Raw genomic sequence first — 56,643 nt, forward strand, 5'->3', positions numbered from 1 at the left:
GCTTCATGCACTGGCTTTTAACACACTGTTGAGTTCTCAAGAAACGGACGCGTACACCATCACCCTGACCCGACCAAGTGGTCGGGCAGAACTCCGGGGCGTTCCATTTCGTGTCACTATCTTATCGGAAGTGCCGGTTTCGTGTCAAACTGTCGGATTTCCGACTCTCGACTCGATCCCGCCGAACCCGCTAGGATTGCGACTGCCCCGTTTCCAGGGCAACCCCTCTAACTTACTCCAACATCCGGTCGTTGTCCAACCGGACTTCGGCGTGACGCAGGCGCCCCGACGAAGGAGGTGATCAGAAGGAGGGTCCCGAGGCTCCGGCGATCTCCGCCGACCCCCTCGGGCCTGTGAACTCTATGTACGCCGCCGAGCTCCGTCAAATCGAAGAGCGCGCCCTGCCATGACGTGTTTCTCACCCGCTGGGTAGAGATCCGTCATGACGGACCAAAGAGTGTTGCCCAGGGCGCTCGTCGTACTTCTCTGCGCCGCGGGCGCCGTGGTCACCCTGGCGGGGATCAGGGAGATCGGGTCGATCATCGGGCCGGTGTTGCTGGCCCTGGTTCTGGTCCTGGCGGTATCCCCGGTGAGAACATGGCTTCGCGAACGTGGGGCTCCCGGGTGGACGCTGGTGGCGATCCCCCTCGCGATCGTGCTGCTGGTGCTCCTGGGCATGGTGGCGATCCTGACCGTGGCGGTCGCGCAGATGGCGGCCCTCGCGCCCACCTACGACGCGCAGTTCAACCAGCTCGTCGCGGAGGCGCAACAGCAAGCGGCCAGGCTCGGCATCGGCACCCAGCAGATGAACGAGGCGATCAACTCCTTCGACCCCGGCAAGATCTTCGCGCTCGCGCAGGGATTCGTCTCAGGACTGCTGGGCGTGTTCTCCGGCCTGGTCCTCGTCATCGTCCTGCTCCTGGCCATGTGCCTGGACGCTCAGGCCTTCTCCAGGATCCTCGCCATGGGAGCGGCGCGCAGGCCCCTGCTCATCGAGGCACTCAGCAACTTCGGCCACAAGACCCGTCGTTATCTCCTGGTCTCGACGGGGTTCGGGCTGATCTGCTCCGCACTGGACGTGGCCGCACTCTGGATTCTCGGCGTGCCACTCCCCCTCCTCTGGGGAGTACTGGCACTGATCACGAACTACATCCCCAACGTCGGTTTCATCCTGGGATTGATCCCGCCCGCCCTGCTCGGTCTCCTGGAGGGCGGGCCGAAAACCATGATCTTCGTGATCGCCGCCTACATATTGATCAACTTCGTGGTGCAGTCGCTGATCCAGCCGAAGTTCCTCGGCGACGCCGTCGGCCTGTCCACCACCGTGACCTTCCTCTCGCTCATCCTGTGGACGTTCCTGCTCGGCCCGCTGGGCGCGCTGCTGGCCATCCCGCTCAGCCTGCTGACCCGGGCGCTGCTGATCGACAGCGACCCCGACGGTGACTGGGCCGCCGCTCTCGTCTCCGGGGACGTCCCCGGCGACGGGCAACCCGGCACGGGGAAGGAACCAGGCGGGGGGCAGGGGAGGATTCCTTCGCCCGTACCCTGAGGTCATGTATCGCGAGTGGGCGCCGGACTCCCGCCTCGCCGGGCGGGTGGCCTGCGTGTGGAGCAACGAGGCGACCTCCGTCATGACGCAGCTGGTCGTGCCCGACGGCTGCGTGGATCTGATCTGGGGACCGAAAGGGACGCTTGTCGCGGGGCCCGACACGGGGCCGAAATCCGTCCGGATGACGCCGGGTAACCGCTACACGGGGATCCGGTTCAGGCCCGGCGCGGTGGGCGAGCTGTTCGGCGTGCCGCTCGACAGGCTGCGCGACCTGCGGGTGCCGCTGTCCGACCTGGGGCCGTTCGCGGAGCTGGCCGAGCTGGAACCACTCACCGCGCAGGCCGAGCCGGAGCCGTCCAGCGGGCCGGCCGGGGTCCGGCGGCCGGAGCCGTTCTCCGACGTCGTACAGCGGGCGCTGGCCGTGCGGCTGCGCGCGGCGCCCGGCCCCGACCCGGCCGCGCCCGCGATCGCCGAGGCACTGCGGGCGGGCCGGAGCGTCAGGGAGGTGGCCTGGGACCTGGGGTTCGGCGAGCGACAGTTCCTGCGCCGGTCCCTGCGGTCCTTCGGGTACGGCCCGAAGGTGCTGCAGCGGGTGGTCAGGTTCCAGCGGGCACTGCGGCTGGCCAGGCGCGGCGTCACGGCGGCCGAGGTCGCCGCGGTCAGCGGGTACGCCGACCAGGCGCACATGGCGAACGAGGTACGGCGGCTGGCGGGGGTGCCCCTGAGCCGGTTGCTCGACCAGCCAGGCGGCGGGACCACCTGACCGGACCGGTGCGGGTCAGGCGGTCTCCAGCGCGACCGCTCCGCCGCTCACCCGGCTCCGGCCGTCGGGGGAGGCGATCGAGACCTTCAGCGTGCTGGGCCGCCCCATGTCCACCCCCTGGATGACCGTGAACTCCGAGGAGCCGTTCCCGAGCACACGCAGGTAGCCGCCGAAGGCAGCGGCGGCGGCCCCGGTGGCGGGATCCTCCACGACGCCCCCGACCGGGAACGGGTTGCGGGCGTGGAAGCGCTCGTCGCTCTCCCGCCAGAACAGGTTCACCGTCGTCCAGCCTTCGCGGGTCATCAGCGCCTTCAGCCGCTCGTAGTCGTAGTCGAGGCCGGCCAGGCGTTCGCGCGAGGAGGCCGCGACCACGAGATGCTCCACGCCGCCGAACGCGACGTGCGGAGGGAAGGCCGGGTCGAGATCGTCGCGGGACCAGCCGAGGGCGGCGAGGGCCTCCTCCAGCGCGTCCTCCGTGACGGGCCGTGAGTGCGTGGGGACGCTGGTGAGCGTGGCCAGGAGCGCGTCGTCGGCGATCTCGGTGTCGACGACGATCTCGCCCGCGTTGGTGTCGAACGCCAGGCGCCCGGTCCCGAGGCGTTCGGCCAGCACCACGGAGGTGGCGATCGTGGCGTGCCCGCAGAACGCCACCTCCGCCGAGGGGGCGAAGTATCGGACCCGGAAGGCGCGTCGCTCGTCGTCGCGTGCGGTCACGAACGCCGTCTCGGAGTATCCGACCTCGGCGGCGACGGCCAGCATCTCCGCGTCGGAGAGCCCGGCCGCGTCGAGGACGATCCCGGCGGGGTTTCCCCCCTCGGGGTCGTGGGTGAAAGCGGTGTAACGCAAGATTTCCACGGTGCTCGTCACAGAACCGGAATTTATCAGCCTCCCGGGCCGCCCCGCCGCCCCGTCACGCGGCAGTGGCTGGGCGGCGGGACGGGCGTGCTCGAGAGCGGGTGGCCCGGACGGGCCACAGGGCCGAGGGCGGAGCACGGGGCCGGGTGGGAAGGAGCGGCCCCGTTCAGGCGGGCATCGGGGTCCGGACGCCGCGAGACGTCAGGCGGACGCCGGAACGGGTGCCGAGGGGGGTGGTCCCTCGGGGGAGGCGACGGGTGCGCGGGGGACGCGGCGCCCCCACGGCATGGCGAGCGCCAGGATCGGCAGCAGCACGATGGAGGCCTGCGACCAGACGACGTGGAGACTTCGCCAGGTGGCGGAGTCGAACTGCGTCATGTAGAGGTAGCCGTAGCCCGCCCACAGGGAGACGCCGATGATGGCGGGCCACGCGAAGCGGGTGGGACGGGCGATCAGGAACGGCATGAACCACAGGAGATACTGCGCGCCGAGCCTGGGGGTGACGACCATGAAGGCGAGCAGCAGCGCCGTGGTGAGGTCGATCGGGTCGGCGCGACGCCACACGAGAGCCGTCGCCAGCATGGTGACGTAGATCAGGCGGGTGCCGAACGTGGCGAACCCCTGGTGCAGGTCGTTGACGCCGTTCATGCCGATGGCGGTCCAGCCCCACTGTCCGACGATCGGGCGGACGTCCTGGATCACCCGGATGACCTCGGGGATCTGGCTCAGCGAGGTGCCGGCGAAGATCGGCAGGGTGACCAGGAAGAAGACCGGCGCGATGCCCGTGGCCACGAACGCCACGGCGCGGGCGCGGAAGGTGGGCAGCAGCAGGAGCATGCCGGGGATGAGCCAGATCGGCCAGCTCTTGGCGCACAGCGCCAGTCCCATCAGCAGTCCCGCGAACAGGGCGCGGCGCAGGGACTGCCGGTCGCCCTGGCGCGGGGTGAGCGCCCCGCGGAGCACCCCCTCGGGGCCGAAGGCGTGCCGTACGGCGCCGGCGAGGCCGTGCAGGGCGACGCTCTGCCGTGCCAGCGCGAGCGGGCTGGTGGTCATGCCCGGCCGGTGGGGGTCGCCGGGACCTCGGGCCACGACGAAGGCGGCCACGCCGAAGACCAGGGCAACCGGCTCGACCTGGCCGTGGACGGAGGCGACGAGGATGGCGAGCGGGTTGCAGGCGTACTGGAAGGCGCGCAGCGACGCGTTAGGCCCACCGGCGAGCTTGCCGACCAGCGGGATCAGCACGATGTCGGCGACCACGGTGACCAGGCGACCGCCGATCTCCCAGGGGATGCCCAGCCAGAGCAGGAGGCCGTAGACGTAGGGGATGGTCGGCAGGAAGTGCCAGCCTCCCGAGCTGCCCAGAACGGGGTCCTCACGGTTCAGGACCGCCTCGCCGGCGGGCTTGAAGCTGTTGATGAAGTCGACCGGTTGCCAGGTGTCCACCGCCGAGGTGGCCATGATGAGCACCCGGAAGGCGATTCCGACCCCCAGGATGACCAGCAGCGAGGGTCTCCAGCCCTTCCACTGCGCGACCAGGGCGAGCACGACACCGAGAACGAGGACGAACCCCGTGAGAATTGCGTAGTCCATGACGGCCCCTAGCCTGCCGGACCTGGCGACCAACCAGCCACCCGGATCTCCAAACCGAGACCACTCTGCCAGTTTTCCCGGCCTCCGGAATCCGGGCCGTCACGACGGGCGACCGCTTCGGGACACCGGACACCCGCGGACGTGAGGAGGCGCGGAGGGGGGAACCTCGCCGCCGGAAGTCCGTCTCCCCCGGCGGCGAGGGGCTTTCAGCCCAGGCCGTCGAGATAGGCCCGGTGGCTGCGGGAGAACTCGAAGGCGTTGTACCTGTCCCAGTTGATCGACCAGGTCATCAGGCCGCGGAGGTTCGGGTAGACCCCTCTCGGCCGGTACGAGCCGCAGTTGGTCCCCTTGGCCAGGCAGTCGAAGGCCTTCTGGACCTCGGCGACCGTGGTGAAACCGTTACCCGCGAACGGGGCGGCGGGCAGGCCGATGGCGACCTGGTCCTGGCGCAGGGCGGGGAAGACGTTGTTCGGGTTGCCCGCGATGGGGAAGCCGGCGAGCAGCATGTCGGTCATGGCGACGTGGAAGTCGTGGCCGCCCATGGTGTGGTACTGGTTGTCCAGTCCCATGATCGGTCCGGAGTTGTAGTCCTGGACGTGCAACAGGGTCAGGTCGTCGCGCATCGCGTGGATGACGGGGAGGTACGAGGCGGCCCGCCGGTCGGCGGAGCCGTTGGGGCCCGGGCCGTAGAACTGGTAGCCCAGCTGGACGAAGAACGTCTCGGGGGCCATGGTCAGCACGAACCTGGCGCCGTACCTGGCCTTGAGGGTCTTGAGCGCGGAGATCAGGTTGACGATGACCGGGGTGGTGGGGGCCGACAGGTTGGTGTCGCCGTTGTCGAGATAGAGGGAGTGGCCCTCGAAGTCGATGTCCAGCCCGTCGAGGCCGTACTTGTCGATGATGGCGCCCACCGACTGGACGAACTTGTCGCGCGCGGCCGTGGTGCTCAGCTGGACCTGGCCGTTCTGGCCGCCGATCGAGATCAGCACCTTCTTGCCGAGCGCCTGCTTGGCCCGGATCCCGGCGATGAACTCGGCCTCGGACTCGACGTTGGGGCACTCGGCGACCGGGCACTGGGTGAAGCGGATGTCCCCGGAGGTCACCGAGGTGGGCTCGCCGAAGGACAGGTTGATGACGTTCCACTCGTTGGGGACGTCCGCCATCCGGATGTAGCCGGAGCCGTTGGCGAAGGAGGCGTGCAGGTAGCCGACCAGCACCCGCTTGGGCAGGTTGCCGGGGGGCGTGCCGGTGACGGTCGCGGAGACCGCGCCGGACCTCGCCGACTCACCGGCGGAGTTGGAGGCGCTCACCTGGTAGCTGTGCGTCCCCGCGCCCGGGGTGTCGGTGTAGGAGGTCGCGGCGGGGGTGCCGACCCTCGTCCCGTTGCGGTAGACGTTGTAGCCGGTGGCGCCCGAGGAGGCGTTCCACCTCAGCGAGACGCTCGTGCCGCTGACGGTGGCGGCCAGCCCCGACGGTACGGACGGGGGCGGTGGCTGGTCGTTGCCGACCGTCACGGAGACCGCGCCGGACCTCGCCGACTCGCCCGAGGCGTTCGTCGCGCTCACCTGGTACGAGTGGGTGCCGGTGCCGGGGGTCTCGGAGAAGGTGGTCCCGGTGGCGGTGCCGACCCTGGTGCCGTCGCGGTAGACGTTGTAGCCGGTCGCGCCCGAGGAGGCGCTCCAGCTCAGCGAGGCGGTGGTGGCGTTGCCGGTGCCGGTGAGGCCGGTGGGCGCCGCGGGAGGCTGTCCCTGCCCCGGCGCTCCGTCGAGGACGACGTCGTCGGCCTGGTAGACGCCCTGGCCGTACCAGCCGTTGACGTGGATCGTCACCGAGGTGGTCGAGGCGCCGGTGGTGAACGAGGTCGACAGCTGGGCGTAGGACGACGGCGAGGACGTCCACGTGCTGGGGTCGGTCCCGCCGGTTCCGGTCGCGCCGAGGAAGACGTAGCCGCCCCTGACCCAGGCCGACAGGGTGTAGGCCGAGGACGGCCTGACACTGACCGTCTGCTGGCAGCGGGCGGTGTCGTTCCCCGCCGGTGTCGCCTGCAGGGCCCTGGTCCCGCCGTGTACGGGTGAGGAGACGGTCGTGGCGCCCGAGGAGGCGGAGCAGGTCCACCCGCTCAGCCCGTTCTCGAAGCCCGGGTTCGTCGCGATGTTGGCCGCGTGGGCCGGTGTCGCGGCCAGCATCGTCCCGCTGAGCGCCAGTACGGCGGCCACGGCGAGTTTCCTGAGGTACATCCGATTTACCCCGCAAAGATCTTTAGGAGGGTGTCCTGGGGGTACGGCCCGCACCCCGGGCGGGGTGCGGGCCGTACGGGTCGTGCCGGCCGTACGGGTCGTGCGGGTCGTGCCGGTTCAGAAGCCGGCGGTGACGCGGGTGAAGTCCCAGTCGTTCTGGGCGATCCCGCTGCAGGTGGAGGTCACGCCGCCGCCCGGGCAGGGACGGTCGCGGTTGACCGCCCAGTAGGCGAAGCGGGTCAGGCCCTTGGACCTGGCCCAGTCGCGGATCTGGGTCCAGGCCGCCACGGTGGTCAGCTCCTGCTGGTCGGACAGGCCGTTCATGCCGGAGATGCCCATCCGGGCGTACGCCTGCGCGTCGGTCCAGCCGTTGGCGGCCTTGAGCGCGTTCTTCAGGCCCTCGGCGGAGCTGACGGTGGCGTTGTAGATGTTCGAGGCGCCGAAGTTGAACGGCATGATCGTGTAGTTGTCGATCGGGACGTTGAGCGCCCTGGCCTGGTTGATCAGGCGGACACCGGTCGAGCTCGGGCCGTTGATCCCGGTACCGAAGGTGACGGCGATCTTGACGTTCGGGTTGTTCTGCTTGACGATCTTCAGGCCGTTGAGGATGCGGTCCTGGACGGTGTAGTTCTCGAACTCGTCGGTGTTCTCGATGTCGAAGTCGACGACCGCCGGGCCGACGGCGTTGATGACCTGCTGCACGGCTCCGGCGAAGGCGGCCGGGGTGGAGCAGTTCGGGCCGAGCTTGTTGCCCGACCAGCCGCCGAAGGAGATCTGCACGCTGCCGCCCGCGGCCTTGATCTGGTTGATCGCGGCCTGGTCGGTGCCGCCGGTCAGCGGCCGGTTGCCGTCCCAGGCGGGGTTGCAGCCGCCGCTGGACAGGATGAACGCCATGGTGAAGGACTTCACGCCGGTGGCGCTCATGACGGTGGCGGGGTTGGGCGGGTTGCCCCAGCCCATGTAGAGGTAAGGGGCTCCGGGCATCTTGCCGGGCGGCTGCGGGTTGGTGCAGCCGGTGGTGGTGGCGCTCACCGCGCCGCTGGCCGCCGACTCGCCCTGGGCGTTGTAGGCCTTGACCGTGTAGGTGTGCGAGGTGCACGTGCCGAGGGAGCCGATCGTGGCGCTGGTGCCGGTGACCTGGGCCCGCTGCGTGGATCCTTCGTAGACGCGGTAGCCGGTGACGGTGCCGCTGGAGGCACCCCACGACAGGGAGATCGAGGAGTTGGTCGTCCCGGTGACCGACGGCGTGCCGGGCACGCCCGGGGTGCCGGGGACGCCGCCGCCGCCGCACGCCGCGCCGTTGAGGGTGCAGTTGGACGGGGTCACACCGCCCGGACTGCCGTTGAAACCGAAACTCGCGGTCGCACCGGGCGCCAGAGTGCCGTTCCAGCCGACATTGGTGAAGGTGAAACGCTGCCCGCTACGACTCAACGACGCGTCCCAGAAGGCCCCGATATTGGCCCCCGAAGGCAGATCGAAGGCCACCGACCAGCCGTTGATCGTCGTCGTACCACCATTGGTGATCGTGTACTTGCCCTCGAAACCGGTACCCCAGTCGGAGACCTTGGTGAAGACGGCGGTGGGGGGCGCTGCGAACGCGGGGGTCGCGACCAGTGACAGGCCGAGTGACATGCCGAGCGCGGCCAGGACCGCGGTCAGCGTTCGTCGAAATCTCATGGCTCTTCCTCGGTTGGGGGGTGCGAGGTGTTGGGGAGTGCGAAGTGCCGGAGGGTGCGAGGTGCCGGGGGTCGAAAGAGGCGAGGTGTTCGAGGTACGGGATCCGGGGCCTGCCCGGTCGCGGGTCGCGCGGTGCCGGGCAGGTCCGGAGATCGGGAGGTCGGGGGTCCGGGGGCGGGAGGTGAGGAGGTTCCGGGTGCTAGGGCAGGGTCGCCAGGTGCGGCTTGACGGTCCTGGAGAAGTTCCAGTTGTTGCTGGCGTCCCAGTTGATGGACCAGGTCATCGCGCCACGGATCCCGGGGTAGGTGCGCGGCGGCACGAAGCTGCCGCAGTTGGTCCTGGTGGCCAGGCAGGTCAGGGCCTGGTTCACCAGGGCGGGGGCGACGATCCCGCCGCCCGCCGCGCCGGGTCCGGCGGGCAGGCCGAGCGCCACCTGGTCGGGGCGGAGGCCGTTCTCCAGCTGGATGCAGGCCAGCGCGGTCATGAAGTTGACCGAGCCCTGCGAATAGGCGGCCATCTGGTCGCAGCCGAGCATGGAGCCGGAGTTGTAGAACTGGGTGTGGACGACGGTGAGGATGTCCTTGATGGCCAGCGCCAGCTTGAAGTACTCGCCGCCGGTGGACTGCATGTCGATGGTCTGCGGCGCCATCGTGATGATCAGGTTCGCGCCCGCCTTGGCCCGCAGCGATCGGAGCGCCTGGCCCATGTAGGTGGAGTTGAGCCCGTTCTCCAGGTCGATGTCGACGCCGTCGAAGCCGTAGCTCTGCATCAGGGCGTAGACGGTGTCGGCGAACTTGGTCGCGGCGGCGGCGCTGGCCACCTGCACGCGGCCCGCCTCGCCGCCGACCGAGAGGATGACCTTCTTGCCACGGGAGTGGAGGGTCTGCACGTCGGCCCTGAACTGGGCGTCGGTGTAGCCGCCGAGGGAGGCGGACAGGCCCGGGTCCACGGCGAAGACGACCTCACCTGGGGTGGCGGTGGCCTCGCCGAAGGAGACCGCCACCAGGTCGTACTCGTTGGGCACCGCCGACAGCCGCAGCTCGACGGCCGGGTTGTCGAAGTTGTGCCAGTAGCCGGTGAGGAAGTGCTTGGGCAGCGGGCCGCCGCCGGTGCAGCCGTTCGTGGTCGCGCTCGCCGGGTCGCTCCTCTGGCCCTCACCCGCCGAGTTGTACGCCGCCACCGTGTAGGTGTGCGCCTCGCACACGCCCAGCCCCGACACCGTCGCGCTCGTGCCGGTCACGGTCGCCCTGACCGTCGTCCCCTCGTACACCCGGTAACCCGTCACCGTCCCCGAGGACGCGCCCCACGACAGCGCGACACTGTTCGTGCCGCCGGTCGCCGACAGCGTGCCCGGCTTGCCGGGGGCGCCGCCGGTGCAGCCGGTGGTGGTGGCGCTCACCGCGCCGCTGGCCGCCGACTCGCCCTGGGCGTTGTAGGCCTTGACCGTGTAGGTGTGCGAGGTGCACGTGCCGAGGGAGCCGATCGTGGCGCTGGTGCCGGTGACCTGGGCCCGCTGCGTGGATCCTTCGTAGACGCGGTAGCCGGTGACGGTGCCGCTGGAGGCACCCCACGACAGGGAGATCGAGGAGTTGGTCGTCCCGGTGACCGACGGCGTGCCGGGCACGCCCGGGGTGCCGGGGACGCCGCCGCCGCCGCACGCCGCGCCGTTGAGGGTGCAGTTGGACGGGGTCACACCGCCCGGACTGCCGTTGAAACCGAAACTCGCGGTCGCACCGGGCGCCAGAGTGCCGTTCCAGCCGACATTGGTGAAGGTGAAACGCTGCCCGCTACGACTCAACGACGCGTCCCAGAAGGCCCCGATATTGGCCCCCGAAGGCAGATCGAAGGCCACCGACCAGCCGTTGATCGTCGTCGTACCACCATTGGTGATCGTGTACTTGCCCTCGAAACCGGTACCCCAGTCGGAGACCTTGGTGAAGACGGCGGTCGCCGAGGCGGCCTGGGCCGGGAGCGCGACCGTCATCGCCAGGACGAGGGCCGCCAGGGCGACGAGAGAACGAGCGATGGCGCGTAATTTCACGTTGACCTCATGCATTCCGTGGGGGGTGACCGTACGACCCGCGCCACGCGGGGGGTGCGCGGGCGCGAACGTGGACGCGGGCCGTACGGCGGGGTGGGCACGGCTCCGACCGGGGAGCGTTCCGTTGATCGGCGCGGGACACCGAAGACCGCCGGGTTCAGCGAGTCGTCACCGGGTCGCCGGCGCCTGGACCGCCGTCACGCGCTCCGGACACCGTCGGCCGGCGTGCGGTGCCGAGGGGATCCGGTGCCGGCGCTTCGAGGACGGGCCGCAGTGGGCACGGCGGAGGCCGCGATGGCGGGGACGGCCGTGTCGCCGGAGACGGGGGTGGGCAGGCCCCGGTGAGGGCTTGCAGCCGCAGTCAGGACAAGTAAGGAAAAGGTGCGCCGCATGATCGCTCCCATGGACGTGGAACCTGGGGGGTGAGGCGTCCGGACGGTCGGACCTTCAGCAGTGACGGCTGCCGCCGTCGAGTTTTCGCAGCTGGACATGGGTCGGAGGGGAGGCGCGGGCCACAGGCACCCCCAGTCGGCATTTCTTTTAGGAAAGTTTCCTAAGAGTTGTCGCGATCGTAGCCTTGACAGACCCTTGCCACAAGGCCCAAAAACGTCAGTCTCCGATGCCGTGCCGGGCGCGTTCCGGCGCCCGCCCCAGGGCACGCGGAGGAACGGCACGGCGACCCCTCACCCGCCGCGCTCCCCCGGCCGGTCACTCATGGCGTCCGGGCGACACGGCGCATGGCGTCCGGGCAACCCTGCGCATGGCGTCCGGAAAACCCGGAAAGGAAGATAAGCACCTTTAGGCGATACGGTAATGACGCATCCGTAACGCCCCCTGGAGTATCGACGTGTTCTTCGGCATCACCGACATCTGGACCTACGTGGTCGGCGCCTTCTTCATCATCCTGTTACCCGGCCCGAACTCGCTGTACGTGCTCAGCACCGCCGCCCAGCGCGGGGTGCGGCAGGGGTACCGGGGGGCGATGGGGGTCTTCGTCGGCGACACCGTCCTGATGGTGCTGGCGGCGGCGGGGGCCGCCTCCCTGCTGAAGTCGACGCCGCTCCTGTTCAACGTCGTCAAGTACGCCGGTGCGGCCTACCTCGCGTGGATCGGGTTCCAGATGCTCCGGTCGGCCTGGCGCTCGTGGCGTTCGCCCGACACCGGGAGCGAGGCCGCGGAGGCGGCTCCCGGCCGGGAGGGGATCACGGAGAACCCCTTCCGCAAGGCCCTGATCGTCAGCCTGATGAACCCGAAGGCGATCCTGTTCTTCATCTCGTTCTTCATCCAGTTCGTGGACCCCGCCTACGGCACCCCCGCGGTGTCCTTCCTGATCCTGGGCGCGATCTGCCAGCTGTTCAGCGTGCTCTACCTGTCGGCGCTGATCTTCGGCGGGACGTTCCTGGCCGGACGGTTCCGGGCCCGCCGCGGACTGTCGGCCGGGCTGCGGACGGGTGTGGGCGCGCTGTTCATCGGCTTCGGGGTGAGGCTGGCCACCGCGACCCTCGGCTGACGCCGCCTACCGCCGCCCTCGGCCGGCACCGTCCACCGCCGCTTCGGACCGATGCCGGCCATCGCGAACCCCGGATGACACGCCCGCCGCCGCCCTTTGCCGACGTCGGCCACGGTGGGCCCGGACGACGCCGCTACCGCGGGCCCTGGTTGACCTTGATCGCGACGCTGACGAGCGAGAGGAACAACTCGGCGTCGGCCCGGCCCTCGATGGACATGGCCACCCATCCGGCGTCGGCGCCGGGGGTGATCCGATGGCAGTCGGTGAGCACCCGCGCCCACTTTTCGATCATGGGTTTGGTGAGGAGCAGCTCCGCGGTGTGATCGCCGGACATCCTGACGATCTCCCTGCCTCCGGCCCGGAATCCCAGCCCCTTCCTGGTGCGTTTCAGCGCCAGGTCCGGCCAGCGGACAAGCTGGGCGGCCACATTCTCGACACCCTCGGTGGAACGGCGGGACGCGTGCGTGCGCAGCACTGCCATGTCTCTCATCGTCGCGGACCGGACCCGATCAGGAAAGCTCCCGTTTCTCAACCGTTACCGGCATAGTGATCCTTTTCGTGAATCGTAATGATCCGCACCTGTCTCATCCGTTATTGCAGTGTTATTGAGTTGTTTTCACGAGAGCACGGCACGGGGTCAGGTACGGTGAGTGGCCGGTGAAGACCGGAAGCAATCCTCTCCGCAACCCCTCGCGACGGCCTGACATGCTTGTGTCATGCCGGGGTAGGCGTGAACGCCCAGCGCCTGCCACCGCACCAGCCCGTGGAGCGTCATGAGCCACCAGCCCATCGTCTTCCCCCGCCTCACCGCTCTCGCCAGGCAGGCGGCGCCGAAGCTGCTGGAGGGCGTCGTCGCCCCCCTCGCCGTCTTCTACGCCGCGCTCGCCCTCCTCGGTCTGAAGGGCGCGCTGATCGCGGCGGTCACCTGGGTGTACGCGGGGGTGGGGTGGCGGCTGGTCCGGCGGATCCCCGTGCCCGGCACGATGATCCTCGCCATCATCGCGATCACCGTAAGGGCGCTGCTGGGGTTCTGGACCGGGAGCGCGGTGATCTACTTCCTCCAGCCGGAGCTCGGGACGATCTGCATCAGCATGGTCTTCCTCGCCTCGGTGCGGTTCAACCGCCCGCTGGTGCAGAAGCTGACCCTCGACTACATCCACCTGCCCTCGGCGGTGCTGAAACACGAGCGGGTCCGCCGGTTCTTCGCGCGCATCACCCTGCTGTGGGCCTTCGTGCTGCTGGCCAACTCCGCGGTGAGCATCTGGCTCCTGCTGCACGAGTCGATCGGCACCTACCTGCTGGTCCGCACCACGGCCGTGGCCGTGATCAGCGGCCTGGCGGTGGCCTTCTCCCTGTACGCCTTCCGCCGGATGCTGCGCCGCCTGCACTACGACCCGGTCGCCACCCCGGCCATCGCCGCCCCGCCCGCCTGAACCCCCCGCGCCCTGAACCCCCCGCGCCGGGAAACCCCGGAGCTACCGCACCGGGCCCGGCGAGGATACGGCGCCCCCGTACGGGGGAAACCGCGGCGCGGTAGATCCGCGAAGAAGGGGGCAGGGAGGTTTCCATGGTCATCGCGCGTCAACCGAAACGCTGGGCAGGGCTGCCCGTCTTCGCCGTCGCGCTCGTGCTGGTGGCGGTGGTGGGATCGCTGTCGGCCGTCGACGCCGGCGGCGAGTACCTGTCGCTGGAGCGGCCGCCCTGGGCACCGCCGCAGTGGCTGTTCGGCCCGGCCTGGACGGTCCTGTACGTCATGATCGCCCTGTCCGGCTGGCTCGCCTGGTCGGCGCGCGGCCTGACACCGGCACTCGGCGTCTACGCGCTTCAGCTGGTCCTCAACACCGCCTGGACACCGCTGTTCTTCGGCGCCGACCAGTACGGCCTGGCGTTCGCGGAGATCGTCGTCCTCTGGCTCGCGATCGTGCTCAACATCGTCATGTTCCGGCGGATCAGCCGCCCGGCCGCCTGGCTGCTGGTGCCCTACCTGCTCTGGGTGACGTACGCGGCCGCGCTGAATCTCGCCATCTGGCAGCTCAACTGAGCCGCCCCCTCCTGGAGGGGGCGGCTCAGGCCGTTCGAGCGAGGTGACCGGCTCCGCCCGGTTTCCGGAGTCGGCGGGACGGACCCCCGGTGATCTCAGGGATGTGATCCGAGAACACCGGGGTTCCTCCCGGATGCCCTGAGAGTCACCGGGCCGCCAGCGTGCTGCGTGAGACATTCGCGACCCCCCGGCTGGAGCCCGACGTGACACAGGCCATCCTCGACGTCCTGCACGATGTGATGACATCTCCATGGATCTACCTGGCGCTGTTCGCGCTGGCGCTGCTCGACGGTTTCTTCCCCGTGGTCCCGGCGGAGACGTCCGTCATCACGGCCGGGGTGTTCGCCGCCGCCACCGGCGCGCCCGACCTGCTCCTGGTGATCGTGGTGGCCGCGCTGGGCGCGTTCGCGGGCGACCACATCTCGTACGCCATCGGGCGTACCACCAACGACCGGCTGCGCAACGGCAGGCGCAGCCGCAAGGCGTTCGCCTGGGCGGAGCGGGCGCTGGCCGAGCGGGGCGGGCTGGTCCTCGTGGTGGCCCGCTACATTCCCGGCGGCCGGACCGCCTGCACCCTGACCATGGGCGCGGTCGCCTATCCCCGGCGCTCGTTCGCCCTCTTCGACGCCCTCGCCGCGGTGACCTGGGCGGTCTACTCGGGAGTGATCGGCTACGTGGGCGGCGCGGCCTTCGAGCACGACCCGATCAAGGGCCTGCTGCTCGGTCTCGGCATCGCCCTGGCGGTCACCGTCGTGGTCGAGGCCGTCCGCTACCTCCGCCGCCGTTCCGCGCCGGAGGCGGAACTGGTCACCTCCGGTGACTGACGGCCGGGCGGCGCGACTGCGTGACGCGGAAGCGCCCGGACACGAAGGCGTCGTCGGTGAGGGAGGCGTTCCCCGCCGGATTGAGCCCGCTGACGTGGTAGTCGCTGTAGGCGGCGGAGAAGTTGAGCGGCATCGGGCCGGTGAGGTTGGAGGTGAGCGCGGCGCCCGCGAGGGCGAAGGCGTCCTCGGCCCGGCCGACGAAGTCCTCGTCGACCGAGTAGCAGAAGGCGGTGATCGCGCCCTTGTCCCTGGCGTCGGCGGAGGCGGTCCTTAGCGCGGCCTCCCGGTCCTCGGCGGGGACGAGGAAGGCGACCGGCCCGAAGCGCTCCTCGCCGTAGACCGCCGGGTCCTCGGTGGCGAGCAGCAGCGGACCGCTGGTGCGCGCCGCGGGGAACTCCGGGTGCTCGTACGGCGCGGCGTCCAGGAGCACGCCACCCCGGCCGCGCAGCTCGTCGAGCAGGGCGAGCGTGGCGGGCGACTGGATGGCCGCCAGCACGGAGGCCGCCCGCCTGGGCACGGTGGAGATCTGCCGTACGGCCTCCGCCAAGGCCTCGCCGACCTCCTCGAAGGAGACCGTTCCCGAGGAGGTCCGCACCCCGGCGCGGGGCACGAAGATGTTCTGCGGGCTGGTGCACATCTGCGCGGAGAACAGGCAGAGCGACCCGGCGACGGCCCGCAGCACGGGCGCGAGGTCGTCGGCGGAGTCGAGCACGACCGCGTTGAGTCCCGAGGTCTCGGTGTAGGAGATCGCGGGGAAGGCGTTCGCCTCCACCCAGGCGCCGAACGCGGCGCTGCCGGTGAAGTCGACGATCCGGCAGGCGGGATGGCCGATCAGTTCCTTGGCGATCGGCGCCTCGGCGGTGTCGACGGCCAGGGTGACCAGGCCGGGGTCGAACCCTGCCCCGGCGAGGACCTCCCGGCAGGCGGCGACCGCCAGCGCCATCGGCAGCACCGCGGTGGGGTGCGGCTTGACGATCACCGGGTTGCCGGTGGCGAGGTTGGCGAAGATCGCCGGGTAGGCGTTCCAGGCGGGGAAGCTCGCGCAGGTGACGACGACCGCGACGCCGCGCGGCACGATCCGGTAGCGCTTGTCCAGGCTGAGCTCGGAGGTGCCGAAGCCGCGGGTCCAGGTCGCGTACGGGGTGACCCGCTCCATCGCCGACCAGGCGGCGGCGATCGCCTCGACCCCCCGGTCGAGGGCGTTCGTGCCGCTGCCGGTGAAGCTCATCGCCGCGCTCTGACCGGCGGTGTGCATGGTGGCGGGCACGAACTCGAAGGATCGCTCGTAGATCCGGTCGCAGGCGGCCAGGCAGAGGTCCGTCCTGGTCTCGGGGGTGGCGTCGCGCCAGGCGGGCCAGGCGGCCAGGGCGGCCCGGTAGACCTCGTCGGCGCTCGCGACCGGGTAGGCGACGCCCAGCGGCTCGCCGGTGTAGGGCGAGACCTCACCCCGGGCGACGGCGTGGGAACCGGGGTGTTCCGGCAGGTCGAACCGGCCGCCGAGGCGGGACTCGTGGGCCTTGCGCCCGGCCTCCCGCGCGGCCTCGCCCCCGGGGTGGCGGGAGGGCGCGTCAGGGTAGGCGTTCCAGCTCTCCCTGGTGCGCCTGGCCTCGACCGCCCGCGCGAGCCGTGCCGAACGCTCGGAGTTCACGACCGCCTCCGGATCCGTACCGAAAGCACGACGTTCACGACCGCCTCCAGATCAGGGTGTGCCACCGGCCGCCCTCGCCGGCCGCCAGGACCAGCCGGTCACCGTCGGCGTTCAGCTCGCGGACCTGGACGGTGCCCGCGAAGGCAGGGTTGAGCGCCACCTCGACGTCATGGGCGACGTGGCCGTCGCGGACCTCGTAGCGGCCCGCGTAGGCGAAGAACGACGTGAACGCCTCGGCCAGCGCCTCCGGGGGCGCCTGCCTCGGGCTGGTGCCGGGCAGCGGGGCGCGCCCGGCCCGCGCGATCGTCGCGCTCATGTGGCCGTCGGGGGTATAGCAGAGCAGGCCCACCGCGTCCGTGCCGAAGGGGTGCGAGACCCGCCCGTCGGCACCGGCGATCCGCCACTCGACCAGGCGCCAGGCGCCCACGAGATCCATGCCCGAGAAACTACGATAAGAGAAGCCAGCAGGTCAACAGCCCCGACGCGAATCTCGGGGAATTCCCTGCGAAGTCAGGGTGAACCCCTATGGCTCCGGCACCTCCCCGCGCGGGACGCTTCGACTGTTCACCTCGAACCCCTCAACGGACGCCTCCACGAGGCGATCCGGTCATCTCGCCATGTCTTCATCTGCTTGGAAGGAGTGTGCATGACCGTGCTGGCGGCCGGCCTGGCGTTGCTGGGATCCCTGTTCTTCGCACTCGGTGCCGCTCTGCAGCAGTTCGAGGCGGCGAGCACGTCCCGCGCCGGTCTCGGGTACCTGGTCAGGCGCCCCCGGTGGCTGCTCGGCGGCCTGTCCATCGCGGGCGGCACGGCCCTGCACATCGTCGCGCTGAAATACGGCCCGCTCACCCTGGTGCAGCCGATGGGTGTGGCCAGCCTCCTGTTCGCCCTGCCGTGTGCCGCGGCCCTGCGACGCCGCAGGCCGCGGCCAGGTGAGCTGGCCTCGGCGGCGGTGATCGCCATCGGGCTGATCGGCCTGGTGCTGGTCGTGCCCGAGCACAGCGGGAACCCCCACCTCAGCACCGGGGAGGCGGTGGTCCTGCTCGCGGGGACGGCCACCGCCGCCCTGGCGCTGTGGACCCTCGCCAGGCGGGCCTCCCCCGCCGCACGGGCCTGCCTGCTCGCCACGGGCGCGGGCGTGCTGTACGGCGCGACCGCCACGCTCACCCGCGTCCTGGTCGACGGCGACTGGGAGCCGTGGTTCCTGTTCGCCGTCCCGATGCCCGCCGTGATCGCGCTGGCGCTGCTCCAGCGCGCCTACGCCGTCGGCCACTTCGGCGTGGCGTTCGCCGCCCTGCAGGTGGCCGATCCCCTCACCGCCGTCGCCTTCGGTGCCCTCCTGCTCGGCGAGCCCCTGCCGACCGGCGCGGCGAGCACGCTCACCGCGCTGGCGGCGGCCGCGCTCACCGCAGCCGGAACCGTCGCGCTGGCCCGTACCACCCCGATGTCCCCCTCACCTGACGTGACAGCACGATGAACGGAGCACCGATGGTCATGCCGGCCACCGCCCCCCTGTACGCCCCCATGCGGGCCCCCGCCCTCCTCGCCACCCGGGCCCGCCGGGTGCTGATCGGGGCGGACACCTACCCGCCGGACGTGAACGGCGCCGCCTACTTCGCCCACCGGCTCGCCCAGGGCCTGGCCGAGCGGGGAAACGAGGTCCACGTGGTGTGCGCCTCGGACGAGGGACCGGCCAGGACCGAGCAGATGGACGGGGTGACCGTGCACCGGCTGCGCTCGGCGCCGGTGCTGGTCCACCCCACCATGCGGGTCGCGGTGCCGGCCCGGCTGGACCGGCTGATCGACAGGATCGCCCCGGACGTGGTCCACGTGCAGGCGCACTTCGTCGTCGGCCGCGCGGCGATCTCCGCCTCCCGGCGCGCCGGCGTCCCGGTCGTGGCGACCAACCACTTCATGCCGGACAACCTCTTCCAGTTCGCGCACATCCCCGGACGGCTCCGAGAGAGGGCGGGCGCGCTGGCCTGGAAGGACTTCAACCGCGTCTTCTCCAGGGCCGACCGCGTCACCACGCCCACCGAGATCGCGGCCGGGCTGCTCACGGGCAAGGGCTTCGGCCCGCCGGTGGAGCCCATCTCCTGCGGCATCGACCTGGCGAGGTTCCAGCCGCGCGCCGAACCGAAGGCGTGGGCCCGCAGGGCCTTCGGCCTGCCCGACCGGGACACGATCGTGTTCGTCGGCCGGCTGGACGAGGAGAAGCGGCTGGACGAGCTCGTCCGGGCCCTGCCGCACGTGCTCGTCCACACCGACGCGCAGATCGCGCTGGCCGGAACCGGCGGGCAGCGGGCCGCGCTCGCCAGGCTGGCCGACCGGATCGGGGTCGGGGACCGGGTGTCCTTCCTCGGGTTCGTCCCCGACGAGACGCTGCCCCAGGTGTACGCCGCCGGTGACGTCTTCGCCATGCCGGGCGTCGCGGAGCTGCAGAGCATCGCCACGCTGGAGGCCATGGCCAGCGGCCTGCCGGTCGTCGCCGCGGACGCGATGGCCCTGCCGCACCTGGTACGGCCCGGCGAGAACGGCCACCTGTTCCGGCCCGGCGACGTGCGGGAACTGGCCCGGCACCTGGGCGCCCTGCTCGCCTCCCCCGGGACGCGTGCCGCGATGGGCGCCGCGAGCCGCGCCATCGCGCTGACCCACGACCACCAGGCCTCCCTGGCCAGGTTCGAGCGGATCTACCAGGAGGTCGCGCGATGAGGTTCGAAACGATCCGCCGGGAGACGGGACCGGACTTCGAGACGGCCCGCCGGGAGGTGGGACCTGACTTCGAGGCGGCCCGCCGGGAGGTGGCGCGATGAGCTCCGAAGCGGCACACCGGGAGGTGGCGCGGTGAACGAGGGCCCGCCGTCCCGCTGGCCCGGCGTGGCCGGGCCGCTGCTCGCCCTGGCCGCGATGGGCTACGCGCACCTGGTCGCGGCCGACACGGTGGACCCGTTGAACGGCCTGATCAGCGACTACGCGCTGCGCGACGACAGCGCCTGGGCCATGGTGGGCGGCACGATCGCCCTGGCCATGGGCTGTCTCTGGGTCGCGTACCTGCTGGCCCGGGTGGCGCCGGTGCGCGGTGCCGCCTCGCGCGCGTTGTTCGTGGCCGCGGCGCTGGGACTCCTTCTCACCGCCGCGTTCCCCACCGACGCGGCGCCCGGCGTCGTCTCGATCGCCGGGGAGATCCACCGCTGGTCGGCGGCCGTGGTCTTCACCGCACTGCCCTGCGCGGGGTGGATGCTCGGCCGCCGGTCGGGAAACGGGCCGCTGGCGGCGGTCTCCGTCCTGTCGGTGGTGTTCCTCGCCTGGTTCCTGGCCGCCCACCCGGGCTCGCTCGTCTCGGACCTGATCGACGGCGCCGACCACTACGGCCTGGTGGAACGGCTGCTGGTGCTCTCCGAGATGACGCTGATCCTCCTGGCCGCCCTCTGGCCTGGGCACCGCGACGGCGTGGCCGGTCACCGGTCCGCGATGCGGGAACGGGGCATGACGGTCCCCGCCCAGCCGGGCCCGGACGGCGCGCGCCGTCCTCACCGGCCGGGTCCGGACGGCACCCGGCATCCTCGGCAGCCGATCGGTCTCGGCTGACGGCGAAGGGACTCCCTTGAATCGCCCACGAGCGAGTAAATGAGACATGCGGCACGTACCCATCACGTCTTACCTACGCTAACGTAGGTTACGGTTGCGTAGTCTTCGAGGGAGAAACCTGATGCGAGAGTTCAGTGAGACCGAGCTGCTGCTCGAGCTTGAGCCTGTCGTCGCGGGGGAACTGGACCGGCACCACAAGGTGGCCAAGGAGTGGTTCCCGCACGAGTACGTCCCCTGGTCGGAGGGACGGAACTACGACGGCCTCTACGGCGGGGACGCCTGGGTCGAGACCGACACCAAGATTCCCGAGGAAGCCCGCATCTCCCTCATCGTCAACCTGCTGACCGAGGACAACCTCCCCAGCTACCACCACGAGATCGCCACGACCCTGGGCCGCGACGCGGCGTGGGGCACCTGGGTGCACCGCTGGACCGCCGAGGAGGGCCGCCACGGCACCGCCATCCGCGACTACCTGACGGTCACCCGCGCGGTCGACCCGGTCGCGCTGGAGCGGGCCCGGATGGTGCACATGAGCGAGGGCTTCACCAACTCCTACGAGGGCGTGCTCGCCTCGGTGGCGTACGTCTCCTTCCAGGAGCTCGCCACCCGCATCTCGCACCGCAACACCGGCAAGGCCTCCGAGGACCCGAACTGCGAGCGGCTGCTCGCCAGGATCGCCGCCGACGAGAACCTGCACATGCTCTTCTACCGCAACCTGCTCGACGCGGCCTTCCAGCTCGCCCCCGACCAGACGATGCGCGCCGTGACCGACGTCGTCACCACCTTCCAGATGCCGGGAACCGGCATCGAGGGCTTCACCCGCAAGGCCATGACCATCGCCAACGCGGGAATCTACGACCTGCGCCTGCACATCGACGACGTCCTGCAGCCGGTCCTGCGCCAGTGGGACGTGTTCAACATGAAGAACCTCGGCGCCGAGGGCGAGAAGGCCCGCGAGGAGCTCTCCGACTTCCTCGGCAAGCTGGAGACCACCGCCTCCCGCTTCGTCGAGCGCCGCGAGGCCCGCCGCGCCCGCCAGGCCGCCGGCGCCTGATCCCTCTTCCGGCCACCGCGCCCCTCCCCGCGGTACCTCGTCCCCGTCCGGGCCACCGCGGCATCCGCTTCGCGGTGGCCCGGCGTCGACCGCCGTCGCCCGGTTACCGGGCACGCTCCACGGAGCATGTCGAGGCGGAGCCGTGTCCTGCCGCGACCTCAGCCGCGCGCGCGGATCAGCATGACCAGCCCGGCGACGAACGACCCGAGCAGGACCGGCGACAGGACCGCGAGGCCGCCCCACATGAAGATTCCGAGATAGCCGAGCGCGGACGAACCGTACGCCGGGTCGGCGTCAGCGGCCGCGAACAGCCCCAGGCCGAGGACGACACCGGCCACCGTGAGCGCGATCGGCGTCCACAGGAGGGCGCGGGCCCACACGCGGTACGTCCGGCTGCGGACACGCCGGGCCGACGGCACGTTCGGCTGCGGGGGATACCCGACTGATTCGCTCATGCCGCATTTGTACCAGCCCGCGTGGGTCCCGCACCGCGGTTCAGCGGCCCTGGCGGCCTTCACGTTCCCGGTGGGCCCTGGCTGCCCGACGGCGCAGGTTGACCCGGCCCTGCCATTCGTAGAGCGCGTCGTACCCCGCCATGCCGAGCGCGATCAGGCCCAGGAGGCCGGTGATCACCGTGACCGGGATCAGGTTCAGCGCCCTGCACAGCACGGCCACGACCAGGAGCCCGACGCCGATACCGAGGCTCCACCTCCCAAGGCCGCTCATGTCGCCACCAGCTCTCCGGGCAGCGCACGCGGCCCGTTCGTCCCGACTTCCTGGAGTGTGTATGTCACCGGTGTCCGTTCGTCGTCGTGCCCGTTGCCCCGCAACACGCGGAGTACGGAGCATAGAAGATCCCCATACTGGGCGTGTCCGGCCGTTCTGACAACGCCGCCGGATTCGTCGGACATGACCTGGCTGTACCGTCCCGGCAGATCGGCGACACGGCTGACGGGTGGTTGACCTCCCAGCCCGGTGCTTCTCAGCCCGTGGCGACCAGGTCGCGCGCCGGGACGCGGCCGGCACCCGGCCGCAGGCGGCGCAGGAAGACCAGCACGAGCAGGGCGGCCAGACCGGTGGTGACCGGGGGGACGAGGAAGGCGAACGCCGCGCCGAAGCGGTCCACGAGCTGGCCCGCGACGGCCGCGCCCGCGGCGATGCCCACGCCGACGGAGCCGTTGAGCCAGGTGAAGGCCTCGGTCCTGACCTCTGCCGGGATGAGGCCCTCGACCAGGGTGTAGCCGGTGATGACGGCCGGGGCGATGACGAACCCGGCCACGGCGGCCCCGGCGTACAGCAGCGGGACCGATCCGGCGAGCGTCAGGGCGACGGTGGCCGCGGAGAGCAGGCCGAAGGCGGCGACCAGCCTGACCGGGGCGCCGATCCGCCAGCGGACCACGCCGTAGAGGATGCCCCCGACGAAGCTGGCGCCGGAGAAGCTCGCGTAGACCGGTCCGGCGGCGCCGGCCTGGCCGAGGGCCGCGGTGTAGGAGGTGACGCCGACCTGGAGGCTGCCGAAGACGGTGCCGAGGGCGACGAAGGCCAGCGCGAGCACGGCCACCCCGCGCAGCCGCAGCACCCCGCGCTGGGAACGGACCAGGACCGGCATCGGTTCGGGGGCACCCCTGCGGACCCCGGCGAACGCGAGCGTCCCCACCACGACCATCACCAGCGCCACCGACAGTGCCCACACCGGTGAGAACCCGGTCGAGATGGCCACGAGCAGCACCGGGGCGAGGGTGAAGGTCAGCTCGTCGGTGATGGATTCGAGGGCGAAGGCCGTGTCCAGCCTGCCCGACCCGCCGAGCACGTGCGCCCAGCGGGCGCGGACCATCGAGCCGACCTGCGGCATCGTCGCCCCGGCCAGCGCCGAGACGACCACCAGCGAGACCGCGGAGGCGTGCACCGAGGCGAGCACGAGCAGGGCGCCCAGCGCGACGGCGTGCACGACGACCTGCGGGACCAGCACCCTCGCCTGGCCGTACCGGTCGGCGAGCCGCCCGGTGCGCGGGCCGACCAGCGCGGGCGCCACCGCGGCCACGGCGGCGGCGACCCCGGCCGCGCCGTACGAGCCGGTGGACCAGTGCACGAGCAGCAGCACGCCGAGCTGGAGCATCGCGTTCGGAAGGCGCGCGACGAAGGCGGGAAGCAGGAAGCGCCAGGCTCCGGGCGAGCCGAGCACGGCGACGTACGAGGTCAACATCTCTCCGTCCATCATCCAGACGGAGACTCCGCCCGGTTCGGGAGCCCACCGGGGTGGCGGGCTTCGACCGGGGTTGATACCGCTTGCGCGGCCGCCGAGCGGTCATCGTGTGCGTCCCTGTGGAACGCGACAGCCATTTACCTTATGCCACGAACCGCCGTCGTCCGAACCCGGCCTCTCTCCGGCCGAGACCGCGGGTCAATCGGCCGAACGCCCCAGGGTCTGTCGCCGGGAGGCACCGATGCTGCCGAGCAGGGTGAGCGCCTGGGCGCTGGGACTACCGGGTTCTGCGTGGTAGATGATCAGCTGCTGGCCGGGCGCGTCGCGCACGTCGAAGGCCTGATAGGTAAGGACCAAGGGGCCGACGTCCGGGTGCATGAGGTGTTTCGCGTCCCGGGTCTTGCCCCGCACGTCGTGCGCGCTCCACAGGGTCGCGAACTCGCCGCTCCGCTCGGTCAGGGTCCGTACGAGCTCGCGGAGCCGGGGATGCCCGGGGTCGAAGCCGGCCGCCTGCCTCAGATTGGCCACGGTGGCCTGGGCGGCCCAGTTCCAGCGGGTGTAGAAGTGCCGCCCGGCGGGGTCGAGGAAGGCCATCCGGGCCAGGTTGTCGGCGGGCTCGAAGGGTGAGAACAGAGCGTCGGCCAGCGCGTTGGCGGCGAGGATGTCCAGGGTGCGGTTGATGACGAACGCGGGAGTGTTCGGGTAGCCGTCCATCAGCTGACGCAGTGCGGGACTGACCGTGTCCAGGATCTGCCCTGGCCGCTCATCCGGCGCGGCGCCCGCCAGCCGGTACAGGTGCGCGCGGGCGTCGACATCCAGGTGCAGGGCACGGCTGAGCGCGTCGAGCACCTGGGGGGAGGGATGGCGTTCGCGCCCCTGTTCCAGGCGGGTGTAGTAGTCGGCGTTCATGCCGGCCAGAACGGCGACCTCCTCGCGCCGCAGTCCGGCGACCCTGCGGACCCCGTAGGTCGCCATGCCGACGTCTTCTGGCTGCAGGCCCGAACGGCGTGCGCGCAGAAAGTCTCCCAGCTCATTGTTGGCCATATCCCCAGGCTAGGCGGGTGGACAGCGGCCTGCCCGGGTGTGTCGCACCCAGGCGGCGAGCGCCCTGGTTGACGGTCCGCACTCAGCCCAGACTCGGTGACGAAGGACAGATCACCATGTGAGGGAGAAGAGCATGACGAGAACCACCGATGACGGGAAGGTGGACGTGGCCGGCATGTGGGTGACCGCGGACGGCCACATCCGCCAGGAGCTGCGAGCGGACGGCCGGTACGACGAGGCACGCGGCGGTCGGCGCAGCGCGTACACCGGCCGGTACACGGTGACCGGCAGCCATCTGGACTACGTCGACGACACCGGGTTCACCGCCACGGGTGACATCCGCGACGGCGTGCTCTACCACGAGCACCTCGTGCTGTACCGGGAGAAGGAGCAGGCATGAGGGCATCGGCCAAGATCATCGCGGTCACCGGGGCGAGCAGCGGGATCGGCGAGGCGACCGCGCTCCGCCTGGCCGCCGACGGCCATCACCTCCTCCTCGGCGCGCGGCGTACGGACCGGCTGGAACAGTTGACGGCGAAGATCATCGCCGACGGTGGCAGCGCCTCGTTCCGGCGGCTGGACGTCACCGAAGCCGCTGACGTGCGGACCTTCGTGGCCGCCGCGCGGGAGCGGTACGGGCGTCTGGACGTGATGGTCAACAACGCCGGCGTGATGCCGCTGTCACCACTCGCGGAACTGAAGGTCGACGAGTGGGACCGGATGATCGACGTGAACGTCCGCGGGGTACTGCACGGCATCGCCGCCGCCCTGCCGGTCATGCGGGAGCAGGGCGGCGGGCACTTCGTGAACATCGCCTCGGTCGGCGCCTACGAGGTGTCGCCGACCGCCGCGGTGTACTGCGCCACCAAGTTCGCGGTGCGCGCGATCTCCGAGGGGCTGCGCCAGGAGTCCGCGGGCGACATCCGGGTAAGCGTCGTCTCCCCCGGCGTCACCGAGTCCGAGCTGGCCGACTCCATCTCGGACCCGGTGGCCCGCGAGGCCATGAAGACCTACCGGTCGGTGACCATCCCGGCCGAGGCGATCGCGGATGCCATCGCCTTCGCGATCGGCCGACCCCCCGAGGTCGACGTCAACGAGATCGTGATACGCCCGGCCGCCGGCGCCCAGTGACGGCGTCATGCCGGAGCCTGATCCGGAAACGGGCGACCAGGCTCCGGCGGGCGGACGACCGGATGGGGTGCACGACAGCGCCGGAGCAGAACTTCTGAGCGCCATCCGGCACCTCGAAATCTCGGCAGATCGAAAGTTAACGGGGGCGAACCGGCAGGGGCCAGATGGGCGTCATGAGGTTCGGCCGCTGATCTTCTCCGCATGGTGAAGGTCACCGCGGTCCCACGGGGAGCCGGTGCGGACGGCCGATCGCAGTGCGGGCCAGGACAGGGCCGCGAGGGCGGCGGCCAGCGCGGCGACGGCCACCATCGCCCCTGAAAGGCCGGTCGCCTCGGCCCAGCGCCCGACGTAGACAGGACCGGCGAGGAACCCCAGGTAGGCCACGGTGGTGACCACGGACGTCGCCCTCCCCCTCGCCGCCTCGCCCACGTGTGCCGCGACGACACCCATCAGCATGGGGAAGAGCACCGCCGTGCCGGCGGCGGCCAGGGCCAGTCCCAGCAGGACCGCCGGGACGGCCGTCGCGACGGACACCAGCGCGGTCCCGGCGGCGGCCGTCGCGGCGCCGCAGACGAGCACGGCCGCGGCGTGCCGGGAGCCGACCGCGCCGGCCGCGAAACGGGTGAGGGCGACGACGGCGGCGAAGACCGCCGGCCCCGCCGCGGCGAGCGCGGGACCCGCGCCGGCCACGTCGGCCAGGTAGACCGCGCCCCAGCTCTGGTGGGCGTTCTCCACCGCGAAGGCGAGCGCGCCCAGGCCGCCGACCACGAGCAGCGGGAACAGGCGCACGGCATGTCCCCGGTGTCCTCGGCGCCCCTGCCGCTCGCCGCCTCGGGCGGCCCCCGCCGCGTCCGGGACGGTCCTCCCGATGGCCGAGGCGGCCCGCCGGTCGGCCGACACGCTGAGGGCCGCGCCGGCCGCGGCCCCCGCGACCAGCAGGAACGGCACGACGACCGGCAGGCCCAACCCGCCGAGCAGCAGCCCGGTGGAGAGGCTGCCGGCCACCACCATGGCGGAGAAGGTGCCGTGCGCGCGGGTGATGACCGGCCGGCCGGACGTCCGCTCCGCCGAGGCCGCCGCCGAGTTGATCGCGACGTCGGCCGCCCCCGAGGAGGCGCCGAGCAGCGCCAGCCCCGCCGAAAGGCTCCAGAAGTCGCGCCCGGCCACGGCCACCAGCGCCCCCACCGCGCCGAGCGTCACCAGCAGGAACGCGGCCACCCGGAGCCCCCAGCGGTCGACCGCCCTGCCGGTGACGAGCATCGCGGGCAGCGCCCCCGCCCCGACGAACAGCAGCGCCGTGCCCAGCTGCCCGTCGCTCAGCTGCGCCTGAGCACGGATCGCGGGCACCGAGGCACCCCACACTCCCCAGAAAGCACCGAACGCGGCGAACCCCATATAAGCGGTACGTGCCTGGACTCCGCCCATTCCTCCTGACATATGTGTAACGATACACAAATCAGCTGTGTATCGATACACAGCTATCCTCAGCCCATGAGCGGACGGGCGGCGCGACGCCGGGTGACCATGGCCGAGGTCGCCCGCGCGGCAGGGGTGTCGGTGATGACCGTCTCGTACGCCTACGGCCGGCCGGGCCGGGTCTCCGACGAGGCGCGGGCCAAGGTCCGCGAGGCCGCCGAGCGCCTCGGCTACCCGGGCCCGCACCCCGGCGCGCGCTCGCTGCGCAGCGGCCGGACCGGCAACCTGGGCGTCGTCCTCGGCGAGCACCTCACCTACGCCTTCGACGACCCGCAGGCGACCCGCTTCCTGTCCGGCGTCGCGCAGGTCTGCGCCGACCACGGCATGGCGCTCACGCTCGTCCCCGTCACCGGAAGCCCCTCCGACGTCGACCGGGTCACCGAGGCGGCCGTCGACGCCTTCGTGGTCTGGACGACCGCCGACGACGACCCCGTCATCGACGCCATCTCCGCCACCGGCCTGCCGGCCGTGGTCCACGGGGGCCCGCGCCGCGACGGCCTCTCCTTCGTCGCCGCCGACGACCGCGCCGCGGCGGCGGCCGTCGGCCGCGAGGTCTTCGCGGGGGCGCGGCGGCCCGGGGTGCTGAGCTTCCCCCTCGACCGCGCGAGGCTGTCCGGCGTCACCTCCGGCGCGCCCCTGGACGACGCCGCGCCCGCCGGGTCCGGCACCCTGCCTCCGGGCGGGATCGATCCGGACGCCTCGACCTTCCGGGTCACCCGCCGGCGCCTGCGCGGCTACCGCGACGCCTGGGCCGAGACCGGCGGCGACTGGTCACGGGTCCGCGTGGCCGTCTGCTCCACCAACAGCGCAAGGGAGGCCGAGGCACTCGCGGCCGAGCTGCTCACCGGCCCGCACGCCTGCGACGCGATCGCCGCGATGAGCGACGAGCTGGCCCTCGGCGCCCTGCGCGCCGCCACCCGCCTGGGCCTGACCGTGCCCGGCGACCTCACCCTCAGCGGCTGGGACGACTCCGACGCCGCCGCACCCGCCGGGCTCACCACCGTCGCCCAGTCCCTTCGCGACCAGGGCGCCCGCTGCGCCCGTACCGCCCTCGGCCACCTCACCCCGGCCGACCGGGACACCGAGGTCACCTGGCACCTCGTCAGCCGTGCCTCCACTCTGCGTCCTTGAGAAAGCGGACTTTCCTACCCGGACGCCTCGTCGATTTAGCCTGGTTACTCTTGGCCATAAAGCCAGCTCGCGAACGTTTCGCCCCGGTCTCCAAACCGGCCTCATTTCGGCATCCCGGCCAACGTGCCGGAGATCATGAAGGAGCTCCGGTTTCACCCCGGTCTCCGGACCGGTCTCATTGCGGCCGGCGGGGTTTCTCCTGCCCAGCCAACACCATTTGAGTATGATGACGAGTATGAGCGGAGAGAAGAAGGAACGAATAACGATCACCGTCGACCCCGACGTCGCCAGATACGCCGAACACCTGGTTGCCACCGGCAAAGCAACCAGCGTCGCCGCCGTCTTCAACGACTCCGTCGCCGCCAAACGCATCGCCGACCAGCACGGCCTAGCCCTCCTGCGGGAACGCGCCCGCAGCGCCGACCCCGACCGGGTGGCGCGCATGCGGCGGCACGTGAACCTCCAACTCGCCGAGCAGGGGTTCCCGGCGGCGCCCGGTGAGTGACTTCACCCCCACCCCCTACATCCTCGACTCCAGCGTCCTCGTCGATGTCGCCCGCGGCGACGCCGATCTGATCGGCTTCCTACAGGACTTCGACCGGGCAGGTCACTCCCTGGTCATCCCGTCCCTCACGGTGGCCGGCGCCTTGCTCGACAGCCGGGGCCTCCCGGACGCACAGGCGCTCCTCACCGGCCTGGCCGCGTTCGAACGCACCACCGTTGCTCCGCTTGACGGCATCCCCCAGGCCGCGAAACTCGCCGCCATGGTAGATCTCATGTCGCCAACCGAGCTCAACTCGTTCGACGCCCACGCGGCCGCGATCGCTGACGTGGCGATCTGCCCGATCCTCACGCTCAACGCCTCCAAGTGGGCGTGGCTGTCGAGCACCCTGGACGCGCCGCTGCACATCATCGAGATCGCTGACCCAGACCAGTAAGAGAACATCTCTCACGATCGAGCACTCCGTCGCCTTCACCAGCACGAACGGTAAGCACGGGCTCCAGACCGCATGTTTCACCCCGGTCTCCAGACCGGTCTCGTTGCGGGATCAAATAGCTAGATCGTCGAATCCGCCGCTCCTAATGCGGCCGATGAAGGCATGCCACTCAGTAGCTGCGAAGATCAGAGCGGGACCACTTCGGTCCTTGCTGTCCCGGACGCCGACGCGCCCCGCGTTCAGCGAGGCGACCTCGACACAGTCTGGGCCGTTTCCGCTGAGGGAGCTCTTCCGCCACGCGAACCGGGACAGGTCTAGCTCGGCCATTCCATTTCCCCTCACAAGGATCAGCCAAGCTGGGCAACCGCCTTCGCGATAAAACGTCGGGAATCATCGGGATCCAACGCCTTGGCGCGCAGGTGGTCGAACGCCACCGTATAACGGTAAACATCCGCTTCGCGCTCCACGTACAGGTTGCCTCCCAGGTTCTCCACGAAGACCACATCGGGGTCAGCGAACCCGGGAAACTCCAGGATGTGGAACGCACCGCCTGTGGCTGTGTGGGCTCCGGCTGCGAACGGAAGCACTTGCACGGTGATGTTGGGCAGGTCGGTTACCTCAAGGAGTCGCTTGAGCTGGGACCGCATCACGACGGGATCCTCTACGGCACGGCGGATGGTGGCCTCATCCAAGACGGTCCAAAAGCGCAGGGGATCATCCCGAAAGAGCAGTGCCTGACGTGCCACGCAAACTTCAACGCGACGTTCGATCTCGCCGGGAGGCGACATGACCAAGGCTGCGCGAATACCTGGTCAGCCGCGAATCCACCCGGCGCCCCCGAAGGGGTCGGTGACGAAGGCCGCACCAGGCGGCGCTCCAGGCCGGCGGAGATCCGGCGACGGTCGGACCTGACGCGGTGTCGCGTCAGCGGCCGTGTCAGCACGGCGACGGCCCGGTATCAGGGCGGTCGGCGATGGTGGACACCATGAACGGTTCAGTGATCGCGCCGCTCGCGGCCGTGCTCGTGGTCGCCGGCGCTCCCGTCGTGTCCGCGTCGGCGAGGCCGGGGATCGCGGTCTTCGGCGCGCTGACGCGGCCCCTTCTCTCCTGAGGGGCGGCGGGCCCGCTCGCGAGCGGCGATCAGGTCACACGCTCGCGGGCCGGTCTCACGTCTCAGCTATTTAGTGTTGCTATGTACCGGTAGTCAGTGTTACTTTGTACCAGTAGTCAGCGACATTAAGTAGCTGAAGGGGGTGTCCCATGAGCAAGCAGCTGACGGAGATGCTCAAGGGAACGCTGGAGGGCATCGTCCTCGCGATCTTGTCCGGCCGGCCCGCGTACGGCTACGAGATCACGGCGTGGTTGCGGGACCAGGGCTTCTCCGACATCGCCGAGGGCACCGTCTATGCCCTGCTCGTCAGGATCGAGCGGCGCGGTCTCGTCGACGTGGAGAAGGTCCCGTCCGAGAAGGGGCCGCCACGCAAGGTGTACTCCCTGAACGCTCAGGGACGTGAATATCTCGAAGAGTTCTGGAGGAACTGGAGCTTCCTCGCAGAACGGCTCGAACAGCTCCACGAAGGAGGCAACTAGACATGGAAACAGGGTCGAACGAGCCGAAGAGCCGCTACCGCCAGTACCTGGAGGTGGTCACAGGATCGCTCGAGGACAAGAAGCGCTACCGGCAGTACAAGGCGCGCATCAGACAGCTTCCCGAGGACTATCGCACGGCGGTCGAAGCCCTGGAGCGGTACCTGATGCACTTCGGGCCGGGGGACAGCGCCGACGCAGCCTCGATGTACGAGGACCTCGCCGACCTGTTCGAACAGAGCGCGGCGAACGGAACCCCGATCCGCGAAATCGTCGGGGAGAACCCCGTGGAGTTCGTCGAGGCGTTCCTCCAGAACTATCCGGGAGGTCAGTGGATCAACCGGGAGCGGGAACGGCTGACCGACGCCATCGATCGCGTCACGGGCGACAAGCCGTGACCAGGCAGAGAACGGATATCCAGATGACAGTCGACCAGGTCCAGGGGCCCGCGATCCACGTGCGGGGCCTGGAGAAGTCGTATAAGGAGCTGCGTGTGCTGCGCGGCGTGGACTTCGAGGTGGCGCGGGGCAGCATCTTCGCCCTGCTCGGCTCGAACGGGGCGGGCAAGACCACGGTCGTGAGAATCCTGTCCACGCTGCTCAGGGCCGACGCGGGCACGGCCGGCGTCAACGGCTTCGACGTCGCCACGCAGGCGGCGGACGTGCGCGAGTCCATCAGCCTCACCGGGCAGTTCGCCGCCGTGGACGAGATCCTCAGCGGGCGGGAGAACCTCGTGCTGGTCGCCCGGCTGCGGCACCTCAAGGATCCGGGCAGGATCGCCGACGACCTGCTCGCCCGTTTCTCGCTGACCGACGCGGGCGCGCGGAAGGCGTCGACGTACTCGGGGGGCATGCGCCGCCGCCTCGACATCGCGATGAGCCTCATCGGGAACCCGCCGGTCATCTTCCTCGACGAGCCGACGACCGGGCTCGACCCCCAGGCGCGCATCGAGGTGTGGCAGGCCGTCAAGGAGCTCGCCGCCCAGGGTACGACGGTGCTGCTCACCACGCAGTATCTGGACGAGGCCGAACAACTCGCCGACCGGATCGCGATCCTCCACGAGGGCCGGGTCATCGTGAACGGCACCCTCACCGAGCTCAAGCAGCTGCTCCCGCCCGCCAAGGTCGAGTACGTCGAGAAGCAGCCGACCCTGGAGGACGTCTTCCTCTCGCTCGTCGGCGCCGACGGCAAGGACGCGACACAGACAACGACCGCAACGCCGGCACCGACGAGTAAGGAATAAGGAACAACGATGAACAGGCATTTCCTCGGCGACACCGCCGTCCTGCTGGGACGGTCCCTGCGCCACATCGCGCGCAGCCCGGACACCATCATCACGACCGCGATCATGCCGATCGCCATGATGCTGATGTTCGTCTACGTGTTCGGCGGCGCGATCAGAACGGGGTCGGGTTCGTATGTGAACTACATGCTGCCCGGCATCCTGCTCATCACGGTCGCCTCGGGCATCGCCTACACCGCGTTCCGGCTGTTCATGGACATGAAGGGCGGGATCTTCGAGCGCTTCCAGTCCATGCCGATCGCACGCTCGTCGGTGCTGTGGGCGCACGTGCTGACCTCGCTGGTCGCCAACATGATCTCGCTCGTGGTGGTCGTGCTCGTCGCCCTGCTCATGGGCTTCCGCTCGGCGGCGGGAGTGCCGGCGTGGCTCGCGGTCGCGGGCATCCTGATCCTGTTCACCCTGGCGTTGACGTGGATCGCCGTCATCCCCGGCCTGTCCGCCAAGACCATGGAGGGCGCGAGCGCGTTCTCCTACCCGCTCATCTTCCTGCCGTTCCTCAGCTCGGCGTTCGTGCCCACCGAGACCATGCCCGGCCCGGTGCGCTTCTTCGCCGAGCACCAGCCGGTGACCTCCATCGTCAACGCCATCCGCGACCTGTTCACCCAGCAGCCGGTCGGCACCGACATCTGGATCGCCCTCGGCTGGTGCGTCGGCATCCTCGTCGTCGCGTACGTCTTCGCCATGAACACCTACCGCCGCAAGATCTCCTAGGGCCGTGCCGATCGAGCCTGTCCTGGTCCGGCTCGACGTGGCGGAGAGGCGGGCCGTCTTCCCCGCGCTGGTCAATCACTCCCCCACGCCGCGCCCGGCCGTACCGGCCGAAGAGGTCGCCTCGCCCCATCCCCATCGACCCCGAGTCGCTCGGCGAATTCTTCGTCCGAGTGCGACACCAGAGACGAGGAACCATGAAAACCCCATTCCCAACAGCGACTGCGACGACCAGGGCGCGCATCTCCGGCGTGCACCGGCGCCCGGTCATCCGCGGCGAGGTCCTCCGGCGAGCGGCGGTCACGGCGCTGGCGGCCGTGCTGCTGGCCGGGGCGGCCACACCCGCGGTGGCCACCGCGGACAGCCCGGGTGTGGCCGCCCCGGCCGGCACACCGGCACCGAAGGCCGCTGCCGGGCAGGAGCGCCCGGAGTTGCAGAAGGCCGTCCAGGAATTCGTCGATGCCGGTTACGCCGGAATGCAGATGCGCGTGCACGATCAGCGGGGCGAGTGGGCCGGCAGCGCCGGGGTGCGCAAGCTGGGCCAGAGAGCCAAGCCGCCGACAGACGGCCGCTTCCGGATCGGCAGCGCCACCAAGACCTTCACCGCGACCCTGGTGCTGCAACTGGTGGCCGACGGCGAGATCGGGCTGGACAGCGCGGTGGCCGACTACCTGCCCCGGTTCAAGCTGGACCGGCGGATCACGGTGCGGATGCTGTTGCAGCACACCAGCGGGTTGTTCAACTACACCGGCGAGTACTACGACGACGGGACGGTCGTGCCGGGGATCCCCTGGCAGGGCCAGGAGTGGGTGGACGAGCGGTTCCACACCTACCAGCCCGAGGAGCTGGTACGGCTGGCGTTGTCCAAGCCGGCGAAGTTCGCGCCGGGAGCGAACTGGAGCTACTCCAACACCAACTACGTGCTGGCCGGGCTGCTGATCGAGAAGGTCACCGGCCGCTCCTACGCCGAGGAGATGAAGCGGCGGATCCTGCGGCCGCTCGGCCTGCGGGGCACCGTGGTGCCGGGTGCCCGGCCGGGGATCCCCGGGCCGCACGCCCACGGCTACCACCGCTACCAGGACGCCGACCAGTGGAAGGTGGTCGACGTCACCCGCCAGAACCCCTCCTGGAGCTTCGGCGCCGGTGAGATGATCTCGACCACCAGGGATCTCCACACGTTCTTCTCCGCGCTGCAGGCCGGCAGGCTCCTGCCGGCGCCACTGCTGGCCGAGATGCGCGAGCCGCATCCCAGGAGCGAGGGCCTCTTCGGCCGCTATGGCCTCGGGCTGTACGTGCAGGACACGGGCCCGGGCTGCGTCGGCACCGTCCTCAACCACAACGGCGGCGTCAACGGCTACGGGGCGCTGATGTACAGCACACCCGACGGCAGCAGGACCCTGACCGCCTCGATCACCGCCGGGGACGCCGCGATCGACCCGGCGCAGGTGTTCCCGAAGGCGCTGGAAAAACTCCTTAAGGAGGTGTTCTGCGACGGGCGGACCACAGGCTGACGGAACCGGGCCGGCCAGGCATCGAATCTCCCGTGGCGGTCGTCCGCACCCCCGACCAGGATCCGGGGTCACGGCCGGTACGGCGGGGCGACTCCCCAGCCCCAGCGCGGGACCGGCGCCTGCGGGGGCGGGGTGGCGCCCGGCTGGGAGTTCTGTACCGCGAGGCGGGTGCCCCACTCGATGTATCCGGCGAACGCCGCCCGGAACTCGGGGTCGGCGGGCAGCCCCACCTCGTCGGCCGCGTCCATCAACAGGCTCACCCACCTGCGGCGCTGCCGCTCGGTGAGGTGCTTGCCGAGATGCTGGGAGAGCATGTGCGCATAGCCCCCGCGCTCGCGGGTGTAGCGGTCGGGGCCGCCGAAGACCTCCGCCAGCCACAGCGCGACGTGTCGCGGATGGTCCGGATCCATGTGCGCGAACAGCGGGCCGATCACCTCGTCCTCGCGCACGTGACCGTAGAACGTCTCGGTCAGCCGCTCGAACGCCGTCGCGCCGCCCGCCCAGTCGAACAGCGTCGGCTCGGTCTTCTTCAGCACCGGCTCGTAGTGCCGCATCTCCTCGATGTCCGCGACGTACGGCTTTATCTCGGCGAAGAACTCCGTGAAGTGCTCGCTGCCGCGGAAGCCCTCCAGGTGACCCTTGGCGGAGGTCCAGACGATGCGCAGGATGTAGACGCCCGGCTCGTCGGCACATCTCGACAGCTCGTAGTCCAGGCACTGGGGCGCCCTGCCCAACGGCACCGCCGCCCGGCGGTAGGCGGCCTCGAACTCCTCCGCTTGAGGGACGCGGTAACGGATGTACTCAACGATCATCGTCTCCACCTTCGAGTGATGAAGTAAGCATGTAATCATCTTACGAGACCGATGATCGCGATGTGGAGGATCGACATCTGGTTCAATCCGCCCGGAGGCTGAACCGGAATCCGGAAGATTGAACACACCTCCTCCTGATTTCCACCGTCCAAGCCGTTGCCAGGCGGCTATGGTGCGCCGTACCCGATTTGATCTAGGTCGCAGGAGCGCACGGTGATGAACGTGAGGGAGCCCGACTGGGCGTACGCGGCCAAGTCCCTTCTCAAGGTCCTGGTCGTCGCTTCGGCACTGTTCCTGGCACTCAACGTGGTCGAACGAGTTCTGTGGCTGTTCGGCGACTTCGACGACAAACGGACAGCTCAGGTGTACGGCACCGCCGCTCGCGTCGCGAACCCGGACAAGTACCTGTCGCCCGGTCACAGCGACGGCGGACTGCTGGAGACGACCCACACAATGTGGGAGACGCCCCGCCGGGTCGGCCCCAGCGATGACGAGACGAAGTACGAGATCACGGAGGACCTGTTCGGCGCAGTCCGCGCCCCCTCCCTCGACGAACCGTCCAGCAGCCTGTTCGTCGCGATCAACTCCGTGAGCGCGGAGCCCGGCATCGACGAGCAGCTGAAGGATAAGGTCGGAAAGACCATCGACGGACTCCCCCAGACGCTCAAGGCTGTCGGGGTCGTGGAGTTCGCACACTCGATGACCGCCGAACAGCTCGTCGCCTTCAACCGGAGGCACAAAATCTGCGATGGGGGCGTCTCCTACATCTACGCCACGTCCTTCTTCGACGACTCCAGCGAGGTGCCCTCCATGAACGCGGTCGTCTGGAACCGCTACATGAACGAGGAGAGCAACTGGGAGGACGTCCCCTATCGGTGCGAGACCGAGCCCGTGCCGGCGCTGGCGGAGTTCCGCAGGTGGGTCGGGCTGCTCGACGAGGGAGACGACCTTAAGGAGTTCGAGCTGTACCGCGGCTGGCTCGTCGGAACGGCCAAGGAGGGCGTCGTGTACGGGCTCGTCGTCGACGGCTGGAAACTCGGCGACCTGCGCAAGCTCCTCGACAGTCCGGAGGTTCGGACGATCGACCTCACCGACGTCGCCTTCGACCTCTACACCGACCTCGAATAGCGTTCTTCCACGAGGTTCGCGGCGCGGACGCGAGCCTCGGCACCCGCGTTTCCCTGGCTCGCGACAGCGGCCCTTCGAGGTGAGCGGGAGCCGAGCATGACACCGCCGATCCTCGACCGATCCTCGACGCCAGAGCCAGGGCGCCCGCACTGCCCTCGGCCATCTCATCCCGGCCGACCGGGACACCGGCATCTCCCGACACCCGATCAGCCGTACCCCTACCCGATGACCTTGAAAAGCGGATTTTTCCGCTTGGCCGGTCCGAGAATACAGCTTCTCTGTAGGAATCGTACGCAGGCTGCGTGTAGGTCTGGCCAGTTTTCCTATTTTCTAACCGTCTCACCCCTTGCCAGATACTCTCACAACTCGGAAATACCCCAACGATTCCGAGGATGGAGTGTCGCCATGGGCGAACACACTGCCAATAGGCAGCAGAGAAAGATCAAAATCCTCATACCGCTGACGATCGTCGCGGTGGCGATCCCGACAGCGATCTGGCTGCGTCGTCGCCCCAGCCAGCCGATACAGGTCTCGGTCCACACCTAGAGGGCCACCCACTTCGCCCATTGAACCGACACCATTTCACGCATGGGCGATATTCCCGCAATATCCGAATTCTGTCGATCTCGCGGTCTCATTGCGGTTATGTAGGGATTTTCCGCAGGGACGCACAGGACGCTTCCGCAGTCTTCATGGCTGCCGGTATCGCAGGCGGTTCCGATTCTGTCGGTCCCGCCTGCCACTCTCTCCCAAGGCAATTTTCTCGCGGTCAGGCAACACAGAGAGGTGTTCGCGGTGAGCACGAGTCTTTCGGCGCGTCTTCTGGACGCGCTCGGCGACGACAGGAAGCACACGGCGCTGGTGGTGCAGGCCAGATATCAACCGGTCGGCGGTGAGGGCAACGTCGTGATGCCCCCTACCTTCCCCACCGACAAGAACGAGAAGGACCTCACGAAGAAGTACGTCGTCGCCGATCGCCTGGTCGACGGCGAGCGGGTTGGGACGGTGACCATCGACCAGGAGCAGTCCCAGTCCAACCGCCTGGAGGAGGCGCTGCGCGACGCCCGCGACGGGGGCCGTCTCACCCTGCCGATGTTCGAGCTCCGGACGAAGACGTCCCGGGGCGAGATCCGGCTGACCTCGCTCGACTTCCCCCACCGCTACGCCGACGCCTACCTGCGCGACAGCACGATCGGAGGGATCCGCTTCGACCAGAGCGGGATCGGCGAGCGGCTGCGTGCCGTCAGCGTGACCGACGTCCGGCCGCTGTTCGAGCGGGAGCCCCTGTCCCTCGTGCTCGGCGCGTGGGACTCCCACCGCAAGGGCCGCTGGCCCAAGTTCGCCCGCCTCTACACCGCGACCATGTACGGAGTGGCACCCCACTTCGGCGCGCGACGCGGCGGGCGCCTCGACCCACAGAACCTCACCGGCTCGGTCGACGACAAGGCCAAGGCGGAGAACCACTGGAAGTTCGTCGCCGACGGGGAGAAGAAGAAGGGTGGCAAGCTCAGCGAGATCGGGCACGGCAATATCGCCCCCAACCCGGTGCCGGGCGGAGCCACCGTCAAGGAGATCCGCCGGATCGCGAGCATCTCCTTCGCAGGCCTTGAGCGCCTGCGCTTCGGTGACGCCTCCGCCGAAGCCTGCGTGGCCGGCCGTGCCACACTCGCCGCCCTCACCCTCGTCGGCGACCGGCTGGCGTTCGGACGCCCGTCGGTCTGGCTGCGCTCAGGCTGCGACCTGGCCAAGGCGTCCGAGACGGTCGGCCTGGAGCTTCCTGGCGGCAGCATCGACGAGCTTGAGGTGTCGGTACGAGAGGCGCTGGACGCCTACCACGAGCTGCGCGACGAGGCGGCCCGGCTGGGTGTGCCAATGGCCGACGACACGATCGAGGTTACCCCGATCCCCTCGCTCCAGCAGGCGATCGAGTTCGCCTTCGCCCAGTCCGCCGCCGACGAGGAGTAGCAGTCGTGGCGCTCACTCTCACGGTGCGGCTGCGCCATGGCCGCTACGACGCCGGTGACATGCGGCCCAGCCGGGCCGAATGGCCCCCTCACCCGGCCCGGCTGTTCTGCGCCCTAGCCGCCTCGGCGGTGCAGGCGGACGACTGGGACGCCCTGCGCTGGCTCGAACGCGCCGGGGCGCCGGTGGTGCGCGCGGCCATGGACGATGCGCGGCCGGGCAGGACCGACTCCTACGTGGTGACGAACCAGACCGAGCAGAAGAGCGGTAGCCAGAGCTGGCCGGGCCGCACGAACGGGGCGCGCAGCCGCGCGTTCGTCACCCCAGCCTGCGACCGGTTCGCCGTGGTGTGGCCGGGTGCCGACCCAGATCCCGGCATGCTGGCCAAGCTCGGCGCCCTGGCCCGACGGGTGCCGTACGTCGGCCGCTCGACCAGCCAGGCCGAGGTGACCGTGACCGGCTCCCTCCCCGACGACGAACCGGCGTGGTCGGAGCTTGCCCCCGTCGCGCTCGGCACCCCCGGCGCGATCGAGCTGCGCGTCCCCTACGTCGGATACACCGACGCGCTCCAAGACGCCTACGACCGTGGCGGGAGAGCGTGGGAAGCCGCGCGGGCACTGCCGTACTCACCGGTCGTGGCGATGGAAGAACCCGTCCCGACGCACCTTTCCCCCTGGGACGACCTGATCGTGTGGGGATTCGAGCGGCCCAGCGCCCGCGTCAGCGGCGACCAGGTCGCCCGGCTCACGCTCGCCCTGCGCAAGGCCGTCATGTCCAGGGTGAGCGAGCCGATCCCGGCCCAGGTGAGCGGGCACGGGGCCGACGACAGGACCCATGTCGCCTTCCTCGCGCTTCCCGACGTCGAGCAGGAGCACTCCGACGGCCACCTTCTCGGAGTGGCGCTGGCACTCCCCCGTCACATGCCCGCCGAAGACTGGAACCGGCTGGCCAAGGCCGTCATGGCCGACCCGCTGACCAGGCTCACCCCCTGGCCAGGCGAGCCGGTGCGGCTCGGCCAGGGTCAGAACCTGCGCACCCTGCGTCGCGGCCGGTGGACCGGCCGGGCGGAGGGGACCCGCACCTGGGTCACGGCCACCCCGATGATGACCGACAGCTTCGCCCGTCCTGGCCGCTCGTACGAGCAGATGGTCGCCAAGTCGCTGCGCCGGGCCGGTTTCCCCCACGTCACCGACGTGGAGGTCTCGACGGCGCCGCTGACGCGCGGGGCGATCTGGCGTCCCCGCCCGGGATCCCTCCCGGCCAACCGGCCGAAGAAACCCATCGTGCACACCCGGGTCGTCTTCGACCGTCCGGTGGTGGGGCCGGTGATCGCGGGCTCCCTGCGCTACCTCGGCCTCGGCCTCTTCATCCCCGAAGGGGTCTCCGGATGAGTGCCTTCACCGTCACGGACTTCCCCGCCTTCTACAAGGAGGTCCACGGGTATGAGCCCTTCCCCTGGCAGACCGCGCTTCTCGACCGGGTGGTTCAGGAGGGCTGGCCGGAGCTGATCGACGTCCCCACGGGTCTGGGGAAGACGTCCGTGATCGACGTCGCCCTCTTCGCGGCGGCCCTCGGCAGGGTTCAGGATCGCGTCGGGGTTCCCAGGCGCGTCTTCTTCGTCGTCGACCGTCGGCTCATCGTCGACGAGGCATACCGGCACGCCGAGACCATCGCCGAGGCTCTCCGCACCTCCGAACGAGGGAGCCTCGCGGCCAAGGTCGCCACCGCCCTCCGGATGGAGGGCGACACCTTCGGGACGCCGGTGGAGGTGACCCGGATGCGCGGTGGGGTCAACTGGTCGTGGCGGTGGGTCGAGCGACCTGACCGGCACGCGATCGTCGTCGGGACCGTCGACCAGGTGGGCAGCCGGTTCCTCTTCCGCGGCTACGGCGTCGGGGAACACCTGCGCCCGATCGACGCGGCGCTGGTGGGCACCGACAGCCTGATCGTGGTGGACGAGGCCCACCTCTCGGAGGCGTTCCTGGCCAGCGTGCGCGGGGCCACGACCTGTGACGAGACACCGGCCCCGATCCGTCCGACCGTGGTCAGCATGTCCGCCAGCCCCGAGGCCGATACCGCCAACGTGCACGGCATCACCGAGGCGGACGAGAACCACGAGGAGGCGTCCAAACGGTTGAAGGCGTCCAAACGGCTCCACCTCGTGGACGTGCCGACCACCAAGGCCAACACGGCGAAGGTGATGCCCGAAGCTCTTGCTCACTGGGCGCGGGAGCTGCACCGCGAACACCCGGTCGTCGGTGTCGTCGTCAACACCGTGGCGCGGGCGCGGGCCGTGTTCGAGCTCCTGCGCACCGACCGCGCGAGCCGCTGCGTGATGCTGACCGGCAAGATCCGTCCGCTCGACCGCGACTACCTGCTGGCCGACCACTACGAGCGCATTAGGGCAGGCCGTGATCGCGCATCCGCCGAGCCGATGTTCGTCGTGGCGACCCAGACGATCGAGGTCGGCGCGAACATCGACCTGGACGCGCTCGTGACCGAGTCGTCCTCACTGCCCGCGCTCATCCAGCGTCTCGGCCGCCTGAACCGCCTCGGTGACCAGAAGACCGTGGCCTCCGCGGTCGTGCTGCACGGCTCGGCGGATTCCGACGGCGTGTACGACACGGCCCGTCCGGCGACCTGGGCCTGGCTATGCGAGCAGGGCGGCACACCCCTCACCCACTCGCAGAAGGCGCGGCTCCCCGCCGAACCGACGGGCATGGACGTCTTCCCCTCGGCACTGCGCGCGCTGGTGCGAGCCATGCCCCCCGGCCAGTGGGCGACGCTGCGCGAGCCCCGCTCCTACGTCCCCTTCCTGGGTCGGGCCCACCTGGACGTCTGGGCCCGCACCTCACCGATCCCCCTCAACGACATCCCCGTGGCCCCCTACCTGCACGGAATCGAACGGGAGACAGCCCAGGTGACGGTGGTCTGGCGCGACCTCCCCAACGACGAGAAGCTGTGGCCCGACCTCGTCGGCCTGGTGCCGCCGACCTCGGCCGAGAGCATCGAGCTGCCGCTCCCCGCCGTGAAATGCTGGCTCAGCGGCGAGCCCGGCGGAGACGACATCAGCGACCTGGAGGCCGAGCACCTCCCCGACGTCCTCGTCCCACCCGGCGGCAGGTCCGTGCTGCGCTACCGCTCACGCGACAGCGCCGAAGTGGTCAGCCCCACGAAGATCCGCGCGTCCGACCTCGTCGTCGTCCCCACCTCCTACGGCGGCTGCGACAAGTACGGCTGGCATCCCGACAGCCAGAAGCCCGCGATCGACATCGCCGATCTCGCGCAGTCCGGCGTCCGGGGAGGAATGACGATCCGCGTCGGCCCGAGCCTGGTCCGCGCCATGGAGACCTATGCTCCCGACCTCGCTCCCGAGGTCACGGCCTGGGTCGAACGCCTGCGAACCGACCACCAGGACGCCCCCGCACCGAACCCCATGCTGTCGCTCCGATCCACGCTGAGCAAACCTCAACCGGGTCAGGACGAGCTACCTCACCTAGTGATGCTCAGACGGCTCACCGGCCGCCCTCAGGGGCGGCTGATCCACCACATCGACACCAGCGCCCTCCTCCTGTCGTTCGGAACCACTGCGTTCCGCGAGGACACCACCGCCGCAGGGTCCTCCATCTCCGCCGCGAAGCTCTCCCTTGCCGTCCACCAGCAAGAGGTGGCGGAGAAGGCCGAGGAGTTCGCCCGCAACCTGGGCATGGAGCCGGAGGTCATCCGGGCCGTCGGGCTCGCCGCGCTCTGGCATGACGAGGGCAAACGCGACCCGCGCTTCCAGGTCATGCTCCACGGCGGCGACCGCTGGGCGGCAGCGGCCAGCGACGAACCACTGGCGAAATCGGGCATGAACCCCGGCGACCGCGCCGCCTTCCGGCAGGCCCGCCGGAGAGCGTCCTATCCGGGCTCGATGCGCCACGAGGTGCTCTCCGCCCAGATCGCGACCGCACTGCTGGCCGACGTACGCGACGTCGACCACGAACTGGTCCTGCACCTCGTCGCCAGCCACCACGGACGGAGCCGCCCGCTGTTCCCCTCGGTCATCGACCCCGCGCCGACCACCAAGATTGAGCGGGACGGCCGACCGATCGATGTCGACACCTCCCGGTCGGTCGACTGGACGTCTCCGGGCCGCTTCGAACGCCTCAACCAGCGATATGGCCGCTGGGGGCTAGCCCGGATGGAAGCCGTGGTCCGGCTGGCCGACATCTGGTGCTCGGCTCGCAGCGAGGAGCGGACATGACGACCTTCAGCACGGAGCTCCCCTCCCTCGACGGACGAGACCCGCTCGGCTTCCTCGCCGCCCTGGGCCTCCTGCGCGTCTGCGCCGACATCTGCCACGTGCCCGCTGCGCTCTCCTTCTCCGACACCACCGCCTGCGCGATCCTGCACAGCCCGTACGAGACGGCCGAGGAGATAGCGGACGCCCTGCGCGATGTCGTCGCGTCGATCCCCGACTCGGCCGTCCTCCCCGACGGCGGAGCCGGTTTCCCACCACCGTCCGGCTCGGGAAAGGACCCGCTACGCCGATCCCGCGAGGACTTCCACCAGCTGATGGCGAGTCACCCCGAAGCGGTGGAAACCTGGCTGCCGTCCCTGGTCACCGACCTCGCCCTCGACAAGCAGGGCCGCTGCGCCATCACACCGTTCACCGCCCCCAGCGGGCAGCAGAAGCTACGCACGTTCTTCGAGAAACCCCTGGAAGCGGTACGGAACGAGCCTCAGCGACTCCTGGAAGCCCTCGTCGGCTGGCGACGTGTCGAGGGATTCACCGGCGAATACCTCGACCACCGGGTGCTCCGCAGCAACAGCGACGACACCGAGGGCCGCCCCGGCCGGGAAAGCGGCGTCCCCGGAGCCACCTGGCTGGCCACCATGACCCTGCCCCTCCTCCGCATTACAGGCGACGGCCACCGCCTCCGCGCCACCCTCTGGCATCGAACAGGCTCCACCTCCATCATGCTGTGGCCCCTCTGGCGCCCCGCCCTCGATCTCCCCTCCGTAAGGTGCCTCCTCGACCATCCCGCCCTCGCCCCTCACAACCGCGTCCCTACAGTCGACTCCGCCGAGTGGCCGGCCCTCGGCGTCTTCAACGTCTACGGCGCAGAACGCCAACGCATCCCCGGCCGCACCTTCGACGGCGTCCTGGCTCCGCTTCCCGTGACGGTCACCTGACCTCTGTCACGCGTACACAACTCGCCATTCGAAAACCGCATAGTGTCTGATCCTCGTCCTGGCGGAAACCTTGTCTTGCTCCACCCGTCTCGGCGGCGGTTAGGAACCCCAAGCACGCCCATTTTTCCAGGGGGGTTCCGAAGTTTAAACGAACACTTGAAGCACCAAATCGGACACCTCATCGATTTAGCCCAGTTACTCTCAGTCATAAAGCCAGCTCGCGAACCGTTTCACCCCGGTCTCCGGACCGGTCTCATTGCGGCGCCGCCATGGGCGTGTAAAGGGGGGCCGGTAGCGCAGGTTTCACCCCGGTCTCCGGACCGGTCTCATTGCGGCCTGCTCGACGAGGGGCACGCCGTCCACAAGGTCGGCGTTTCACCCCGGTCTCCGAACCGGTCTCATTGCGGCCAGGGCCTCATCGTGGCGGTGTCGGGCTCGCGCTCGGTTTCACCCCGGTCTCCGGACCGGTCTCATTGCGGCTCGTACAGCTTCCAGCCACGCTCAGTGTCCTTCTCAGCCTGTTTCACCCCGGTCTCCGGACCGGTCTCATTGCGGGTACGTCGTCCCGTTCGTGTTGCCAATTGACGTGCCGGTTTCACCCCGGTCTCCGGACCGGTCTCATTGCGGGGCGGCCCACATCGCCTCGGCGTCCCGCCGGATGCCAGTCTCACCCCGGTCTCCAGACTGGTCTCATTGTGGGGCTCATCTGCCCGTCGTCTTCACCCCTCCGGCCGCCGTTTCACCCCGGTCTCCGGATCGGTCTCATTGAGGGAGGGTGAAAGTGCCAGTCCTCTGGTTGCCACCAGAGGGTTTCACCCCGGTCTCATTGCGGGTGATGGACGCCATCCTCGCCCTCATCGTCGCCCTGGCGGTTTCACCCCGGTCTCCCGACCGGTCTCATTGCGGGCCTTTGTCGGTGTCGATCACCAACTGGGCACCGTCCGCGCTTCCCCCCGGTCTCCGGATCGGTCTCATTGCGGCAGGTTGACCCAGCAGACCTCTTCGCGCAGGTCCTCCAAGTTTCACCCCGGTCTCCGGATCGGTCTCATTGCTGCCACTCGCCCGCCAGCATCCACCCGACGGAGATGCTCTCGTTTCACTCCTGTCTCCGGACCGGTCTCATTGTGTTGAATCAGTCTCATTGCGAGAACAAAAAAGCGGCTCTCAAGTCGTCAAGCCAGGTCCGCGAGATAGCCCTCCTTGATGCTCACAAGGAGGGAGGCCCACTCGGCGGAGGTAAAGGAGAGCACTGGGCCATAAGGGTCCTTGGAGTCTCGCACCAGGAAGAGGCGTTCGGCGTCTACCGTCTGTTCGGGGGCGACTTGGGCGTTGTCGGTGAGCGCAAGTTCAACGCAGCTACCGCTGAGAGTGCTCTTGTGCCAGACACCAACCTCGACGCACTGGCCGCCGTTGGCGTTACTCAAGCTCGCCTTGCGCCAGATCACGTGGGAAAGATCCATCATGGGTGCGCCTCTCCGTCCGCTTGCATGTCTCGGATAGCCTGCGCGATCAAGCTGCGAGTCTGGTCCGGCCCGAGGGCTCGTGCACGCAAGTGATTGAAGAGCAGGACATATGCGTCTACTTCTCGCGGATCCTCTAAATAGACACTTCCCTGCCAATACTCAACGTACACGGTGTCCGGATCGGACAGTTTGGGAAAATTGAGGAGAGTGAATCCGCCATCCATCGCGGGGTGGACACCAGCGGCGAACGGTAGGACCTGGATCGTGACGTGATTTGTTTCGGAGAGCTTGATCAGCCTGCGAAGCTGATCCCGCATGCTCTGAACTCCTCCGACAGGGCGGCGTATGACTGCTTCGTTGAGGATGCACCACATCATGGGCGGGTCGGGACGCTCCAGCACTCGTTCCTGTCGCTTCATCCGGATCGAGAGCCGTCGTTCCAGTTCTTCGTCCGGCGGCAACACGGGTGCTGACCTCATGACAGCTCGCGCATAGTCCTCGGTTTGGAGCAATCCAGGAACGAACTCCGACTGGTATTCCTGGAGGGTCGTGGCCTCCTCTTCGAGGCCCACGTAACTCTGGACCCACTCTGGGATCGCCTCGGACACCTTGTGCCACCACCCGCGCTTGCGCGCGTCACGGGCGAGTTGCATGAGCGCTTCGCGACGATCACCGGTGACCCCGTAGAGATTGAGCATCATGGCCACGAGGGCGACCGTGGCTGCACTTGTGGCCGATTCGATCCGTGTGATGGTGACGGGTGAGCATCCGGCGTGCTCTGCTGCCTGCTCTCGCGTCAGCCCCGCCTCCTTGCGGAGGCGTTGCAACTCCGCTGCGAGGCGACGCCTCCGAACCGACGGGCTCCGCTGAGCACCCATTCCACTCCTCTCCGTAACCGACCTACCGCAGTCTGCCGAAGTGATCTTCGTTCATCAACATGCACGATGTTCATTTCGATTCTTATTGCTGCGAGAGCCATGGTCATGCAAACTAAACACGCAGAGTGATGGATCGCTCATGGAGAGCAATCGTCAACTTCCGGTCGAACGCCTTCAAAACCGAAAAGGGGTAGCGGAGAGATGAGAGTGCGGGATCTTCAGGGGTGGGGTGGGCAGCTCGTGGAGCTCGCCTGGGAGTTACATGAGTTAGGGGTCGACTCCGTAGTGCGGCTGCCTCCTACTGGACCGGCGAGCATGGAGATCTTCCTGTCGCCCGGAGGCCGGAGGCCCGTAACCGAGCAGCAAGACCACGACTCGGCGTGCACCTGGGATCGGAGGCACGAGCGAGGCACCCGAACCAGGGCTCGGAAGGTCTGCGAGCGGATCACGCGGGGGACGAGATGAGGGCACTGGGACTGCTGGGCCAGGTCGAGGTGCCCGCGCAGGTCGCGGCCGTCCCCCGGGCACGCCACTACGTCCACGACCTACTGAAAGGGATCGATCACCCGCACACCGACGACGCGTTGCTGCTCGTCACCGAACTCGTCACCAACGCGATCCGCCACTCCGACTCCGGCCGATGCCCCGATGGCCGGGTCATCATCGCCGTCGCCAACCACCTTGGAACGCTCCACATCGATGTCGTCGACGCCGGATCGACCGGGCAACAGCCTCGTCTCTGCGCGGAGGTAGGGCCCGACAGCGGTGGAGGACGCGGGCTCTGGCTGGTGCAGGAGCTGTCCTCGGCCTGGGGTTGGTACGAGACCCTGATCGGTCGTGTGGTCTGGTTCCAGTTGGACGGACGGTGACCCCGTGGTCCGCTGGGACTACTCGCCCCGCTGCCTCAGCCCGCACGTCCTCCCCGCCCGCTCCCACTGCGAGGAGCTGACCTGGAGCCCTCCGCGCGGGGACGGGCAGGCCCGGGTCGTCAGGTGGACCTGCGACTGCGGCGCCCTGTTCTACGAGCTGTGCCAGGCGGGCGGGCCGAGGTTCATCCGCCGTACGCGACAGCATCATGCGATCGACGAGAGCGACCGCTGGCAGGCCCAGGAGGCGGACGCGATGTGGATCGCCCTGCTACATGGCCTCGTACGGTAATCCACTGCCGAATTCACTCCCATCAAATCCATACCCCTCCAAAAGAGCGTCCGCGTTTCCTGACCCCCCGCTTTCGGACCGGCCTTGACCCACCTCATCGTCCGTTGGACCCTTGGCTTGCCCTGGTGTCTCGGCTTGGAGGGAATGTCTCGTGCGGAGCGATGTCACGCGGGCTCACTACGATCGCCTCGCTGACAAATATGACGAGAACTGGGCATACAGTCCGGAATTCATTCAATGGATGACCGGAAACATTCTCGACCGGCTTCGGATCACCCCGGATCATCGGGTGCTGGACGTCGGGGGCGGGACCGGCCTGTACGCGCGGGAGCTCGCAGAGCACGCCGAGGTGGTGGTCTGCGCCGATCCCTCCCCCGCGATGCTCGACCAGCTTCCCACCCATGAGCGTCTGGTCCCGCTGTGTGCCGGGGCCGAGGAGCTCGCGGAGCAGCGCGTACGACCTCCGCACGACGGCTACGACGCGATCCTGCTCAAGGAGGTGATCCACCACGTCGCCGATCCGCCACGAGTCCTTGACGGGCTGGCCCGTCTCCTGCGGCCGGGTGGACGGATGCTCGTGGTCATGTTGCCGACGAGCATCGATTACCCGCTGTTCGACGCGGCGCTGAGGCTGTTTCGCGAGCGCCAGCCCGATCCCGTCGGCATCGCCGACGCAATGAGCGGCAGCGGTCTCGGCGCCGAGCTCACCTACGACGAGTTCCCGCTCGCTTTCAGCACCGAGCGTTATCTGCAAATGGTCCGAAACCGCTACATGTCACTGCTTTCCAGCTTCGATGATGCAGAGTTGGAAAAGGGCATCGAGGAAATCCGGAGCAAGCATCCGGGTGCCGAGTTACAGTGCCTCGACCGGTTCGCCTTCGTATTTGGGGTGAAAGCGTGACCAGCGTGGAGCTCGACAGCCGTCTCTACCAGCTCCGCAACGAGTTGGATGACCACTCCCGCGTCGCCCGTCACCTCGGCCTGGACTTCGAGCGGCCGATCAAGTCGCTCGGTGACGGCTACCCCGAGAATGCGATCGCTCTGGTCGGAAAGATCACCGAACGGATCCTCAAGCAGCTCTGGCGGCACCACAACGTCCCCGGCGACCCGGGTGGGAAGGCCCTGAGCGAGCTGATCAAGGGGGCTCAGCCGCACATCCGCAGCAGCAGTGTTCTCGACTCGCTGCGCGACATCCAGCGCCTGCGTAACCGGTCCACCCACGACGGCTACGAGATCGCCGACGAGGACGGGCTGACGGCCGTACGCCGGTTGCTGGACGTGCTGGCCTGGTTCGGCAGTACCGGCAGCGGCATCCTGACCGGGGACGTACCCAAGCTCTCCCCCGAGGTGGCGCTCAAGGCCGAGTTTCTCGCCGGGCTCTACCTGACCCTCGACTACAAGCCGGTCAAGCGCTTCGAACTGTCGCGCAACACCGTCTACCAGCTCTTCTTCCGCGAACGAGGGCTGCGCAGCGAGTACGTCGAGCTGCTGCTCAGCAAGAACGTCGAGGACGTGGCCGCGGTGCTGGAGGCCACCGGCGGTGAGCTGTTGCAGACCCAGTTGCCCAAGCTCACCCGGTTCCTGATCCTGGAGGAGGACGGCATCCCCGTGGTTTCGAGTCCGCTCGGGGAGGACTACCGGATCGTCACCTACGACCGCTTCATGGACGCCTTCGTCGACCTGGACCGGCATCTGGCGGACGTCTTCGGCGCCTACCCGGAGCTGCTCGACCCGGCGGGCCTGACGATATCCGGTGACCTGCTCACCACGGACGAACGTACCGGCGAGCAGCGGATCTCCCGAGTCGGTGCCGCCGACCAGTTGCTGGACGAGGTCGCCTCCTCCGGAGGGAACCTGCTCATTGTCGGCCGTTCGGGGAGCGGCAAGTCGACGCTGCTCAAACAGTTGGTCGCCGGGTCGGCAACGGCGAGCCGGCGCCGCTACCGCTTCTACTTCGACATGAGCCTCAAGGGCCGCGACGAGGAGTTCCGGGAGTTCGTCACGCGCACGCTCGCGCCGTACATGGCCGTCGAGAACTCGTACGTCTTCGACGTCTTCCACTACTTCGCGCGGTCGGGGTCGGTGGCGTGCGCGCTGGACGGCATCGACGAGGCGGTGCCGTCGATGACCCAGGAGGGGTTCCTGGAGCTGTTCACCGAGCTCGCCCAGGTGCTGTCGGCGGAGTCGGCGGTGGTCACGAGCTCGCGGGTCTCCTTCCTTGAGGACTCCCCGCAGGTGCGACGGCTGCTGGACGGCACCGCGCTGGTGTCGGAGAAGCTCGTCCAGCAGCTCCACGCGCAGGGCGTGAACCCGTTGCGCGTGCCCCGCTTCTCGGCGCTGCGGCTCCAGGACGCCACGGACGCCGGGACGCCCCTCGAACTCCGCCTGGCACGTGAGCTGGAACTCGACGGCGGCGATGATCGCCCGCACCTCGTCGATCTCGCCTGGCGGCACATGATGCGGGTGGCGTCCTTGGCCGGTCTCACCGATGCCATGCCGTCGATCGTCACGTACTTCGGCTCGGCCTTCCTGCGTGGCCGTACGACGTTCACGTTCGTCGAGCTCGTCAACGAGCTGGGCATCTCGCTCTTCGAGGGAGGGCGGCTGACCTATGACGCCTTCCGGTTGAAGGAGTTCTTCCGGCCCGTCGACTCGTCCGGGATCGCGTTCGCGCACTCGGCCTACCAGGAGCTGCTGGCGGCCGAACACCTGCGCGACCCGGCCGGCCGGGAGTCGGCCGTCGAGGCGGGTCCGCGTCTGACCGAGCAGGTCCGGGAGTTCCTCTACCGGCGTTCCCGCCAGACGCCACAGGCTCCGGCCGACGACTGCGTCCTGCCCGCGGGCGCGTACCTCGTCGGGCCGAGTCACCACCTGATGCTCCGGCGCGTCGAGCGCCCGGTGCGCTTCGACCGCTTCCCCGTCACGGTCGGCCGCTACAACCGCTTCCTGGATGCCGTACGGGACCACGGTTCGCAGCAGTGGGACCATCCGGACAAGCCTCCGGAGTTCTCCCACGAGCCGTGGCAGGAGCGCCTCAAGGTGCAGGAGTACTTCACCGACCCGGCGTACGAGAACCATCCGGCGATCTGCGTCAACTACTGGAGCGCCCACGCCTTCTCCCGCTTCGAGGGCAAGCGCCTGCCGACCTCCCTGGAGTGGGAGGCCGCCGCGCGGGGTGGCGACGGGCGGCTCTTCCCCTGGGGTGACGACATCGACCTGGACATCGTCAACTGCGCCGACTCGTGGAGCGGACGGCCATTGATCACGTACGAGGCGTGGCGGGAGGAACTCGACCAAGGACGGCTCAGCCAAGCCATGCCGGGACCGGTCGACGCGCATCCAGGCAACGTGTCACCGTTCGGGGTGCGGGAGATGGCCGGGAACGTCTGGGAGATCACCGGCACAGTGCTGGAGAACCTCAACGAGGTGGTCATCTGCGGCGGCTCCTACGACAACCCGTACCGGGCGTTGCAGGTCTCCTCCAAGGGCCTGTCCCGGCGCCGGGGATGCAGCAATGCGGTCGGTTTCAGATGCGTCGAGGAGCTCTGATGAGCATTGAGGAGACCGCGACGGCGAGCGGCCAGCGGTTCGGTCACATCGTCGACCGCATGCCGCTGGGCAGCGGGCACGATGGTCGACAGGGCACGTACGTGGTCCGCGATATCGAGACCGAGACCCACCACTCCTTCATGTACTCCGACATCGTGACCGAGGGGTTCCGTACGATCCGGACCGGCGAGCGGGTGAGGTTCTTGGTCGACCCGGACGATTCGGAACGGGCTCGCTACGTCATCCGGCTCGATCTCCCGGACATCGAGGACTACTACCGGTGACCCGGCTGGCGAGGCAGGTCGTTGTCGCCGTCTACGAGGCCCGGTTCCCCTCCACGCCCGAGTGGGCACCCGTGCCGCTGGTCCTCCAGCATCGGCAGATGCGCTCCACCGCCGAGGCACGCGGCGAGTACTACAGCGACAAAGCCACCCGCGTCCTGTACGGGCGAGACGATCGCCCCCGCCGCTGGCACGACCCCGTTCACCGCGTCGTCGGCGATGTCGAGGTCCTGGGCGTCGAGGCGCTGCGGGCATCCGACGAGCCGGACGCCTGCGGGCTGGTCGCCATTCACCTGCGGCCCAGGCGAGGGGCACCCATATCGCTGCTGCGTGGCCTGGCCGGTCGCCGGGACGCACCGCCCGTCGGCTTCGACCCGCAGTCCCTTGTCGAGGGTCAGGCGAAGATCGAGCCCGGACGTCCTTTCACGGTCTGCTTCGTAACCCCTGGTGGCAGAGGACTCCCCCGTCTCTATCGCCAGCCCAGATACTGGCGCTGGCCCGCGACACACCAGTGGCTGTGGGCCCTGGCCTCGCGTACCACCCTGGCGGACTATCCACCCGACCCTCAGAATCTCGAACCGGCCGACAGCGAAATCATCAGGCTCTCCGTTGACTGGCACGCCGCCGTCCTGCGCGACGGTGTGGGCGTGATCGGCATCCGCACCGATGACGGGGCCGAGGATCGGTTCTTCGGGTACGGGGAGTTGTACGTGCGCTCCATCTATCTGGATGCCCTCATGCTCGGCCTGCTTCAAAATCAGGGGCTCAGACACCTTGAGGAGCACAGTGTGGCCGCGCTCGACTCCACCCGTCCGGAGGCGATGGCCGAATTGGAACGAGAGGTCGGCTCCTTCCGACGCCGCTTGTGGGCCCAGCACCTCACCAGCCACGGCATCCCGAACCGGCTCCTGACCGCCTACCAGCGCCAGCACGGTCTCCGTGAACGCTTCGAGCAAATTCTGACCGAGATCAGCGACGCCAACCGGCTCACCCGCGAAGACGAGACCCGCCACGTCAACAGCGCAGTGGTGGTGTTCACACTCGTTACCGTTCCGGCCGGAATCGCGCTCGCACTGCTTCAGGTGGTGGAACCGGACGACCCCTGGTTCTACGCCTCCGTGGGCGCGGCTTTCGTCATTTTGACGGCCCTGCTCCTACGCACCCGCTCCGCACGCGTCGCCCTCCGAGCGCTACGGCGTCGCTTCTCTGCGTAGGAGGAACTCAGGTTGTCAGAGCAGGTCCATGAGGGCATCCTGGCTCATACGCACGCCTCGCCATTTGAAAACGCATAGCGTCTCGGTCTTTGCCCTGCTGAAGTTCCTTGGCCATGCCATCAACGTCTGGCAGCGGTTAGGAACCCCAAGCATGCACGCTTTCCTTGGAGGGTTCCTAACCCCAGACAAACAGCCGCAGGGTCAAACCAGACAATTTCCAGTATAGATATAGTTACTTTCCGCTATACGGCCAGCTCGCGAACCGTTTCATCCCGATCTCCGGATCGGTCTCATTGCGGGCCTGTCAGCGCATCCGCGTAAATGATCGCCGCACGAACGTTTCATCCCGATCTCCGGATCGGTCTCATTGCGGGCTGCCGAAGCTCAAGGGCGTGCGGTCTACGCCCTGGGTTTCATCCCGATCTCCGGATCGGTCTCATTGCGGGCCGGGGCTGACCGTCGGCCCGCGCCTGCACAACCTGACGGTTTCATCCCGATCTCCGGATCGGTCTCATTGCGGGTTGCTGTCCCAGCGCCATTCGTGGGCGACGTACAGGCGTTTCATCCCGATCTCCGGATCGGTCTCATTGCGGGATGGACATCTTCGACACGTCGCAGCTGGGCGTGGACTGTTTCATCCCGATCTCCGGATCGGTCTCATTGCGGGGGGTCAGCGTACCCACCCTCGGCCTCCTCGACGAGTTTCATGTTTCATCCCGGTCTCCGGACCGGTCTCATTGAGGGCGATACCTCCGAGTATCAGAAGTTCTCCCCGGGGAGCGTTTCAGCTGGTCTCCGGGCCGGTCTCATTCGGTTGCCGCCCCGCTCGACTCGTCCGTCACCTCGGGACGAACTCGGCGGGCTCGGTAGCGCCGCACCAAGGCGGGCAGCCAAGGGGCAACCCCGATGACGAGCAGCAACGCCAGCAGCGGCATGCGCCACCATGCCGTGATGGTCACCGGTGGCGGTGAGGGAAGTGACGCCATCCAGGGGCGGGCGGTTTTCGACCAGGCCAGGAAGGCGTCGCCGATCGGGAGCACGCCGAAGGCGTACCTCTTCGTCCACGGGGTGTCGATCGGGAGGCCGGCCAGTTCGCCGTAGTTCGCCAACGCCTCGGCGAGGGGGGCGTCGCCGTGGATCTGGGCGGTGCCGAGGGCGACCGCGGTCGCCGAGAGGCTCACGCCGAGCGGGAGCGGGCCGGAGTCGACGTCGGCCTGACCGTCCATGCCGACGGGATACTCACGTACAGCCGGGCCGAGGCCAAGTGGGGTGACGACGTAGTGGTCGAGGAAGCGCCGGTACTGGTCGGCGGCGAAGGCCGGGTCGATCTCGACGAGGAAGCGCTGGCCGAGGCTCTGCGAGCTGCCCCTGGCCACCTCGGCCGGGGCGCCGGTGCCGGGTTCGGCCTCGTGCGGGAGCAGGCCGGTGCGGGGATCGAGCCGCTGGCGTACCGCCTGGAGCCAGCGGTCGGCGGTGGCGGCGAACTTGGGCGGCAGCAGCGTGTCGTGCAGTCGCAGCGACGCCATGGCCACGGTCGAGTCGACCGGCCACGCTTGTCCGGGGTAGGCCTCCAGGTAGGGCGACTCCGACGCGGTGAACGCCTCGCCGAGCGCGGCGGAGTCGTCGGCGAACCGGCGCAGCTCGGCCGGGTCGCGTCGCGCGAGCGGTTGCAGGGCGAGCGTCCCGCCGCGCAGCCAGTTGGTCCAGCCTCGATAGAAGACGCCGTGCGGCGGGGTGAGGTCCGCGCTGAACGGGGCCCGGCCGGACGGCGACTCCAGCCGGGTCAGTGCCCAGCGCGCCTCGCGCAGTGCCGCCGACCGCTCGCCCTCCGGTGCGCGCATGCCGAGCTCGACCCAGCTCAGGCCGTACAGCGCGTGCAGGAAGAAATAGCCCTCGGGGAACAGGTTCTGCGCCTGGTCGCCCGCTCCCCCGTCGAGTGCCGCGCGCAGGAACGTCAGCTGCCGCCGGACCCCGGGCGGCTCGCCGGTCGTGCCCGCGGTGGCCGGTACGACGAGCCGTACCGCGCCCAGCAGCGCGCAGACACTGACCGCGACGGCGACCAGCAGTCGCAGCACCCGGCCTGCCCTCGGACGCGTTCTCGGGGGCGGTGTCACCTGCGCCGTGGAGGGCGGCTTGAGCATCTGTTGATCTTAGTTCGGCGCGCGGTCAGGGACATGGCCAAGTGGGCGAAAGGACGATCAGGTGGGTGCTTCGCCGGGGTGACCGGTCATGTTCCGGGCCGCCGCTCGGGACCTCGTTCGGGACGTCGTGCCAGGATGTCCGGTCGCGCCGTCCGTGGTTTCCCCGGCCGCCATCTCCCTGTCGGGATTACGACATGTCCTAAATTAGCCATACGGGATCGTTGATATACGACCGTTTTATACCGAATCATGGCGTCTGATCTTTTTGTACCGTCGCCACTTCGGGAGAAACTCCTTGCACGGCACTCCCCCACGGAGGCACGGGCTGCTCGCCCTGGCCTCCGCGCTCACGGTTCTCCTCGCGGCCTCACCGGTATCGGCATCCGCCGACGCGACGACCCCCGTGAAAGCCTTCGCGCGAACGTCCGCGACCGCCTCCACGACCGCTCCCGGGGACACCCCGGCGAAGCTCGCCGAGACCGTCAAGGCCGCCGGAACCGCCGGGGCCCCGCTCACCGTCACCCTCATCACCGGGGACAAGGTCACGCTCGCGCGGATCGCCGGCGCCCTGACCGTCGTGTCGATCACGGGCCCGGACGGCGGGCGCGTCGGCGCCCGGGTCAGCACCGTCGACGACCACCTCTACGTGTATCCCGACTCGGCCGCACGGTACGTCGGCACGGGGCTCCTCGACGAGGGGCTCTTCGACGTCACGCGGCTCGTGGAGTACGGCTACGACGACGCGCGCAGCGACCACCTCCCCCTGATCGTCACCTACACCGACGACACGGTGGGCAGACGCGCCGAGAAGGTGCCGGGCGGGGCGGAGAAGGTCCGTACGCTCAGCAGCATCCAGGGCGCCGCGCTGTCCGCGGACCGTGACGGCGCGGCGGGCTTCTGGGCCTCGCTCACCGGGTCGGACCCGCGGGCGGAGTCGCGTACCGCGACCGGCGTTCCCTCCCTCACCTCGGGGATCGCCAAGGTCTGGCTCGACGGCAAGGCCAGGGCGAACCTGGCCGACACCGTCGCGCAGACCGGCGCGCCCGAGGTGTGGGCGGCCGGGAACACCGGCGAGGGGGTGAAGGTCGCCGTCCTCGACACCGGGGTCGACGCCGACCACCCTGACCTCAGGGACCGAGTGAAGAACACCGCCACCTTCGTCCCCGGCGAGGACGTCAAGGACCATAACGGTCACGGCACGCATGTCGCCTCGACGATCGCCGGCACCGGCGCCGCCTCCGCGGGCCTGGAGAAGGGCGTCGCCCCCGGCGCTGACCTGCTGGTCGGCAAGGTCCTGGACAACCTGGGAAGCGGCCAGGACTCCTGGATCATCGCGGGCATGGAGTGGGCCGCCCGCGACCAGCGCGCCAAGATCATCAGCATGAGCCTCGGCGGCGGGCCCACGGACGGCACCGACCCGCTCAGCCAGGCCGTCAACGAGCTCAGCGCCGAGACCGGCGCGCTGTTCACCATCGCGGCCGGCAACTCAGGGCCCGAGGAGAGCACGGTGAGCGCGCCGAGCACCGCGGACGCCGCGCTGTCGGTGGCCGCGGTGAGCGTCGCCCCGAAGGGCACGGCGCTGGCGCCGTTCTCCAGCCGGGGCCCCCGCGTGGAGGACTACGGGCTCAAGCCGGAGATCGCCGCGCCGGGCGTGGACGTGCTGGCGGCCAGGTCGCAGTACGCCGCCGAGGGCGAGGGCTCGTACCAGACGATGAGCGGCACCTCGATGGCCACCCCGCACGTCGCGGGAGCGGCGGCCCTGCTGTCGAGGACCCACCCCGAGTGGACCGGGCAGCAGCTCAAGGACGCCCTGGTCAGCAGCAGCAAGCTCCTGCCGCAGTTCAGCGCCTACCAGGTCGGCGGCGGCATGCTCGACGTCGCGGCGGCCACGCGCAACACCGTCTTCGCCACCGCCACCGCCCAGGTCAAGGTCCGGTGGCCCTACACCCCCGGCCAGAAGGGCGAGCAGCCGGTCACCTACACCAACCTCGGGGAGAACCCGGTCACCCTCGACCTCACGGTCACCGGCGGGGCACCCGAGGGCCTGTTCGACCTGTCCGCGGCCCAGGTCACGGTACCGGCGCGCGGCACCGCCACGGTGAACGTGGTCCTGAACGTCGACCGGGCCGAGCTCGACGGCCACCTCAGCGCGCGGCTCGACGCGAGGGACGCCGAGGGCGCCCTGCTGGCCCACACCGCGATCGGCTTCTACAAGGAGGGCGAGCGGGCGAAGCTCACCGTGCACGCCAAGGACCGCGCGGGCAAGCCCCTCGCCGGTGACCTGCTGATCACCCGGGACCTGCCCAACGGGCATCAGACGTTCGAGTACCACGGGGTCGGCCCGTCCGGCACCACCGAGCTGCGGCTGCCCACCGGCGACTACGCCCTGTGGATGTGGGGCGACGTGGAAGGCGTCAACGGCGCGTACTCCCTGGGCAGGGTGCTGCTCAGCAAGCCGAAGATCTCCCTC

The 56,643-nt window shown here is 69.5% G+C and carries 52 protein-coding genes and 2 CRISPR repeat arrays (1 of these 54 only partly in view); of the genes, 33 read left to right on the forward strand and 19 right to left on the reverse strand.

What is annotated here, in order from left to right:
• Positions 1-442 precede the first annotated feature (442 nt).
• Complete coding sequence (locus tag ACTOQ2_RS37210) at positions 443-1,549, forward strand: AI-2E family transporter (protein WP_440105662.1); 1,107 nt, start codon at positions 443-445, stop codon at positions 1,547-1,549.
• Between the two features lie 4 nt (positions 1,550-1,553).
• Positions 1,554-2,312 carry a DUF6597 domain-containing transcriptional factor gene (locus ACTOQ2_RS37215; protein ID WP_440105664.1) on the forward strand — a complete coding sequence of 253 codons (759 nt, stop codon included), beginning with the start codon at positions 1,554-1,556 and terminating at the stop codon, positions 2,310-2,312.
• A 15-nt stretch (positions 2,313-2,327) separates the two neighbouring features.
• On the opposite strand, the gene ACTOQ2_RS37220 is transcribed toward ACTOQ2_RS37215, so the two are convergent.
• From ACTOQ2_RS37220 to ACTOQ2_RS37240, 5 genes are all read right to left on the reverse strand, one after another.
• Complete coding sequence (locus ACTOQ2_RS37220; RefSeq protein ID WP_440105666.1) at positions 2,328-3,167, reverse strand: PhzF family phenazine biosynthesis protein; 840 nt, start codon at positions 3,165-3,167, stop codon at positions 2,328-2,330.
• A 201-nt stretch (positions 3,168-3,368) separates the two neighbouring features.
• Positions 3,369-4,757 (reverse strand): hypothetical protein, encoded by a 1,389-nt coding sequence (locus ACTOQ2_RS37225; RefSeq protein ID WP_440105668.1) that lies wholly within the window; start codon positions 4,755-4,757, stop codon positions 3,369-3,371.
• A 206-nt stretch (positions 4,758-4,963) separates the two neighbouring features.
• Positions 4,964-6,994 (reverse strand): carbohydrate binding domain-containing protein, encoded by a 2,031-nt coding sequence (locus ACTOQ2_RS37230; protein ID WP_440105670.1) that lies wholly within the window; start codon positions 6,992-6,994, stop codon positions 4,964-4,966.
• 117 nt (positions 6,995-7,111) lie between these two features.
• On the reverse strand, positions 7,112-8,671 hold the full coding sequence (locus ACTOQ2_RS37235; RefSeq protein ID WP_440105672.1) for a cellulose binding domain-containing protein: 1,560 nt from the start codon (positions 8,669-8,671) through the stop codon (positions 7,112-7,114).
• Between the two features lie 199 nt (positions 8,672-8,870).
• On the reverse strand, positions 8,871-10,712 hold the full coding sequence (locus ACTOQ2_RS37240; protein WP_440105674.1) for a cellulose binding domain-containing protein: 1,842 nt from the start codon (positions 10,710-10,712) through the stop codon (positions 8,871-8,873).
• Between the two features lie 847 nt (positions 10,713-11,559).
• Between ACTOQ2_RS37240 and leuE the strand changes: the two genes are divergently transcribed.
• Complete coding sequence (gene leuE, locus ACTOQ2_RS37245; protein WP_440105676.1) at positions 11,560-12,222, forward strand: leucine efflux protein LeuE; 663 nt, start codon at positions 11,560-11,562, stop codon at positions 12,220-12,222.
• A 133-nt stretch (positions 12,223-12,355) separates the two neighbouring features.
• Here the strand turns inward: leuE and ACTOQ2_RS37250 are convergent, their stop codons facing one another.
• On the reverse strand, positions 12,356-12,703 hold the full coding sequence (locus ACTOQ2_RS37250; protein WP_440073137.1) for a luciferase domain-containing protein: 348 nt from the start codon (positions 12,701-12,703) through the stop codon (positions 12,356-12,358).
• Between the two features lie 292 nt (positions 12,704-12,995).
• Between ACTOQ2_RS37250 and ACTOQ2_RS37255 the strand changes: the two genes are divergently transcribed.
• The 3 genes from ACTOQ2_RS37255 (at position 12,996) to ACTOQ2_RS37265 (ending at position 15,087) form a co-directional block, all read left to right on the forward strand.
• Complete coding sequence (locus ACTOQ2_RS37255) at positions 12,996-13,655, forward strand: VC0807 family protein (RefSeq protein ID WP_440105678.1); 660 nt, start codon at positions 12,996-12,998, stop codon at positions 13,653-13,655.
• Positions 13,656-13,789: 134 nt separating this feature from the next.
• Positions 13,790-14,263, forward strand: a complete 474-nt coding sequence (locus ACTOQ2_RS37260; protein WP_440105680.1) for a TspO/MBR family protein — start codon at positions 13,790-13,792, stop codon at positions 14,261-14,263.
• A gap of 203 nt (positions 14,264-14,466) precedes the next feature.
• Positions 14,467-15,087, forward strand: coding sequence for a DedA family protein (locus ACTOQ2_RS37265; RefSeq protein WP_440105682.1), 621 nt, complete (start codon positions 14,467-14,469; stop codon positions 15,085-15,087).
• On the opposite strand, the gene paaN is transcribed toward ACTOQ2_RS37265, so the two are convergent.
• Complete coding sequence (gene paaN, locus ACTOQ2_RS37270; protein WP_440105684.1) at positions 15,071-16,735, reverse strand: phenylacetic acid degradation protein PaaN; 1,665 nt, start codon at positions 16,733-16,735, stop codon at positions 15,071-15,073. The two genes, ACTOQ2_RS37265 and paaN, sit on opposite strands and share 17 nt — an antisense overlap.
• 34 nt (positions 16,736-16,769) lie before the next feature.
• The gene (locus tag ACTOQ2_RS37275; protein ID WP_440073129.1) at positions 16,770-17,171 is read right to left on the reverse strand and encodes a lipocalin-like domain-containing protein; all 402 of its coding nucleotides are present in this window, start codon (positions 17,169-17,171) and stop codon (positions 16,770-16,772) included.
• 210 nt (positions 17,172-17,381) lie between these two features.
• Here ACTOQ2_RS37275 and ACTOQ2_RS37280 point away from each other — a divergent pair, with 210 nt between their 5' ends.
• From ACTOQ2_RS37280 to ACTOQ2_RS37295, 4 genes are all read left to right on the forward strand, one after another.
• A complete protein-coding gene (locus ACTOQ2_RS37280) occupies positions 17,382-18,212 on the forward strand; it encodes a DMT family transporter (protein ID WP_440105686.1) in 831 nt (276 codons plus the stop codon).
• Positions 18,213-18,259: 47 nt separating this feature from the next.
• Positions 18,260-19,447: a glycosyltransferase gene (locus tag ACTOQ2_RS37285; RefSeq protein WP_440105760.1), complete on the forward strand. Its 1,188-nt coding sequence runs from the start codon at positions 18,260-18,262 to the stop codon at positions 19,445-19,447.
• A gap of 132 nt (positions 19,448-19,579) precedes the next feature.
• Positions 19,580-20,323, forward strand: a complete 744-nt coding sequence (locus ACTOQ2_RS37290) for a DUF998 domain-containing protein (protein WP_440105687.1) — start codon at positions 19,580-19,582, stop codon at positions 20,321-20,323.
• Positions 20,324-20,444: 121 nt separating this feature from the next.
• Positions 20,445-21,377 (forward strand): acyl-ACP desaturase, encoded by a 933-nt coding sequence (locus tag ACTOQ2_RS37295; protein ID WP_440105689.1) that lies wholly within the window; start codon positions 20,445-20,447, stop codon positions 21,375-21,377.
• A gap of 158 nt (positions 21,378-21,535) precedes the next feature.
• Here ACTOQ2_RS37295 and ACTOQ2_RS37300 read toward each other — a convergent pair whose 3' ends face one another.
• The 4 genes from ACTOQ2_RS37300 to ACTOQ2_RS37315 form a co-directional block, all read right to left on the reverse strand.
• On the reverse strand, positions 21,536-21,832 hold the full coding sequence (locus ACTOQ2_RS37300) for a hypothetical protein (protein WP_440105690.1): 297 nt from the start codon (positions 21,830-21,832) through the stop codon (positions 21,536-21,538).
• A gap of 40 nt (positions 21,833-21,872) precedes the next feature.
• Positions 21,873-22,103, reverse strand: coding sequence for a hypothetical protein (locus ACTOQ2_RS37305; RefSeq protein WP_440105691.1), 231 nt, complete (start codon positions 22,101-22,103; stop codon positions 21,873-21,875).
• Between the two features lie 256 nt (positions 22,104-22,359).
• On the reverse strand, positions 22,360-23,580 hold the full coding sequence (locus tag ACTOQ2_RS37310) for an MFS transporter (protein WP_440105692.1): 1,221 nt from the start codon (positions 23,578-23,580) through the stop codon (positions 22,360-22,362).
• A 198-nt stretch (positions 23,581-23,778) separates the two neighbouring features.
• Positions 23,779-24,624, reverse strand: a complete 846-nt coding sequence (locus tag ACTOQ2_RS37315; protein ID WP_440105693.1) for a helix-turn-helix transcriptional regulator — start codon at positions 24,622-24,624, stop codon at positions 23,779-23,781.
• A 133-nt stretch (positions 24,625-24,757) separates the two neighbouring features.
• Here ACTOQ2_RS37315 and ACTOQ2_RS37320 point away from each other — a divergent pair, with 133 nt between their 5' ends.
• Both ACTOQ2_RS37320 and ACTOQ2_RS37325 read left to right on the forward strand, forming a co-directional pair.
• Positions 24,758-25,024, forward strand: a complete 267-nt coding sequence (locus ACTOQ2_RS37320) for an Atu4866 domain-containing protein (protein WP_362698110.1) — start codon at positions 24,758-24,760, stop codon at positions 25,022-25,024.
• A complete protein-coding gene (locus tag ACTOQ2_RS37325; RefSeq protein ID WP_440105694.1) occupies positions 25,021-25,755 on the forward strand; it encodes an SDR family oxidoreductase in 735 nt (244 codons plus the stop codon). Before ACTOQ2_RS37320 ends, ACTOQ2_RS37325 begins: the two co-directional genes overlap by 4 nt.
• A gap of 171 nt (positions 25,756-25,926) precedes the next feature.
• Here ACTOQ2_RS37325 and ACTOQ2_RS37330 read toward each other — a convergent pair whose 3' ends face one another.
• Complete coding sequence (locus tag ACTOQ2_RS37330; RefSeq protein ID WP_440105695.1) at positions 25,927-27,192, reverse strand: MFS transporter; 1,266 nt, start codon at positions 27,190-27,192, stop codon at positions 25,927-25,929.
• A 54-nt stretch (positions 27,193-27,246) separates the two neighbouring features.
• Between ACTOQ2_RS37330 and ACTOQ2_RS37335 the strand changes: the two genes are divergently transcribed.
• The 3 genes from ACTOQ2_RS37335 (at position 27,247) to ACTOQ2_RS37345 (ending at position 29,300) form a co-directional block, all read left to right on the forward strand.
• Positions 27,247-28,362, forward strand: a complete 1,116-nt coding sequence (locus ACTOQ2_RS37335; RefSeq protein ID WP_440105696.1) for a LacI family DNA-binding transcriptional regulator — start codon at positions 27,247-27,249, stop codon at positions 28,360-28,362.
• A gap of 235 nt (positions 28,363-28,597) precedes the next feature.
• Positions 28,598-28,867, forward strand: coding sequence for a hypothetical protein (locus ACTOQ2_RS37340; protein ID WP_362698125.1), 270 nt, complete (start codon positions 28,598-28,600; stop codon positions 28,865-28,867).
• Positions 28,860-29,300 carry a hypothetical protein gene (locus tag ACTOQ2_RS37345; RefSeq protein ID WP_440105697.1) on the forward strand — a complete coding sequence of 147 codons (441 nt, stop codon included), beginning with the start codon at positions 28,860-28,862 and terminating at the stop codon, positions 29,298-29,300. The genes ACTOQ2_RS37340 and ACTOQ2_RS37345 overlap by 8 nt, the downstream gene beginning before the upstream one ends.
• 111 nt (positions 29,301-29,411) lie before the next feature.
• Here ACTOQ2_RS37345 and ACTOQ2_RS37350 read toward each other — a convergent pair whose 3' ends face one another.
• The gene (locus ACTOQ2_RS37350; RefSeq protein WP_440105698.1) at positions 29,412-29,627 is read right to left on the reverse strand and encodes a DUF397 domain-containing protein; all 216 of its coding nucleotides are present in this window, start codon (positions 29,625-29,627) and stop codon (positions 29,412-29,414) included.
• 20 nt (positions 29,628-29,647) lie between these two features.
• Positions 29,648-30,088: a DUF5753 domain-containing protein gene (locus ACTOQ2_RS37355; RefSeq protein WP_440105699.1), complete on the reverse strand. Its 441-nt coding sequence runs from the start codon at positions 30,086-30,088 to the stop codon at positions 29,648-29,650.
• A 197-nt stretch (positions 30,089-30,285) separates the two neighbouring features.
• Between ACTOQ2_RS37355 and ACTOQ2_RS37360 the strand changes: the two genes are divergently transcribed.
• The 6 genes from ACTOQ2_RS37360 (at position 30,286) to ACTOQ2_RS37385 (ending at position 34,409) form a co-directional block, all read left to right on the forward strand.
• Positions 30,286-30,411 (forward strand): hypothetical protein, encoded by a 126-nt coding sequence (locus ACTOQ2_RS37360; RefSeq protein ID WP_440105701.1) that lies wholly within the window; start codon positions 30,286-30,288, stop codon positions 30,409-30,411.
• A gap of 149 nt (positions 30,412-30,560) precedes the next feature.
• On the forward strand, positions 30,561-30,890 hold the full coding sequence (locus tag ACTOQ2_RS37365) for a PadR family transcriptional regulator (RefSeq protein ID WP_362698131.1): 330 nt from the start codon (positions 30,561-30,563) through the stop codon (positions 30,888-30,890).
• 2 nt (positions 30,891-30,892) lie between these two features.
• Positions 30,893-31,285 carry a DUF1048 domain-containing protein gene (locus tag ACTOQ2_RS37370; RefSeq protein ID WP_440105702.1) on the forward strand — a complete coding sequence of 131 codons (393 nt, stop codon included), beginning with the start codon at positions 30,893-30,895 and terminating at the stop codon, positions 31,283-31,285.
• Positions 31,286-31,308: 23 nt separating this feature from the next.
• Positions 31,309-32,130, forward strand: a complete 822-nt coding sequence (locus tag ACTOQ2_RS37375) for an ABC transporter ATP-binding protein (RefSeq protein WP_440105703.1) — start codon at positions 31,309-31,311, stop codon at positions 32,128-32,130.
• Positions 32,131-32,139: 9 nt separating this feature from the next.
• Complete coding sequence (locus ACTOQ2_RS37380) at positions 32,140-32,901, forward strand: ABC transporter permease (RefSeq protein WP_440105705.1); 762 nt, start codon at positions 32,140-32,142, stop codon at positions 32,899-32,901.
• A gap of 194 nt (positions 32,902-33,095) precedes the next feature.
• On the forward strand, positions 33,096-34,409 hold the full coding sequence (locus ACTOQ2_RS37385) for a serine hydrolase domain-containing protein (protein ID WP_440105706.1): 1,314 nt from the start codon (positions 33,096-33,098) through the stop codon (positions 34,407-34,409).
• Positions 34,410-34,477: 68 nt separating this feature from the next.
• Here the strand turns inward: ACTOQ2_RS37385 and ACTOQ2_RS37390 are convergent, their stop codons facing one another.
• Entirely contained in the window at positions 34,478-35,221 is a 744-nt protein-coding gene (locus tag ACTOQ2_RS37390) for a group II truncated hemoglobin (RefSeq protein ID WP_440105708.1), read from the reverse strand.
• A gap of 216 nt (positions 35,222-35,437) precedes the next feature.
• On the opposite strand from ACTOQ2_RS37390, the gene ACTOQ2_RS37395 reads away from it, so the two are divergent.
• The 5 genes from ACTOQ2_RS37395 to ACTOQ2_RS37415 all read left to right on the forward strand — a co-directional run bounded on the left by ACTOQ2_RS37395 (position 35,438) and on the right by ACTOQ2_RS37415 (position 43,489).
• Positions 35,438-36,349, forward strand: a complete 912-nt coding sequence (locus ACTOQ2_RS37395) for a hypothetical protein (protein WP_440105710.1) — start codon at positions 35,438-35,440, stop codon at positions 36,347-36,349.
• A 795-nt stretch (positions 36,350-37,144) separates the two neighbouring features.
• Entirely contained in the window at positions 37,145-38,314 is a 1,170-nt protein-coding gene (gene cas7g, locus ACTOQ2_RS37400; protein WP_440073089.1) for a type I-G CRISPR-associated RAMP protein Csb1/Cas7g, read from the forward strand.
• 5 nt (positions 38,315-38,319) lie between these two features.
• Positions 38,320-39,702, forward strand: a complete 1,383-nt coding sequence (gene csb2 / locus ACTOQ2_RS37405; RefSeq protein ID WP_440073087.1) for a type I-G CRISPR-associated protein Csb2 — start codon at positions 38,320-38,322, stop codon at positions 39,700-39,702.
• A complete protein-coding gene (gene cas3g, locus ACTOQ2_RS37410) occupies positions 39,699-42,557 on the forward strand; it encodes a type I-G CRISPR-associated helicase/endonuclease Cas3g (protein WP_440105712.1) in 2,859 nt (952 codons plus the stop codon). Before csb2 ends, cas3g begins: the two co-directional genes overlap by 4 nt.
• Positions 42,554-43,489: a type I-G CRISPR-associated protein, Cas3-extension family gene (locus ACTOQ2_RS37415; RefSeq protein ID WP_440105714.1), complete on the forward strand. Its 936-nt coding sequence runs from the start codon at positions 42,554-42,556 to the stop codon at positions 43,487-43,489. The genes cas3g and ACTOQ2_RS37415 overlap by 4 nt, the downstream gene beginning before the upstream one ends.
• A gap of 227 nt (positions 43,490-43,716) precedes the next feature.
• Positions 43,717-44,261: direct repeats of the CRISPR family, unit length 35 nt; unit sequence GTTTCACCCCGGTCTCCGGACCGGTCTCATTGCGG.
• Between the two features lie 400 nt (positions 44,262-44,661).
• On the opposite strand, the gene ACTOQ2_RS37420 is transcribed toward ACTOQ2_RS37415, so the two are convergent.
• Positions 44,662-44,934 carry a DUF397 domain-containing protein gene (locus tag ACTOQ2_RS37420; RefSeq protein ID WP_440105716.1) on the reverse strand — a complete coding sequence of 91 codons (273 nt, stop codon included), beginning with the start codon at positions 44,932-44,934 and terminating at the stop codon, positions 44,662-44,664.
• A gap of 14 nt (positions 44,935-44,948) precedes the next feature.
• Positions 44,949-45,830 (reverse strand): helix-turn-helix domain-containing protein, encoded by an 882-nt coding sequence (locus tag ACTOQ2_RS37425; RefSeq protein ID WP_440105718.1) that lies wholly within the window; start codon positions 45,828-45,830, stop codon positions 44,949-44,951.
• A gap of 461 nt (positions 45,831-46,291) precedes the next feature.
• Between ACTOQ2_RS37425 and ACTOQ2_RS37430 the strand changes: the two genes are divergently transcribed.
• The 6 genes from ACTOQ2_RS37430 (at position 46,292) to ACTOQ2_RS37455 (ending at position 52,032) form a co-directional block, all read left to right on the forward strand.
• Positions 46,292-46,699, forward strand: coding sequence for an ATP-binding protein (locus ACTOQ2_RS37430; RefSeq protein ID WP_440105720.1), 408 nt, complete (start codon positions 46,292-46,294; stop codon positions 46,697-46,699).
• Positions 46,700-46,703: 4 nt separating this feature from the next.
• Entirely contained in the window at positions 46,704-46,988 is a 285-nt protein-coding gene (locus tag ACTOQ2_RS37435) for a hypothetical protein (RefSeq protein ID WP_440105722.1), read from the forward strand.
• A gap of 151 nt (positions 46,989-47,139) precedes the next feature.
• Positions 47,140-47,889: a class I SAM-dependent methyltransferase gene (locus ACTOQ2_RS37440; protein ID WP_440105724.1), complete on the forward strand. Its 750-nt coding sequence runs from the start codon at positions 47,140-47,142 to the stop codon at positions 47,887-47,889.
• Complete coding sequence (locus ACTOQ2_RS37445) at positions 47,886-50,537, forward strand: SUMF1/EgtB/PvdO family nonheme iron enzyme (RefSeq protein ID WP_440105726.1); 2,652 nt, start codon at positions 47,886-47,888, stop codon at positions 50,535-50,537. Before ACTOQ2_RS37440 ends, ACTOQ2_RS37445 begins: the two co-directional genes overlap by 4 nt.
• Entirely contained in the window at positions 50,537-50,821 is a 285-nt protein-coding gene (locus tag ACTOQ2_RS37450) for a hypothetical protein (RefSeq protein WP_440105728.1), read from the forward strand. The genes ACTOQ2_RS37445 and ACTOQ2_RS37450 overlap by 1 nt, the downstream gene beginning before the upstream one ends.
• Positions 50,818-52,032, forward strand: a complete 1,215-nt coding sequence (locus tag ACTOQ2_RS37455; protein WP_440105730.1) for a hypothetical protein — start codon at positions 50,818-50,820, stop codon at positions 52,030-52,032. The genes ACTOQ2_RS37450 and ACTOQ2_RS37455 overlap by 4 nt, the downstream gene beginning before the upstream one ends.
• A 264-nt stretch (positions 52,033-52,296) precedes the next feature.
• Positions 52,297-52,776: a CRISPR direct-repeat array (repeat unit 36 nt; unit sequence GTTTCATCCCGATCTCCGGATCGGTCTCATTGCGGG).
• Positions 52,777-52,838: 62 nt separating this feature from the next.
• Here the strand turns inward: ACTOQ2_RS37455 and ACTOQ2_RS37460 are convergent.
• Positions 52,839-54,173: a hypothetical protein gene (locus ACTOQ2_RS37460; protein ID WP_440105732.1), complete on the reverse strand. Its 1,335-nt coding sequence runs from the start codon at positions 54,171-54,173 to the stop codon at positions 52,839-52,841.
• A 295-nt stretch (positions 54,174-54,468) separates the two neighbouring features.
• On the opposite strand from ACTOQ2_RS37460, the gene ACTOQ2_RS37465 reads away from it, so the two are divergent.
• Positions 54,469-56,643, forward strand: partial view of a S8 family serine peptidase gene (locus tag ACTOQ2_RS37465; RefSeq protein WP_440105734.1) — the 5' portion only. The gene runs 1,668 nt beyond the window's last position; the window shows 2,175 of its 3,843 coding nt (coding positions 1-2,175); it begins with the start codon at positions 54,469-54,471; its stop codon lies off the right edge, out of view.

Origin of the sequence: Streptosporangium sp. H16 (genome assembly GCF_051918855.1) — a bacterium.
GTDB lineage: Bacteria > Actinomycetota > Actinomycetes > Streptosporangiales > Streptosporangiaceae > Streptosporangium.

Coding starts and splice junctions, on each gene's coding strand:
- ACTOQ2_RS37210 (WP_440105662.1), top strand. CDS start 443: ATGACGGACCAAAGAGTGTTGCCCAGGGCGCTCGTCGTACTTCTCTGC.
- ACTOQ2_RS37215 (WP_440105664.1), top strand. CDS start 1,554: ATGTATCGCGAGTGGGCGCCGGACTCCCGCCTCGCCGGGCGGGTGGCC.
- ACTOQ2_RS37225 (WP_440105668.1), bottom strand. CDS start 4,757: ATGGACTACGCAATTCTCACGGGGTTCGTCCTCGTTCTCGGTGTCGTG.
- ACTOQ2_RS37230 (WP_440105670.1), bottom strand. CDS start 6,994: ATGTACCTCAGGAAACTCGCCGTGGCCGCCGTACTGGCGCTCAGCGGG.
- ACTOQ2_RS37235 (WP_440105672.1), bottom strand. CDS start 8,671: ATGAGATTTCGACGAACGCTGACCGCGGTCCTGGCCGCGCTCGGCATG.
- ACTOQ2_RS37250 (WP_440073137.1), bottom strand. CDS start 12,703: ATGGCAGTGCTGCGCACGCACGCGTCCCGCCGTTCCACCGAGGGTGTC.
- ACTOQ2_RS37255 (WP_440105678.1), top strand. CDS start 12,996: ATGAGCCACCAGCCCATCGTCTTCCCCCGCCTCACCGCTCTCGCCAGG.
- ACTOQ2_RS37260 (WP_440105680.1), top strand. CDS start 13,790: ATGGTCATCGCGCGTCAACCGAAACGCTGGGCAGGGCTGCCCGTCTTC.
- ACTOQ2_RS37275 (WP_440073129.1), bottom strand. CDS start 17,171: ATGGATCTCGTGGGCGCCTGGCGCCTGGTCGAGTGGCGGATCGCCGGT.
- ACTOQ2_RS37280 (WP_440105686.1), top strand. CDS start 17,382: ATGACCGTGCTGGCGGCCGGCCTGGCGTTGCTGGGATCCCTGTTCTTC.
- ACTOQ2_RS37285 (WP_440105760.1), top strand. CDS start 18,260: ATGCGGGCCCCCGCCCTCCTCGCCACCCGGGCCCGCCGGGTGCTGATC.
- ACTOQ2_RS37295 (WP_440105689.1), top strand. CDS start 20,445: ATGCGAGAGTTCAGTGAGACCGAGCTGCTGCTCGAGCTTGAGCCTGTC.
- ACTOQ2_RS37300 (WP_440105690.1), bottom strand. CDS start 21,832: ATGAGCGAATCAGTCGGGTATCCCCCGCAGCCGAACGTGCCGTCGGCC.
- ACTOQ2_RS37305 (WP_440105691.1), bottom strand. CDS start 22,103: ATGAGCGGCCTTGGGAGGTGGAGCCTCGGTATCGGCGTCGGGCTCCTG.
- ACTOQ2_RS37310 (WP_440105692.1), bottom strand. CDS start 23,580: ATGTTGACCTCGTACGTCGCCGTGCTCGGCTCGCCCGGAGCCTGGCGC.
- ACTOQ2_RS37315 (WP_440105693.1), bottom strand. CDS start 24,624: ATGGCCAACAATGAGCTGGGAGACTTTCTGCGCGCACGCCGTTCGGGC.
- ACTOQ2_RS37320 (WP_362698110.1), top strand. CDS start 24,758: ATGACGAGAACCACCGATGACGGGAAGGTGGACGTGGCCGGCATGTGG.
- ACTOQ2_RS37325 (WP_440105694.1), top strand. CDS start 25,021: ATGAGGGCATCGGCCAAGATCATCGCGGTCACCGGGGCGAGCAGCGGG.
- ACTOQ2_RS37330 (WP_440105695.1), bottom strand. CDS start 27,192: ATGTCAGGAGGAATGGGCGGAGTCCAGGCACGTACCGCTTATATGGGG.
- ACTOQ2_RS37335 (WP_440105696.1), top strand. CDS start 27,247: ATGAGCGGACGGGCGGCGCGACGCCGGGTGACCATGGCCGAGGTCGCC.
- ACTOQ2_RS37340 (WP_362698125.1), top strand. CDS start 28,598: ATGAGCGGAGAGAAGAAGGAACGAATAACGATCACCGTCGACCCCGAC.
- ACTOQ2_RS37350 (WP_440105698.1), bottom strand. CDS start 29,627: ATGGCCGAGCTAGACCTGTCCCGGTTCGCGTGGCGGAAGAGCTCCCTC.
- ACTOQ2_RS37355 (WP_440105699.1), bottom strand. CDS start 30,088: ATGTCGCCTCCCGGCGAGATCGAACGTCGCGTTGAAGTTTGCGTGGCA.
- ACTOQ2_RS37360 (WP_440105701.1), top strand. CDS start 30,286: ATGAACGGTTCAGTGATCGCGCCGCTCGCGGCCGTGCTCGTGGTCGCC.
- ACTOQ2_RS37365 (WP_362698131.1), top strand. CDS start 30,561: ATGAGCAAGCAGCTGACGGAGATGCTCAAGGGAACGCTGGAGGGCATC.
- ACTOQ2_RS37370 (WP_440105702.1), top strand. CDS start 30,893: ATGGAAACAGGGTCGAACGAGCCGAAGAGCCGCTACCGCCAGTACCTG.
- ACTOQ2_RS37375 (WP_440105703.1), top strand. CDS start 31,309: ATGACAGTCGACCAGGTCCAGGGGCCCGCGATCCACGTGCGGGGCCTG.
- ACTOQ2_RS37380 (WP_440105705.1), top strand. CDS start 32,140: ATGAACAGGCATTTCCTCGGCGACACCGCCGTCCTGCTGGGACGGTCC.
- ACTOQ2_RS37385 (WP_440105706.1), top strand. CDS start 33,096: ATGAAAACCCCATTCCCAACAGCGACTGCGACGACCAGGGCGCGCATC.
- ACTOQ2_RS37390 (WP_440105708.1), bottom strand. CDS start 35,221: ATGATCGTTGAGTACATCCGTTACCGCGTCCCTCAAGCGGAGGAGTTC.
- ACTOQ2_RS37395 (WP_440105710.1), top strand. CDS start 35,438: ATGAACGTGAGGGAGCCCGACTGGGCGTACGCGGCCAAGTCCCTTCTC.
- cas3g (WP_440105712.1), top strand. CDS start 39,699: ATGAGTGCCTTCACCGTCACGGACTTCCCCGCCTTCTACAAGGAGGTC.
- ACTOQ2_RS37415 (WP_440105714.1), top strand. CDS start 42,554: ATGACGACCTTCAGCACGGAGCTCCCCTCCCTCGACGGACGAGACCCG.
- ACTOQ2_RS37425 (WP_440105718.1), bottom strand. CDS start 45,830: ATGGGTGCTCAGCGGAGCCCGTCGGTTCGGAGGCGTCGCCTCGCAGCG.
- ACTOQ2_RS37430 (WP_440105720.1), top strand. CDS start 46,292: ATGAGGGCACTGGGACTGCTGGGCCAGGTCGAGGTGCCCGCGCAGGTC.
- ACTOQ2_RS37450 (WP_440105728.1), top strand. CDS start 50,537: ATGAGCATTGAGGAGACCGCGACGGCGAGCGGCCAGCGGTTCGGTCAC.
- ACTOQ2_RS37460 (WP_440105732.1), bottom strand. CDS start 54,173: ATGCTCAAGCCGCCCTCCACGGCGCAGGTGACACCGCCCCCGAGAACG.